Source organism: Taklimakanibacter deserti, assembly GCA_003574785.1.
On sequence record QORU01000015.1, the window covers coordinates 112,888 to 169,293 of the forward strand.

General features: G+C 63.3%; 54 protein-coding genes and 1 pseudogene (2 of these 55 cut by a window edge). 24 read left to right on the forward strand and 31 right to left on the reverse strand.

Features of this window, described 5'->3' with window-relative positions:
- A protein-coding gene (locus DS839_RS27930) for a transcriptional regulator (protein ID WP_119273794.1) crosses the window boundary here: on the forward strand, positions 1-1,986 show its 3' portion. The gene continues 30 nt to the left of window position 1, outside the view; only the last 1,986 of its 2,016 coding nucleotides appear in the window; its start codon lies beyond the left edge, outside the window; the stop codon is at positions 1,984-1,986.
- Here DS839_RS27930 and DS839_RS27935 read toward each other — a convergent pair whose 3' ends face one another.
- From DS839_RS27935 to DS839_RS27990, 12 genes are all read right to left on the reverse strand, one after another.
- Positions 1,987-2,517: an OmpA family protein gene (locus DS839_RS27935; RefSeq protein WP_119273795.1), complete on the reverse strand. Its 531-nt coding sequence runs from the start codon at positions 2,515-2,517 to the stop codon at positions 1,987-1,989. It abuts the gene before it with no gap.
- Between the two features lie 16 nt (positions 2,518-2,533).
- Positions 2,534-3,226 (reverse strand): L,D-transpeptidase, encoded by a 693-nt coding sequence (locus tag DS839_RS27940; RefSeq protein ID WP_119273796.1) that lies wholly within the window; start codon positions 3,224-3,226, stop codon positions 2,534-2,536.
- Between the two features lie 85 nt (positions 3,227-3,311).
- Positions 3,312-4,373 carry an Ldh family oxidoreductase gene (locus tag DS839_RS27945; RefSeq protein ID WP_119273797.1) on the reverse strand — a complete coding sequence of 354 codons (1,062 nt, stop codon included), beginning with the start codon at positions 4,371-4,373 and terminating at the stop codon, positions 3,312-3,314.
- Positions 4,373-6,106: an L-arabinonate dehydratase gene (gene araD, locus DS839_RS27950; RefSeq protein WP_119273798.1), complete on the reverse strand. Its 1,734-nt coding sequence runs from the start codon at positions 6,104-6,106 to the stop codon at positions 4,373-4,375. Before araD ends, DS839_RS27945 begins: the two co-directional genes overlap by 1 nt.
- Positions 6,106-6,831, reverse strand: coding sequence for a ribonuclease activity regulator RraA (locus DS839_RS27955; protein WP_119273799.1), 726 nt, complete (start codon positions 6,829-6,831; stop codon positions 6,106-6,108). The genes araD and DS839_RS27955 overlap by 1 nt, the downstream gene beginning before the upstream one ends.
- Before the next feature lie 10 nt (positions 6,832-6,841).
- Positions 6,842-7,690 (reverse strand): ABC transporter permease, encoded by an 849-nt coding sequence (locus tag DS839_RS27960; protein ID WP_119273800.1) that lies wholly within the window; start codon positions 7,688-7,690, stop codon positions 6,842-6,844.
- On the reverse strand, positions 7,690-8,607 hold the full coding sequence (locus DS839_RS27965; protein ID WP_119273801.1) for an ABC transporter permease: 918 nt from the start codon (positions 8,605-8,607) through the stop codon (positions 7,690-7,692). The genes DS839_RS27960 and DS839_RS27965 overlap by 1 nt, the downstream gene beginning before the upstream one ends.
- A gap of 6 nt (positions 8,608-8,613) precedes the next feature.
- Entirely contained in the window at positions 8,614-8,940 is a 327-nt protein-coding gene (locus DS839_RS27970; protein WP_119273802.1) for a hypothetical protein, read from the reverse strand.
- Position 8,941: 1 nt separating this feature from the next.
- Positions 8,942-9,781: a DUF6772 family protein gene (locus DS839_RS27975; protein ID WP_119273803.1), complete on the reverse strand. Its 840-nt coding sequence runs from the start codon at positions 9,779-9,781 to the stop codon at positions 8,942-8,944.
- The gene (locus tag DS839_RS27980; RefSeq protein ID WP_119273804.1) at positions 9,781-10,626 is read right to left on the reverse strand and encodes an ATP-binding cassette domain-containing protein; all 846 of its coding nucleotides are present in this window, start codon (positions 10,624-10,626) and stop codon (positions 9,781-9,783) included. Before DS839_RS27980 ends, DS839_RS27975 begins: the two co-directional genes overlap by 1 nt.
- Positions 10,619-11,443: an ABC transporter ATP-binding protein gene (locus DS839_RS27985; protein ID WP_162918853.1), complete on the reverse strand. Its 825-nt coding sequence runs from the start codon at positions 11,441-11,443 to the stop codon at positions 10,619-10,621. Before DS839_RS27985 ends, DS839_RS27980 begins: the two co-directional genes overlap by 8 nt.
- A gap of 40 nt (positions 11,444-11,483) precedes the next feature.
- Entirely contained in the window at positions 11,484-12,971 is a 1,488-nt protein-coding gene (locus DS839_RS27990) for an ABC transporter substrate-binding protein (protein ID WP_119273806.1), read from the reverse strand.
- Positions 12,972-13,117: 146 nt separating this feature from the next.
- Between DS839_RS27990 and DS839_RS27995 the strand changes: the two genes are divergently transcribed.
- Positions 13,118-13,852, forward strand: coding sequence for a FadR/GntR family transcriptional regulator (locus DS839_RS27995; protein ID WP_119273807.1), 735 nt, complete (start codon positions 13,118-13,120; stop codon positions 13,850-13,852).
- Here DS839_RS27995 and DS839_RS28000 read toward each other — a convergent pair.
- Genes DS839_RS28000 through DS839_RS28010 form a run of 3 tightly spaced genes read right to left on the reverse strand, consistent with a single transcriptional unit; the run spans position 13,845 to position 17,309 of the window.
- Complete coding sequence (locus DS839_RS28000) at positions 13,845-15,059, reverse strand: ABC transporter substrate-binding protein (RefSeq protein ID WP_119273808.1); 1,215 nt, start codon at positions 15,057-15,059, stop codon at positions 13,845-13,847. The two genes, DS839_RS27995 and DS839_RS28000, sit on opposite strands and share 8 nt — an antisense overlap.
- Before the next feature lies 1 nt (position 15,060).
- On the reverse strand, positions 15,061-16,638 hold the full coding sequence (locus DS839_RS28005) for an ATP-binding response regulator (protein ID WP_119273809.1): 1,578 nt from the start codon (positions 16,636-16,638) through the stop codon (positions 15,061-15,063).
- Complete coding sequence (locus DS839_RS28010) at positions 16,635-17,309, reverse strand: response regulator transcription factor (RefSeq protein ID WP_119273810.1); 675 nt, start codon at positions 17,307-17,309, stop codon at positions 16,635-16,637. The genes DS839_RS28005 and DS839_RS28010 overlap by 4 nt, the downstream gene beginning before the upstream one ends.
- A gap of 466 nt (positions 17,310-17,775) precedes the next feature.
- On the opposite strand from DS839_RS28010, the gene DS839_RS28015 reads away from it, so the two are divergent.
- The 6 genes from DS839_RS28015 to DS839_RS28040 are packed head-to-tail and all read left to right on the forward strand — an operon-like array spanning position 17,776 to position 25,452.
- Positions 17,776-19,071: an ABC transporter substrate-binding protein gene (locus DS839_RS28015; protein WP_119273811.1), complete on the forward strand. Its 1,296-nt coding sequence runs from the start codon at positions 17,776-17,778 to the stop codon at positions 19,069-19,071.
- Positions 19,068-19,844, forward strand: coding sequence for an ABC transporter ATP-binding protein (locus DS839_RS28020; protein WP_368911962.1), 777 nt, complete (start codon positions 19,068-19,070; stop codon positions 19,842-19,844). Before DS839_RS28015 ends, DS839_RS28020 begins: the two co-directional genes overlap by 4 nt.
- On the forward strand, positions 19,841-20,569 hold the full coding sequence (locus DS839_RS28025; protein WP_119273813.1) for an ABC transporter ATP-binding protein: 729 nt from the start codon (positions 19,841-19,843) through the stop codon (positions 20,567-20,569). The genes DS839_RS28020 and DS839_RS28025 overlap by 4 nt, the downstream gene beginning before the upstream one ends.
- On the forward strand, positions 20,569-21,468 hold the full coding sequence (locus DS839_RS28030; protein ID WP_119273814.1) for a branched-chain amino acid ABC transporter permease: 900 nt from the start codon (positions 20,569-20,571) through the stop codon (positions 21,466-21,468). Before DS839_RS28025 ends, DS839_RS28030 begins: the two co-directional genes overlap by 1 nt.
- 3 nt (positions 21,469-21,471) lie before the next feature.
- Positions 21,472-23,112 carry a branched-chain amino acid ABC transporter permease gene (locus DS839_RS28035; RefSeq protein ID WP_119273815.1) on the forward strand — a complete coding sequence of 547 codons (1,641 nt, stop codon included), beginning with the start codon at positions 21,472-21,474 and terminating at the stop codon, positions 23,110-23,112.
- A gap of 18 nt (positions 23,113-23,130) precedes the next feature.
- Positions 23,131-25,452, forward strand: coding sequence for a N,N-dimethylformamidase beta subunit family domain-containing protein (locus tag DS839_RS28040; RefSeq protein WP_119273816.1), 2,322 nt, complete (start codon positions 23,131-23,133; stop codon positions 25,450-25,452).
- On the opposite strand, the gene DS839_RS28045 is transcribed toward DS839_RS28040, so the two are convergent.
- From DS839_RS28045 to DS839_RS28060, 4 genes and pseudogenes are all read right to left on the reverse strand, one after another.
- Positions 25,427-26,443 carry a dipeptidase gene (locus DS839_RS28045; protein WP_162918854.1) on the reverse strand — a complete coding sequence of 339 codons (1,017 nt, stop codon included), beginning with the start codon at positions 26,441-26,443 and terminating at the stop codon, positions 25,427-25,429. The genes DS839_RS28040 and DS839_RS28045 overlap by 26 nt on opposite strands.
- A 37-nt stretch (positions 26,444-26,480) precedes the next feature.
- Positions 26,481-28,046 (reverse strand): ABC transporter substrate-binding protein, encoded by a 1,566-nt coding sequence (locus tag DS839_RS28050; protein WP_162918855.1) that lies wholly within the window; start codon positions 28,044-28,046, stop codon positions 26,481-26,483.
- Positions 28,047-28,136: 90 nt separating this feature from the next.
- Positions 28,137-29,087, reverse strand: coding sequence for a transcriptional regulator GcvA (gene gcvA, locus DS839_RS28055; protein ID WP_119273819.1), 951 nt, complete (start codon positions 29,085-29,087; stop codon positions 28,137-28,139).
- A gap of 10 nt (positions 29,088-29,097) precedes the next feature.
- Positions 29,098-29,250 (reverse strand): annotated as a pseudogene (locus tag DS839_RS28060) (Lrp/AsnC ligand binding domain-containing protein); the annotation flags it as partial.
- Between the two features lie 284 nt (positions 29,251-29,534).
- Here DS839_RS28060 and DS839_RS28065 point away from each other — a divergent pair.
- Together DS839_RS28065 and DS839_RS28070 are read left to right on the forward strand one after the other, a co-directional pair.
- Entirely contained in the window at positions 29,535-30,413 is an 879-nt protein-coding gene (locus DS839_RS28065; RefSeq protein ID WP_119273820.1) for an EamA family transporter, read from the forward strand.
- Between the two features lie 47 nt (positions 30,414-30,460).
- The gene (locus DS839_RS28070; RefSeq protein ID WP_119273821.1) at positions 30,461-30,934 is read left to right on the forward strand and encodes a DUF3237 domain-containing protein; all 474 of its coding nucleotides are present in this window, start codon (positions 30,461-30,463) and stop codon (positions 30,932-30,934) included.
- A 40-nt stretch (positions 30,935-30,974) separates the two neighbouring features.
- Here the strand turns inward: DS839_RS28070 and DS839_RS28075 are convergent, their stop codons facing one another.
- A complete protein-coding gene (locus DS839_RS28075) occupies positions 30,975-31,439 on the reverse strand; it encodes an Lrp/AsnC family transcriptional regulator (RefSeq protein ID WP_119273822.1) in 465 nt (154 codons plus the stop codon).
- A 235-nt stretch (positions 31,440-31,674) separates the two neighbouring features.
- Between DS839_RS28075 and DS839_RS28080 the strand changes: the two genes are divergently transcribed.
- Complete coding sequence (locus DS839_RS28080) at positions 31,675-34,071, forward strand: thiamine pyrophosphate-binding protein (RefSeq protein WP_119273872.1); 2,397 nt, start codon at positions 31,675-31,677, stop codon at positions 34,069-34,071.
- Positions 34,072-34,173: 102 nt separating this feature from the next.
- Positions 34,174-34,401: a DUF1127 domain-containing protein gene (locus DS839_RS28085; protein ID WP_119273873.1), complete on the forward strand. Its 228-nt coding sequence runs from the start codon at positions 34,174-34,176 to the stop codon at positions 34,399-34,401.
- On the opposite strand, the gene DS839_RS28090 is transcribed toward DS839_RS28085, so the two are convergent.
- Positions 34,379-36,091 carry an AfsR/SARP family transcriptional regulator gene (locus DS839_RS28090; RefSeq protein ID WP_162918856.1) on the reverse strand — a complete coding sequence of 571 codons (1,713 nt, stop codon included), beginning with the start codon at positions 36,089-36,091 and terminating at the stop codon, positions 34,379-34,381. The genes DS839_RS28085 and DS839_RS28090 overlap by 23 nt on opposite strands.
- A gap of 152 nt (positions 36,092-36,243) precedes the next feature.
- Between DS839_RS28090 and DS839_RS28095 the strand changes: the two genes are divergently transcribed.
- Positions 36,244-36,516: a DUF4242 domain-containing protein gene (locus DS839_RS28095; protein ID WP_119273824.1), complete on the forward strand. Its 273-nt coding sequence runs from the start codon at positions 36,244-36,246 to the stop codon at positions 36,514-36,516.
- 44 nt (positions 36,517-36,560) lie between these two features.
- Here the strand turns inward: DS839_RS28095 and DS839_RS28100 are convergent, their stop codons facing one another.
- Positions 36,561-37,586, reverse strand: a complete 1,026-nt coding sequence (locus DS839_RS28100) for a LacI family DNA-binding transcriptional regulator (RefSeq protein ID WP_162918857.1) — start codon at positions 37,584-37,586, stop codon at positions 36,561-36,563.
- Between the two features lie 184 nt (positions 37,587-37,770).
- Between DS839_RS28100 and DS839_RS28105 the strand changes: the two genes are divergently transcribed.
- From DS839_RS28105 to DS839_RS28115, 3 genes are read left to right on the forward strand one after another with little or no spacing between them, the layout of a single operon-like run.
- Positions 37,771-38,838, forward strand: coding sequence for a substrate-binding domain-containing protein (locus DS839_RS28105; RefSeq protein ID WP_119273826.1), 1,068 nt, complete (start codon positions 37,771-37,773; stop codon positions 38,836-38,838).
- 19 nt (positions 38,839-38,857) lie between these two features.
- On the forward strand, positions 38,858-40,414 hold the full coding sequence (locus DS839_RS28110) for a sugar ABC transporter ATP-binding protein (protein WP_119273827.1): 1,557 nt from the start codon (positions 38,858-38,860) through the stop codon (positions 40,412-40,414).
- Positions 40,407-41,609, forward strand: coding sequence for a sugar ABC transporter permease (locus DS839_RS28115; RefSeq protein WP_162918858.1), 1,203 nt, complete (start codon positions 40,407-40,409; stop codon positions 41,607-41,609). The genes DS839_RS28110 and DS839_RS28115 overlap by 8 nt, the downstream gene beginning before the upstream one ends.
- 33 nt (positions 41,610-41,642) lie before the next feature.
- Here the strand turns inward: DS839_RS28115 and DS839_RS28120 are convergent, their stop codons facing one another.
- Complete coding sequence (locus tag DS839_RS28120; protein ID WP_119273829.1) at positions 41,643-42,284, reverse strand: GntR family transcriptional regulator; 642 nt, start codon at positions 42,282-42,284, stop codon at positions 41,643-41,645.
- Between the two features lie 178 nt (positions 42,285-42,462).
- Here DS839_RS28120 and DS839_RS28125 point away from each other — a divergent pair, with 178 nt between their 5' ends.
- Genes DS839_RS28125 through DS839_RS28160 form a run of 8 tightly spaced genes read left to right on the forward strand, consistent with a single transcriptional unit; the run spans position 42,463 to position 49,307 of the window.
- Positions 42,463-43,272: an FAD binding domain-containing protein gene (locus DS839_RS28125; protein WP_119273830.1), complete on the forward strand. Its 810-nt coding sequence runs from the start codon at positions 42,463-42,465 to the stop codon at positions 43,270-43,272.
- Positions 43,269-43,757, forward strand: coding sequence for a (2Fe-2S)-binding protein (locus DS839_RS28130; protein ID WP_119273831.1), 489 nt, complete (start codon positions 43,269-43,271; stop codon positions 43,755-43,757). The genes DS839_RS28125 and DS839_RS28130 overlap by 4 nt, the downstream gene beginning before the upstream one ends.
- 9 nt (positions 43,758-43,766) lie before the next feature.
- The gene (locus DS839_RS28135; RefSeq protein WP_119273832.1) at positions 43,767-45,134 is read left to right on the forward strand and encodes a xanthine dehydrogenase family protein molybdopterin-binding subunit; all 1,368 of its coding nucleotides are present in this window, start codon (positions 43,767-43,769) and stop codon (positions 45,132-45,134) included.
- Between the two features lies 1 nt (position 45,135).
- Complete coding sequence (locus tag DS839_RS28140) at positions 45,136-46,137, forward strand: xanthine dehydrogenase family protein molybdopterin-binding subunit (RefSeq protein ID WP_119273833.1); 1,002 nt, start codon at positions 45,136-45,138, stop codon at positions 46,135-46,137.
- 21 nt (positions 46,138-46,158) lie between these two features.
- Complete coding sequence (locus DS839_RS28145; RefSeq protein WP_119273834.1) at positions 46,159-46,467, forward strand: EthD family reductase; 309 nt, start codon at positions 46,159-46,161, stop codon at positions 46,465-46,467.
- Positions 46,460-47,326 (forward strand): AAA family ATPase, encoded by an 867-nt coding sequence (locus DS839_RS28150; protein ID WP_368911963.1) that lies wholly within the window; start codon positions 46,460-46,462, stop codon positions 47,324-47,326. Before DS839_RS28145 ends, DS839_RS28150 begins: the two co-directional genes overlap by 8 nt.
- Positions 47,323-48,426: a vWA domain-containing protein gene (locus DS839_RS28155; RefSeq protein WP_119273836.1), complete on the forward strand. Its 1,104-nt coding sequence runs from the start codon at positions 47,323-47,325 to the stop codon at positions 48,424-48,426. Before DS839_RS28150 ends, DS839_RS28155 begins: the two co-directional genes overlap by 4 nt.
- Complete coding sequence (locus tag DS839_RS28160) at positions 48,423-49,307, forward strand: amidohydrolase family protein (RefSeq protein ID WP_119273837.1); 885 nt, start codon at positions 48,423-48,425, stop codon at positions 49,305-49,307. Before DS839_RS28155 ends, DS839_RS28160 begins: the two co-directional genes overlap by 4 nt.
- A 90-nt stretch (positions 49,308-49,397) precedes the next feature.
- On the opposite strand, the gene DS839_RS28165 is transcribed toward DS839_RS28160, so the two are convergent.
- The 8 genes from DS839_RS28165 to DS839_RS28200 all read right to left on the reverse strand — a co-directional run.
- Entirely contained in the window at positions 49,398-50,144 is a 747-nt protein-coding gene (locus DS839_RS28165) for a response regulator (RefSeq protein ID WP_119273838.1), read from the reverse strand.
- 28 nt (positions 50,145-50,172) lie between these two features.
- Positions 50,173-50,769 carry a LysE family translocator gene (locus DS839_RS28170; protein ID WP_119273839.1) on the reverse strand — a complete coding sequence of 199 codons (597 nt, stop codon included), beginning with the start codon at positions 50,767-50,769 and terminating at the stop codon, positions 50,173-50,175.
- Positions 50,770-50,935: 166 nt separating this feature from the next.
- On the reverse strand, positions 50,936-51,925 hold the full coding sequence (locus DS839_RS28175) for an acetamidase/formamidase family protein (protein ID WP_119273840.1): 990 nt from the start codon (positions 51,923-51,925) through the stop codon (positions 50,936-50,938).
- A 22-nt stretch (positions 51,926-51,947) separates the two neighbouring features.
- Entirely contained in the window at positions 51,948-52,667 is a 720-nt protein-coding gene (locus DS839_RS28180; protein WP_119273841.1) for an ABC transporter ATP-binding protein, read from the reverse strand.
- A complete protein-coding gene (locus DS839_RS28185; protein WP_119273842.1) occupies positions 52,664-53,389 on the reverse strand; it encodes an ABC transporter ATP-binding protein in 726 nt (241 codons plus the stop codon). The genes DS839_RS28180 and DS839_RS28185 overlap by 4 nt, the downstream gene beginning before the upstream one ends.
- Positions 53,379-54,419: a branched-chain amino acid ABC transporter permease gene (locus tag DS839_RS28190; RefSeq protein ID WP_119273843.1), complete on the reverse strand. Its 1,041-nt coding sequence runs from the start codon at positions 54,417-54,419 to the stop codon at positions 53,379-53,381. Before DS839_RS28190 ends, DS839_RS28185 begins: the two co-directional genes overlap by 11 nt.
- Before the next feature lie 2 nt (positions 54,420-54,421).
- Positions 54,422-55,315 (reverse strand): ABC transporter permease subunit, encoded by an 894-nt coding sequence (locus tag DS839_RS28195; protein ID WP_119273844.1) that lies wholly within the window; start codon positions 55,313-55,315, stop codon positions 54,422-54,424.
- 66 nt (positions 55,316-55,381) lie between these two features.
- On the reverse strand, positions 55,382-56,406 hold the 3' portion of the coding sequence (locus DS839_RS28200; RefSeq protein WP_119273845.1) for an ABC transporter substrate-binding protein. It continues 511 nt past the right edge of the window; the window shows 1,025 of its 1,536 coding nt (coding positions 512-1,536); its start codon lies beyond the right edge, outside the window; its stop codon occupies positions 55,382-55,384.

Sequence of the window (56,406 nt, forward strand, 5' to 3'; positions counted from 1 at the left end):
GACAGGCTGAGCCCCACGCCCGGCCTTCACCTCAAGCTGATGGGGCCTCTCGCCATTCATCGCGACGGCGTCGCGCTGAAGCTGCCGGCCTCGCGCAAGGCGCGCGCCCTTCTCGCTTATCTCGCCCTCGGCCCCGGGGCGCCGGGACGCCGTCATCTCTGCGAGCTTTTATGGGAGGTGCCGAACGATCCGCGCGGCGAGCTGCGCTGGTGCCTGAGCAAGATCAGGGGGCTTGTCGACGACGCCGATCATCCGCGGCTCAAGGCCCATGACGACCAGGTCTCGCTCGATCTCAGCGATTGCCATGTCGATGCCGCGGAGATCGCAGCCGCCCTCGATGAAGGGCTGGCGCTCTTGCCGCTCGAGCGGCTCACGGCGCTCGAACGCTTGTTCGCCGGCGAGTTCCTCGAGCGTCTCGACATCGACCGCAGCCCCTCCTTCCAGGCCTGGCTCATCGCCCAGCGCCGCCGGTTCCGCGCCGCCAATGTCGCGGTGCTGCAGCATCTGGTTGGGCTCCTGCCGGCGACGAGCGACGAGATCTTTCCCTATCTGGAGAAATGGATCGAACTCGCCCCCTTCGACCGGCAGCCGCATCTGGCCTTGCTCTCGGCGCTCGCCGAGCGCGGCCGCCGCGCTGAATGCGACGAGCATCTGGCCGCGTCGGCGAAACGCTTCGCGGCCGAGGAGCTCGATTTCACGCCGATCCGCATGGCCTGGCAGGCGTTGAAGGAAGAGCGAGCGGCGGTCCGCGTCTCGGCTGCGCAATCGCCCGATCCGGTCGCGGCGGAGGCGACCCGATCCCATCGCGTCGCTTTGGCGGTGATGCCCTTCATCGAGGAGACGGGCATGACGAGGCCGGGCGGCGGATTGGCCCATGGCCTCACCCATGACATCATCACCCGGCTGGCGAAGCTCCGGGCCTTTTCCGTCATCGCGCAAGGCTCGGTCTTTGCCTTGGCCGAGCGCGGCGTCGCGTCGGCCGAAGCCGCGCACAAGCTCGATGTCGACTATGTCGCGAGCGGCACCTTGCGGGAGCACGGAGATCGCCTTGCCGTCGCGGTCGAGCTGGCGGAGGCGCGCGGCCAGCGCATCGTTTGGGCGGAAAAATTCGACTACCGGCTCGCGGACGCCTTGCTGCTCATCGACGAGATCGGCAACGAGATCGTTTCCGCCATCGCGGGTGAGATCGAGACGGCGGAGCGCAACCGCGCGGTTCTGAAAGCCCCCAATTCGCTCAATGCCTGGGAAGCCTATCATCGCGGCCTCTGGCACATGTATCGCTTCACCAAGGCGGAGAACGATCAGGCCCGGCAGTTCTTCACCACGGCGATCAGGCTCGACCCGACTTTTTCCCGGGCCTATGCCGGCCTCTCCTTCACCCACTGGCAGAGCGCCTTCCAGCGCTGGGCCGACCGCGCGGAGGACAGCCGGCTTGCCTTGGCGACCGCGGATCAGGGGCTCATCATCGATGAGCATGATCCTTCCGTCCACTGGGCGCTGGGCCGGGCCCTGTGGCTCAACCGGCGCGAGGCCGATTCGCTCGCCGCTTTGGAGCGGACCGTCGATCTGAGCCCGAGCTTTGCGCTCGGTCATTACGCGCTGTCTTTCGTGCAGGCGCAGTCGGGCGATCCGCGCATGGCGATCGGCTCATCCGACCATTCCCGCCGCTTGAGCCCGTTCGATCCCTTGCTGTTCGCCATGCTGAGCTCGCGGGCCCTCGCCCATGTGCGCCTCGGCGAGTTCGAGGAAGCGGCGGTCTGGGCGCTGAAAGGTGCGGCGCGGCCCAACGCCCATCCGACGATCACGGCGATTGCCGCGCACTGCCTCGCGCTGACGGGACGGGTCGAGGAGGGACGCCGGCTCGTGGCAACCATTCGCCAGACCCTGCCCAACTATGGCTTCGAGGATTTTCGGACGACGTTCCACTTTCCCGCCGATACCGAGGCGCTGTTCCGGCAAGCGGCCGAGCGCATCGGTTTGGCGTGATCAGAACTCGGGAGCCTCTTGCAGATTGGTGATGACGCGCCGGTTCTGCGATTTGCATTCGATCTCCGGGCAGTCCTCGCCGATGCGCTCACGGCCATAGCCTTTGGCGAGCATGCGGCCGGATTCGATGCCTTGCGAGGCGAGATAGTTGCGCACCGCGTCGGCCCGCTTCTGCGACAGCGCCGTCTGGGCCTGCGGCGAGCCCGGATCGTCGGCCGAGCCCTGCAGCTTCACCTTCCATTGCGGATACTGGTTGAGCCATTGCGCCTGCTTGTCGAGCGTCGCGCGCGCCACATCGTCGAGCTCGGCCGAGCTTTGCTTGAAGAAAGTGCGCCGCCCGACGCTGACCATGAAATCCTCTTCGCTGCCGGGCGTGACATTGACGCCGCCCGCGATCGGCGCATTGGTGACATTGTCGGCGGCGGTCAGGCCGCTGCCGCTGTCCGTGGCGTTTTTGGCACTGTTGCAACCCGCCAGCAGCACGAGGAGGGTGAGAGCCGCCGCGTGTTGCCAGCTTCTCCTGCCTGTCATAGTCCCATTCCTCTCCTCACGCCGGCGGCTCGGTATCGATCGGTGCCCGTTCATCGATCACCGGGGCGCCCAGAGTCCTGAGGACCAGCACCCGGGTGCCGATCGGGCAGCGCTGATAGAGGTCGATCACATCTTCGGAGAACATGCGGATGCAGCCCGAAGAAACATTGTTGCCGATCGACCACGGCTCCATCGTGCCATGCAGGCGATAGCCGAGATCGATGCCCTTGCGGTAGAGATACAGGGCGCGCGGGCCCAAGGGGTTGTCGATCCCGCCATCGACATATTCCGGAAGATTGGGGGTGCGCGCGCGCATTTCAGGCGGCGGCACCCAGCGCGGCCACAGCGCCTTGCGGTCGATGCGGGCGCGGCCATACCAGCGGAAACCGTCGCGCCCGACGCCCACGCCATAGCGCAAGGCGGTCTGATTCTCGAATACGACGTAGAGGTAGTGGTTCTGCGCATCGACCACGACGCTACCGATCGGCTCGGTGCTCTTGTATTTGACGAGTTGCCGGCGCCATTGCGACTTGATCTTCTTAAAATTGGTCGCCCGGTATTGGTACCCGTTATCCGTTGCGATGCCGGTGAAATAGGTCATCGCCGCCTTGCTGAACTTGGTGGAATAGGCATGGGCTTCGGAGGCGGTCAGGCCGGCAGCGCCCGCTGCCGCCATCCCGGCCAGAAAATCCCTACGGCTCAAAGACATGGAACCCTCTTTCGGCACCCTCTCGACGTGGCGGCAGTTTACATGATCCGATGGCCTTGCCAAGGTGGCGGGTGGCCTCGAGGCCTCAGCCGGGCTCGAAAAGGGCCGTGATCTCGTCCGTTACGGAGAGCTTCCCGGCCGTCGCCAGGAGCAGCTGGCGCAAGGCCGGATGGACCGCAAGGCCCGATTGCCGGGCCTCTTCCCAGGCCACCCGGCTTCTGGTTCCGGGGATGACGGCCTGCATTTCCCCCGGGGCCCGGCCGAGCCAGTCGAGGAAGGCCTCGACCTCCCGCTCATAGGCCTCGATGCCCGCCAGGCGGGCGACATCGAGATAGAGCGACAGCATGTTGTTCGAGGGATCCGCCTCCCCATCACCCGTGTGGCAGCGGCCACCGGTCAGCGCGCCGGCCAGGATCTCGACAAAGACGGCGAGGCCAAAACCCTTGAAGCCGCCAAAGGGCAGCATGGCGCGGGAGGCGAGAAAGACGGCCGGATCGTCGGTGAGCGTGCCGTCCTTGGCGAGGACCGAGGCGCGCGGCAGCTTTTCGCCCCGCTCCTGCGCGAGCTTGACCGCATTGACGGAGAAATCGCCGGTGGCGAAATCGACGATGACGGGCGCGCCATCGCGGCGTGGGGCGCCGAGCGCGATGGGATTGGAGGTGAGCCGCGCCTCACGCCCGCCCGGCGGGGCGACGCTCGACGGCGCGCCGGGCGCATTGATGAAATGGAGCGAGGCGACACCCTGCTCGGCCGCGAGTTCCGGCCATCGGCCGTTGCGCCCGAAATGGCCGCTATTGCTCACCATGACGGCCGCGATGCCGTGCTGCTTGGCATGGCCGATGCCGTGCCGCGCCGCGAAGGCGCCGACCACCTGGCCGAAGGCGGCGCCCCCATTGATCCGCATGATCGGCCCGTCGACCGTAGTGATCCGCGGGCGCGCCGTGCCCGACATCTGACCCGTCACGAGGCGCTCCACATAGAGTGCGACCAGCCTCAGGCCATGCGAGGCATGACCGCTCGCTTCGGCATCGACCAGGTTTCGAGCGACTTCGAGCGCGATGTCGCCGTCGGCTCCGGCCTTGGCGAGAAGCAACCGCGCGGCTTCGACGAGACGATCCGATCCTATTCGACGGGCCTCGGCACTCATCAATAGATCGCGGGCTCGCCAATGGCGGCGCCGAAGCGGGTTTCCAGGAAATCGAAGTCGCAGCCTCGATGCGCTTGCGTCATATGGCGCGCGGCAAGCCAGCCGAAGCCCCGCTCATAGCGGGCAGGCGGTGCCTGCCAGGCCGAGCGGCGCTCGGCGAGCGTCTCTTCCGGCACTTCGAGATCGATGCTCCGGCGCGCGACATCGACCGCGATGATGTCGCCGGTCTTAACCAGCGCCAGGGGCCCGCCAATATAGGCTTCAGGCGAGACATGGAGGACGCAGGCGCCATAGCTCGTGCCCGACATGCGGGCGTCCGATATGCGCAGCATGTCGCGGACGCCTGCGTTGATGAGCTTCTTGGGGATCGGCAGCATGCCCCATTCGGGCATGCCGGGTCCGCCGAGCGGTCCGGCATTCTTCAGAACCAGCACATGGTCGGGCGTGACATCGAGATCGTCACGCTCGATCGCCGCCTTCATCTCGGCATAGCTCTCGAATGCGAGCGCCGGCCCTTTGTGCTTGTGAAGGCGCGCTTCCGCCGCCGCGGGCTTCATGACGCAGCCATTGGGCGCCAGATTGCCGCGCAGCACCGCGGTCGCCCCTTCCGCATAGATCGGCCGGTCGAGCGGGCGGATCACGTCCTCATTATATATGCCGGCATCCGCCGCGGTTTCGATGATCGGCCGCCCGGTGACCGTGATGGCGTTCTCGTGGAAATGGGGAATGAGCCGGCGCAGGATGGCGCGCAAGCCGCCGGCATAGAAGAAGTCCTCCATCAGATAGGTCGAGCCCGACGGCCTGATATTGGCGATCACCGGTATGCGCCGCGACATGGCGTCGAACTCGTCGAGCCCATAGGCGATGCCGGCGCGGCCTGCCATGGCGATGGCATGGATGATGGCATTGGTCGATCCACCGATCGCCATCTGCACCATGGTCGCATGGTCGAAGGCCTCGCGCGTCAGGATCTTGTCGGGCGTCAGGTCTTCCCACACCATCTCGACGGCGCGCCGGCCCGAGGCGGCCGCCATGCGCTGATGCGATGAATCGGCGGCCGGAATGGAGCTCGCCCCCGGCAAGGTCATGCCCAGCGCCTCGGCAAAGGCGGTCATGGTGCTGGCGGTGCCCATGGTCATGCAATGGCCGTAGGAGCGGGCGATGCCGCCTTCCATGCCGGACCATTCCTCGTCGCTGATCTTGCCGGCGCGGCGCTCGTCCCAGTATTTCCAGTTGTCGGAGCCCGAGCCCAGCACCTGGCCGCGGAAATAGCCGCGCAGCATCGGTCCCGCCGGCACGAAGATCGCAGGCAATCCGGCCGAGGTCGCGCCCATGATGAGCGCGGGCGTGGTCTTGTCGCAGCCGCCCATCAGCACGACGCCGTCGATGGGATGGCTGCGGATCAGCTCCTCGCATTCGATCGCCAGCAGGTTGCGGTAGAGCATGGTCGTCGGCTTGACGAAGGGCTCGCTCAGGCTCAGCGCCGGCAATTCGATCGGCATGCCGCCAGCCTGCATGATGCCGCGCTTGACCCATTGCACCCGGTCGGGGAAATGCGCATGGCACTGGTTGATGTCGGACCAGGTGTTGATGATGCCGATGATCGGCCGGTCCCAGTCGACCGCGTCATAGCCCATTTGCCGGGCCCGCGAGCGATGGCCGAAGGCTCTGAGGTCGTCGACCCCGAACCAGCGCCGGCTGCGCAATTCGGCAAGCTTCTTACGCTGTTCCATCAGGCTTCTCCTCTTCCTTCCCGCCAGATCCTGAAGGTCTGGCGGGCTTCGGGCGACGGTGGATAGAGGCCGAAGATGCCGTCCCCCGCCATCACCCGTTCCTGCACGAAAGTCTCGAACAGCGTCTGCTCCACCGCCTCATCGGCCACATGGTCGGCCAGCGCGCGCGGGATCACCACGGCGCCATCCGTGTCGGAAACAATAATGTCGCCCGGATAGACCGCCACATCGCCGCAGCCGATCGGCACATTGAGATCGACGGCATGATGGCGGATGAGATTGGTCGGCGCCGAGGGCCCGGCATGGAAGGCCGGAAAGGGCAGCTTGGCGATGTCGGCGGAATCGCGGAAGCCGCCATCGGTCACTATGCCGGCGGCGGCGCGCTTCCACAATCGCGTCACCAATATGTCGCCGGCCGAGGCGGCGGCGCGGTCCTTGCGGCTGTCGATCACCATGACATGGCCCGGCGGGCATTCCTCGACGCCCTTGCGCTGGGGGTGCGCGCGGTCCTCGAACACCTTGAGCTGATCGAGGTCCTCGCGCGCCGGAATGTAGCGCAGCGTGTAGGCGGGTCCCACCATGCGGGCATGCTCCGGGTTGAGCGGATGGATGCCGCCGATGAAGCAGTTGCGGAAGCCGCGCTTGAACATGATCGTGGTCAGCGTCGCGGTCGAGACGGTGAGAAGCTTGCGGCGCGTGTCCTCGGTGAATATATGCTCGGCCATGATCTCTCCTTCAATTGACCTCGAAGCCCCCGCGGGCGAGGACGCGGCGCATCCAGTCGCCGGTGAGGCCGATGGCGATGACGACAAAGCCTATACCGAGACCTGGCAAGGTTGAAATCCACCAGGCATTGTCGAGATAATTCTTGCCATTGGCGATGATCCGCCCCCAGCTCGGCACGGTCGGCGGCGTGCCGAGGCCCAGATAGCCGAGCGCCGATTCCGCCAGGATGATCAGGCTCAGTTCGGCGGTGAGCACGATGATGAGCGGCGCCACCAGATTGGGCAGGATGCAGGACCAGATGACCTTGGGCACCGGGAAGCCGAGGGTGAGGGCCGCTTCCACATAGCTCTGCTGGCGGGCCTTGACGGTGACGGCGCGGGCGAGCCTCGCGATCTGCGCCCAGCGCGTGATCGCCAGAACCGCGATGACGGCAAGGATGCTCGGCGGCACGAAGGCCGCCAGGAAGACGGCGATCAATATGGAGGGAAAGGAGAGCTGCACATCCGCCACCCGCATGATGAAGGCTTCCGATCTGCCGCCGAGCCAGCCGGCGGTGACGCCGACCAGGGTGCCGACGAGGCCGGCGAGGAGGGCCGCGGCGACGCCGATCAGAAGCGATATGCGCGCGCCATGGAGGATCTGCTCCAGCATGCCGCGGCCGAGCTGGTCGGTGCCGAGCAGGAAGAACGTGCCGTTGCGGTTGTAGGAGAAGGGCGCGAGCAGCCGGCTCGACGTATCGACCGAAGCGGGATTGAACGCGACGACAAAGGGTCCGATCACGGCGAGCAGGATCATGGCGATGAGTATGATCACGCCCAGAGGCGGCTTGCGCCAGAGTGAGGAGGAGGACCCTGTCATCAGCCGGACCGGAAACGCGGATCGATGAAGCGATAGGCGAGATCGACCAGCAGGTTGACCACGACGACCATGACGGTCATCAGGATGATGCAGCCCTGGACTACCGGATAGTCGCGTGTCGCGATCGAGCGGATCAGCAGCTGGCCGACGCCCGGCCAGCCGAAGACGCTTTCGATCACCGCAGCACCCCCCAGCAGGTGGCCGAACTGGACGCCGCCAATGGTGAGCACCGGGATGACGGCATTGCGCAGCACATGGCGCTTCAATATGTCGGAGAGCTTGAGGCCGCGGGCGCGCGCCAGCGTGACATAGGGCGCCTTGAGCACGCCGATCGTTTCATTGCGCATGAGCCGCAGATTGACCGCGGCGAGGGGCAGCGCCAGCGTCACGACCGGCAGGATCAAGGCGAGGCCGCTTCCGCCCGAGCTCGGCAGCCAGTGCAATTGACGCGCGAAGATCAAGATCAGCACGATGCCGAGCCAGAAGTCGGGCAGCGACAGCGCCACGAAGGCGCCGCCGCTCGTCACTTTGTCGACCGGCCTGTCGCGGTAGAGCGCGCATAGTATGCCGAGCGGGATCGCGATGATGATGGTGAGGAGGATGGTCACGATGCCGAGCAGCACCGACGGGCCGACGCGCGACAGGACCAGTTCATGCACCGGTATCCCTTGCGTGATCGACCGGCCGAAATCGAGCGTCGCCGCCTTCATGAGATAGATGCCGAGCTGCACAAGGATCGGCTGGTCGAGCCCATAGGCCTCGCGCCCGCGCGCGATCTCCTCCGCACTCGCCATGTCGCCGAGCAGGACCTCGATCGGATCGCCCGGTGCGATGCGCACCATGATGAACACGGCGATGGCGGTGACCACGGTCGTGACCAGGGCCTGGAACAGGCGATGGGCGAGATAGCTCCACATGGTCCGTTATTTGAGGTTGAGATAGACGATCACCTTGGGCGTGGCTTTTATGCGGTCGAGGCGGCGGATCCTGAGCCAGCCGCCGAAATGCTTGAGCCTGAGGAAGCCGAGCATCTCGCCATCGCTGAGCTCACAGACCGTTCCTTCAGGGCACCAGCGCATGCCGTCGGGCGATATCTCGGCCATGAATCTGAGCTTGCCGCGAGGCTTGGGGTCGAGGACGCGGATGAAGAAGATGGCCTCGTCCGCCCAGGCCGCCTCATAGGGCTCGCTGGCAAAATCCGGGGTCAGGACGACATTGCGCTCGACCGCCGCCGTATAGCTCTCCCGCATGTCAACCCTCCGTCGAATAAAGAATGCTGTCGAAATAGAGAAAGGCACGTTTGTCGACGTCGGTTTCGACGAAGAAGATCGTGTTCAGAAGGCCGCGCAGATTGGGCATGATCGCGATCTCGAAGGGCGCCAGCATGCTGGCGTCCATGACGATGTCGTTGCAGCGCACCGTCTCGAAGCGCATGGTCTCGAGGTTGAAGGTCACCGCCAGATAGTGCCAGTTCATCTTGCTGGCGAGCTCGTTGCCGCACATTTCGTGCCGGCCGTTGGGGATGTCGGCATAGCCTTCATCGGCATAGTGGTTGATCGACACGGTCTCACCGCGCGTGCCGATGTCGCGCTTCGCCGGTTTCTCGACCTTGACCTGCCATTTGCCGATCTTCTCGCCGTTGCGGGCATTGAGGTAGCGCACCCGGGGCAGCATGCGCAGGCGGTCGTCCTGCAGGTCGAGCAGGAAGCCGAAGCCGCGCACATCGGTTTCCGACAGGCGGAGCTCGCTTGCTTCCGATTTGTAGCCGAACCAGGTCTCCATGCGGATGCGGCAGAGCTTCGTCCAGGTCAGCCGCTTGGTGCATACCGCGACGCTGCCTTTGCGCGGGCGCGTGGCGAGCTTCAGCGCATAGGTCCCATCGAGCGATCCGGCGGTGCCGGTGTCCCACATCGGCCGGTTGCTGAGCTGCGGCGGCCGGAAATCGGCCATTTCGGGGATGATCTCGTCGAGCGTGCCTTCGTAATTGCCGATCGTCTCGGTAAAACCGTTATAGCCCGTGTCGAAATCGGCATGATAGATGATGCGCGGCAACGGTTCGAACTTGTCGAAACAGCGCTCATTGGAAATCATCAGGTTGCTCCTGTTTTTTTCGGATGATCGGGAAGGGCGGCGACGCTGCGCAAGAGCGCGCCGCGGTCGCTGAGGCGCGGCGCCGAAGCGATGAGCTGCCGCGTATAGGGATGAACGGGCGCGGCGATGGTGGCGGAGGTGGCGCCCTGCTCCACGATGCGCCCGCCCTGCATGACGATGATGCGCTCGGCGATGCGGTTCACCACCGCGAGATTGTGCGAGATGAAGAGCAGCGCATAGCCTTCCGCCTTGAGGGCGGCGAAGAGATCGAGGATCTGCGCCTGGATCGAGACATCGAGCGCGGAAGTGGGCTCATCGCAGATGAGAAGCCGGGGCGTAGTGGCGAGCGCCCGGGCGATCGATATCCGCTGCCGCTGCCCGCCGGAAAAGGCGTGCGGATAGCGCTCCAGCGCATCCGCGCCGAGGCCGACCTTGTCGAGAAGGCCGAGCGCCTGCGCCCGCCTCTCGTCTCTTTCCGCTTGCGGCCGCCACAGCGCCAGGACCTCATCGAGGATGCGCCCGACCGTCTGGAACGGGTTCAGTGTCGAGGTGTGATCCTGGAAGATCATCTGTATACCATGGCGGGCGGCAGCGCCTCGCCGGCGCGGCAGGTCGCGGCCGTCGATGCGGATATGGCCGGAGGACGGGCTGACCAGGCCGACGATGGCGCGCGCCAGGGTGGATTTCCCGCTGCCCGATTCGCCCACCACGCCAATGGCCTCGCCGCGCGAGAGCGCGAGCGATATGTTGGCGAGGGCTTTGAGACGGCGCACCGTGCGTCCCGCCGCATCGTGGATCTGATAGGTCACATCGAGCCGATCGATGTCGAGCAGGGCGTCAGCCATGGGGGCTCACACTTGCGGCATCGAGATCGGGAACGGCGCTGACGAGGTTGCGCGTATAGGCGTGCCCGGGCGCCTTGCAGATCGTCTCGGCATCGCCGCGCTCGACGATCTCGCCCTTGTTCATCACCAGGACCTGGTCGGCGAGCTGATAGACGATGCCGAGGTCATGGGTGATGAGGAGAACGCTCATCTCCATATGGCGGCGCAATTCATCGAGCAAAGCCAGGATGCCGGCTTGCACCGTCACGTCGAGTGCGCTGGTCGGCTCATCGGCGATCAGGATGCGCGGCTTGAGCGCGATGGCGCCGGCGATCACGATGCGCTGCTTCATGCCGCCCGAGAAGGAATGCGGATAGTCCTGGGCACGCGTCGCGGCGGAGGCGATGCGCACCTGATCGAGGGCGCGGACCGCCTCGCGCCGCGCCGCGGTCCAGTCCATGCCCTGATGCAGGACGAAGAGCTCGGCGATCTGGTCGCCGACCGGCATCGTCGGATCGAGCGCCCGGCCGGGATCCTGCGTGACATAGCCGATGCGGGTGCCGCGCAATCGGGCGAAGCTCGGATCGTCGATGCTCTTGAGATCCTGGTCCAGTATCCTGAGCCGGTCGAAGGACACGATATATTGCTCAGCGTCGGTTAACCCGAGGAGAGCGGTGGCGGTCAGGCTCTTGCCGCTGCCCGATTCGCCGATGAGGGCGGTGATCTCAGCCTCCGGCAGGCTGAAGGATATGGCGCGCACCAGGGGCAGTGCCTCGCCGTCGTCGCGGCGCGCGGAAATGGAAAGACCGGCAGCTTCAATGTCATATCGGGGCATCATGGCTGCCGGACTCGTCATCTTTCCAGGCGATCAGGCGGGTCTACTTGATCTCGACATCGCGGAAGCGCGGCGCCATGGTGGGCGCCAGCTGTATGCCGGAGACGGTCGAGCGATAGACATAGACGGCCTTGGCTTCCGAGGGGAAGATCCCGACCGCGTCGTTCCAGATGATCTGGATGGCTTTGGCATAAAGTTCCTTGCGCTTGCTCTGGTCGGATTCGCGCCGGGCCTCCAGGAGGATCTTGTCGAGCTCGGGATTGGCATAGCCGTTCTCATTGTTCTCCGAGAGATAGAGCCGGCCGATCGTGTAATCGGCATCCTCGGTGTAGGACGGGTTGGTGGCGAGCACCATGTCCCAGTTGAGATCGCGCAATGCCGCGGTCCACACCGCATGCTCCTGCTGCATCGGCGTCACCTTGACGCCGATCTTGTCCCAGTAGGAGACGAAGGCCAGCGCCATCTGGTCGACCGATGCGCCGAAATTCTGCGAATATTTGAGCTCGGCGGTGAAGCCTTGCGGATAGCCCGCTTCGGCGAGAAGCTTCTTGGCGAGCTCGGGATCATAGGAATAGGGCTGCTGCGGCGCATAGCCGAAGACGGTTTCGGCGATCGGCGCCTTGCCGAGCGAGCCGGTCAGGGGCAGGAGATCCGCGACCACTTGCTTGACATCGACGGCATGCCACAGCGCCCGCCGGACGCGGGCGTCCTTGAACGGTCCGCGGCTGCCGTTGAACCAGTTGTAGTAGTAGACGACCGAGGGAACGATGTTGACCGTGACGTCGCTGTTCGACTGGAGCGCCGGGATCTGGTCGTCGGGCACGCCCCAGGTCACATCGATCTCGTCATTGAGCAATGCCGTTACCCGGCCGGTGAGCTCGGGGATCGTCTGGAAGCGGATGCCGTCGATCTTGGGCGCGCCACCCCAATAAGTGGGATTGGCCTTGAGAGTGAGCGACTGGCCGGGCTCGAAGCTCTCGATCACGAAGGCGCCCGAACCCGGCAGCCTGACGCTTGCGCCATATTCGCCCTTCGTCGCGGCGATGGCCTCGGAGGGCGCGATCTGCAGCAGCGCCACATTCCTGAGGAAGGGACCGACCGATTCCTTGAGCTTGACGACCACGGTCTTGGCATCCGGCGTCTCGACCGTATCGAGCTGCGTCCACAAACGGGCGAGGCCGCCTTTCGCCTTGGCGAGCCTCTCGAGCGAGGCTTTGACATCGGCGGAGTCGAGCGTGGTGCCGTCATGGAAAGTGACGCCGTCGCGCAAGGTGAAGCGCCAGGTCTTGGCATCGACCTGTTGCCACTGGGTGGCGAGGCGGCCTTGCGGCTCGCCGTCCTTGAACTCGATGAGCGAGTCATAGACCTGGCGTCCCGCCATGATCGTATCGCGCACGACCGAATTCGAGCCGTGCGGATCGATGTCGTTGATGGGGGCGGGTGCCGAGACGCGCAATGTCTTGGCGTCGCTTACGCTTGCCGTGGCGGCCAAAGCCGCAGCGGCCAGTAATGCCAGAAGTCCCTTTCGCATGGATCACTCCCTTTATGCGGAACCACATATTTGTAATTTTTCTGGAGTGATAAATTACATATTGGTACAGTTCGTCAAGAAAAGAATCGACAATCTCGTGTTTTTGTGAGATTTGTAATTACAAATTTGTTCAGTGGGGACTTTTGATGACAACGCTCACGGCGGACACTCTGCAGGGACGGCGGCGCAGCGACATCGTCTACAAGACGCTGCTCGATCGCATCTATTCGGGCCAGTATGGCCGTTATGCACGCCTGCCGACGGAACGCGAGCTCACCGAGGAATTCGCCGTCTCGCGACCGGTGGTGCGCAACGCTCTGGCGAGATTGCGCGACAACGGTCTCATCCGCTCGGTGCAAGGCTCGGGCAGCATCGTGCTTTATGAGTATGAGCGCAGCAATGGCGCGCGTTCCGGCCATGTCAGCATCGGCGATTTCCAGAAATGCTTCGAATTCCGCGTCCTGGTCGAGCAGGAGGCGGCCTATCTCGCAGCGAAGCGCGCCGACCGTTTGGCGCTCGAGGCCATCCGCCGCAATATCGATGAGGTCGAGCGTGACGTTCAGCGCGGCGAATACCGCATCGGCAAGTCCTTCGACTTCCATCGCGCCATCGCCGTCGCGTCGGAGAATTCCTTCATCGTCGAGGCGCTCGACAAGGTGCAGGACTTCATCGGCTTCAAGATCTATATCGCGCGCTCGATGAGCCTGCCCAATCCGGTGGAACGGCTGGCCTTCATCAATGGCGAGCATTCGGCGATCCTCACCCTCATCGAGCGGCGTGAGGCCGAGGCGGCCCGCGACCTGATGCGCAGCCATATCGAGCGCGCCCGCGATCTGTTCCTGGGCTGCCTGCCTCTGGAAGGCGATGGGGGATCTATCTGATCCAGGGCGGCAGCGCGAAACGTTCGGTATTGTAGGGCTCGGGCGCGATCAGCGCCTGTTCCTTCTCGTGATCCTGGATCTGATAGAAGAGATGCGGCATGCCGAGCGAGGGATCGCGCACATAGTCGGGATAGGGGATGGCCGACTGCCATTCCGGATGGTAGCGGATGATGCCGGCGACGCTGCGATAGACGGACTCTTTCAGATAGCGGGCGAGCTCGCGGTTCTGTTCGAATTCGCCCGGCCCAGCGGTGCCGCCGGCGAGCGATGCCGCGACCGCATAATGATGCACCGAGCTGTAGGATTGGCAGCCGACCTGCGGCGTCGAGCCCGGCCCGAAACGCTCGACATAGCGCTTGGCGAAGGCTTGCCCCATCTCGTCCCGCAACAGGCCGATGACCGTGCTGACGATGATGCCTTTCGCCTTCTCGCCCGCCTGGTCGACGAAGGACTGATGCATCGCGCCATATTGCAGATAGACGATGGAGTTGAACGGGTCTTCCATGAACTGGAGCTGGAATTGCGCCAGGTCTCCGGAATAGAAATGCGTGTTGGCGAGGACGGCGGGATTGGTCTGGCGCGCTTCCGCCAGCACCGGACGCCAGCTGGTGGTCGGCGTGGTGATGATCTTCGGCCCGAACGCCACTTCCCAGCCGAATTGTCGCGCCGCGCTCGCCATCGCATTGGCGATGACGATGCTGTAGGGCTTCGAGCCCGAGATGATGGCGATGCGGTTGTTCTCCGGCTTCCATTGCGCGCTGTCGCGCAGCCAGGAGATGAATTTGATGAAGCCCTGTCCGTACCAGTAATCGGCGGGATCGGCCATGAAGCAGCCGAAATAGCGCTCCGGATTGCTGCGGATGGTGTCGTGATGCTGCAGCAGCGTGTTGTTGTGGATATAGATGATGCCGGCATCGGCGATCGGCTCATATTCCGAGTTCTGCGGCCCGATATTGTAGCCGTTGATGATGGCATGCACCTTGTGCTCATCGATCAGCCGGTTGGCGCCGGCGACCACTTCTTCGGCGCTTTGCCGGCAGGTGTCGATGAAGACGGGCTTGAGCGGCCGGCCCAATATGCCGCCGCGCCGGTTGATCTCTTCGCTCGCCAGGATCACGCCATTGCGGAATTCGGCGCCATCCGCCGCCGAAGGGCCGGTCAGGGGAACCAGGCTGCCGACCGGTATGGCGTCCCCTTGCGTCGTCATCTCAGCTCCTCACCACGGGTGCGGCCTGTGGTTCATAAAGAAGATTGTGCATGAGGACGCGCAGCCGCGGCGGGTTCACCGGCTTGATGAGCACCGGGAAGCCTTCGCCCTTGAGCCTTTGGATGAGCAGCGGGTCGGTATCGGCGGTAACGATGATGCTCGGTATCTCGCGCCCGAGCAGCGCGCAGATGCTGCGCACCACCTCGGTGCCGTGCTGCTCGCGCAGGCTGTAATCGGCGATGATGAGCTTGGGGTCGAAGGCCGATCGCTCGAACAGCTCGCGCGCCTGGGCTTCCTCCTGGATGGCATGGACCACGATGCCCCAGCGCTCGAGGAGCTCGGTGGTGGCGATGCGCAAGGCTTCGTCGTCCTCGATGAGGAGCACCGAGACGCCCGCGAACTCGCCGCCGATGCTTTCGCTGATCTCGGGCTCGCCGATATCGCTGTGCCAGACATTGCCGGCCGGCACCTCGATGGCGAAGAGCGATCCCTTGCCCTGGGTCGAGCGTACGCTGATCGGATGATCGAGCAGGCCAGCGATGCGCTTGACGATATTGAGGCCGAGGCCGAGGCCGCGTTTCTTATCGCGCTTGCCGTCGGCGACCTGGTAGAACTCGTCGAATATGCGCTCGAGATATTGAGGCCCGATGCCGCGGCCGGTATCGCGCACCTCGATCCTGAGCTTCCCGCCGCTATGCCGGCAGCCGATCAGGATCCTGCCGACGTCGGTATAGCGCACCGCATTGGCGACGAGATTGCTCAGGATGCGCTCGAGCAGCGCCTTGTCGCTGGTGATGGAGCTGCGGCTGTCGACGATGCGCAGCTTGAGGCCCTTTTCCTGGGCCTGATGGCGGAACTGGATGTCGAGCCTCTGGAAGATCTGCGCCAGCTGGAAGGTGGTGACCCTGGGCACGATCTTGCCGGCATCGAGCTGGCCGATCTGCAACAGCGCACCGAGCAGATCTTCCATGATGCTGACGGCGATATCCATGGCGTGGAACAGGTCGTTGCGGTGCTCCTCGTCGGGCTCCGACATGCAGTTGTAGATGAGGATCTTGAGCGTCGCGAGCGGCTGCCGCAGATCGTGATTGGCGGCGCGCAGGAAGCGCGACTTGGTCTGATCGGCCGTTTCCGCCAGCTCCTTGGCGCGTACCAGCGCCTTCTCGCCGCGTTTCAGGAGCGAGATGTCATAGACGGTGGTGACCATGCCGCCGTCTTCGGTCGCCCGGCGCTGGATCTGATAGATGCGCCCATCGGCGAGCGGCTGCTCTTCCAGGCCGTCGCTGCCGAACCGGCTTTCCTGCTCGGCGATCCAGCCCGCCGGATCGGCGAGCACCAGTTCGTTCGAGCGCGCGACGAGCTCGAGATAGTACGGATAGGAGAGGCCTTGCGCGATCTCGGCGATCGCATGGTGGAAGGATTCGCGGAAATGCCGGTTGCAATAGCGAAGCTTCTGCGCCGCGTCCCAGACGGCGATGCCCGAGGCGACCGCATCGAGCCCGGCAAAGACGGTATCCTGGCGGGGCGCCGAAGGCGCGGGCGGGGCTCTGGAGCTCTGTGGCGCTTCGCGTTTGTTCAATTGTTCTTCTGCCTCTTCGCCTCATTGGCGAGGCTCACCGCATAATGGATAGCGGCCGAGCGGTCCTTGAAGCCGAGCTTCTTCATGAGATTGCCGATATGGACGCGCACCGTATGGCTGCTGAGCGTCAGCGCACTGGCGATCCGCGCCACCGAATAGCCGCGGCCGAGAAGATCGAGCACGTCATGCTCGCGATTGGTCAGGAGGTCGATGCCCTTGTCGGCCTTCGCCGCGGGCGCCGCGGTCTCGGCGGCGGCGCGCGCCGGTGCGGCGGACTGCTCCAGGATACGGCGCGGGAAGGACACTTCGCCCGCCAGCACGCGCTCGATCGCGCGCTCGATCTCCTCGCCGCCGGAGGATTTGGGAATATAGCCGATGACACCGTGGCTGATCGAACGCAGCACATAGTCGAGGTCCTCATGCACCGAGATGATGACCACCGGAATATCGGGGAATTCGGTGCGCAGGCGCTTCAAGCCGTCGAACTGGTCGAAGCCCGGCATGATCAGGTCGATCAGCATGAGATCGATGTCGGAATGCTGACGCAGGAGGGCGAGAGCGTCTTCGAAATTTTCCGCTTCCAGCGGCTCGAGGGACTGATGCACGCGCTTCATGACCTGCTTGAGCGCTTCACGCACCACCCAATGATCGTCGGCAATCAGTATCTTCATTCTAGGCATCCCATCTTCCGGTTCATCGCCGTTTGTTCGAGGTTGCCAGGCGCTGCGGCCGAGCCCGGTTCGGAGTCTCGGTTGTCGTCGTCGGAACGCTCGAAATGCCTGCTGGTATCACGCAAGGCCGTTCCTCGAAAGTGCGCCGCGGAGCGCGGTGCATAACCCTGGATGACAGATCTCCGGTCGGGAAGCACGTCATGGTGTCTTCCTAGTGGCGCTAGCATGTTTCCTAGCAGTGATTAGATGTTTTAGCTAGAAGAATTAGACAGGATATTTCGTGCGCACTGTATAATCCATTGAAATAGAGGGTATTATTCGAAATTCTGTATCGCAAATAGACAAAATGTCTAATCAGAGCGCTTGACGTTTGATTGAGAAAATGTCTAGATGTTTTGTCCTCTCAAAGAGGGTCCATCGCCGCAGCAAGCGGCGAGGTGTCAACGAAACAACTGGAGGAAAGCTCATGATCAGGAAGATCAATCGGCGGACCGTGATTCGGAGCGCCGGCGCCCTTGCCGGTACGGCAGTGGCGATGCCCTTCGTATCACGTCGCCACGCGCTCGCCGCCGATCCCATCGTCCTCGGCCTGCCGACATCGCAGACCGCCGCCGCGGGCGTCGCCGACGATCTCGATCACCTCAACGGCACCACTCTGGCGATGGAAGAGATCAACGAAGCGGGCGGCATTCTCGGGCGCGAACTGAAGCTCTTCGTCACCGACGTCGACAAGCTTTCCCCGGAAAGCTGCCAGCAGGCGATCGCCGCCTGCATCGACGCCAAGGTTCATGCGATCTCCAATGCCTTCCTGTTCGTGCCCATCCCGGCGATGGATGAATCGGCGAAATACAAATGCCCCTATGTGCAGGGCAACACCCAGCGCGCCGCGACCGAGGCGTTCAAATCCAACCCTGAGAAATACGCCCACATCTTCCAGACCGATCCTTCCGAAGTCCACTATGGGTACACCTATCCGCTGTGGCTCGAGCATGAGGAAGCGCAGGGCGTGTGGAAGCCGAAGAACCGCAAGGTGCACATCATCCAGGAGCAGGTCGCCTACTGCCAGACCATCTCCAAGGCGGCCCAGGAGGCGATCAAGAAACGCGGCAAGTTCGAGGTCGCCGAGGTTACCGACATCCAGTTCCCGGTCCAGGACTGGGCGCCGGTCATCCAGAAGATGAAGGAGGTCGATGCCGCGGCGATCATGGTCGATCACTGGGTCGCCGCCGAATATGCCGCCTTCTGCAAGCAGTTCATCGCCGATCCGGTGAAGGATTCGCTCGTCTATATGCAATATGGTCCCTCGCAGCCGGAATTCCTCACCCTCGCCGGCGATACGGCGAACGGCTTCTGCTGGTCGACGGTGCTCGGCGTCTATGCCGATGAGAAGGGCCGCGCCTTCCGCGAGAAATACAAGAAGCGTTTCCCCGGCATCATGGGCCTCGTCTATACCGGCAACGGCTATGACATCGTCCAGTATCTGAAGCTCGCCTGGGAAGGCGTCGGCGACCCCGACAACTTCAAGGCCGTGTGCGACTGGATCCGCGATCATCCCTATCGTGGCGTGTGCGGCTACATGGACATGAAGAACGAGCTCCAGGAAGCCGCGCACTTCCCCGACAACGGCTACCCGATCTCGGCGAGCGAGCTCGAGAAGGGCATGAGCCAGCTTTATGTGCAGGTGCAGAACACCGAGCACAAGATCATCTTCCCGAACGAGATCTCCGAATCGAAGCTGCAGCCGGCTCCGTGGTGGGGATGAATTCGCATCAACGGAAGGGCGCGACGCCGTCGTCGCGCCCGATGGGTGAGCTTTTCGCCTGTGAGTCGATCTCGCTCGATCTCGGCGGGCGCGAGATCCTGCGCGATATCAACCTCAATGTCGGCATCGGCGAGGTGCTCGGCATCATCGGCCCGAACGGCGCCGGCAAGACGAGCCTGTTCGAGGTCTTGTCCGGGCGCCTGATGCCCAAATCCGGCCGGGTCACTTTCCAGGGACAGGACGTCACGCATCTGCCGCTCTATCGCCGCGCGCGTTTGGGGATAGGACGGACCTATCAGACGCCGGTCGTTCCCGACGAGCTGACGGTGGCCGAGACCTTCAAGGCGGCGCGCCAGGCCTATGCGCCCTATCTCACCCGCTTCGATGCCGAATATGGCGCCGAGCTGGTGTCGCTCGATGTCGATCCGAGCGAGCCGACATCACGGCTCGAGACCTTGAACCGGCGCAAGCTGCTACTCGCCTGCCTGCTGATGCGCCGCCCGCAATTGCTGCTGATGGACGAGCCCGCGGCGGGCCTCATCAATTCCGAGGTCGATGAGATCGATCACCTGATCCGCCTCCTGTCGAAGGAGATGGATATCGCCATCGTCATCGTCGAGCACCGCATCGAGCTGCTCGAGACCATCGCCGACCGTGTGATGGTCATGGATGCGGGCGAGGTCATCTCCGAGGGCGCGCTCGCCGACATCCTGAACGATCCCAAAGTGCACGCCGCCTATTTCGAGAATGTCGATGAAGGGGCGCTGCAATGAGCCCGCGCCGCGAAGTCCTCAATGTGAAGGGCCTGTCGGCAGGCTATGGCCCGATGCGGGTGATCCACGACCTCGATTTCATCGTTCATTCGGGCGAGCGCGTGGGGCTCGTCGGTCTCAACGGCCATGGCAAGACGACGTTGTTCTATGCCATTGCCGGCCTGACCGGCTGGCAGCGCGGCTCGATCAAGCTCAACGGCGTCGAGGTCGGCCGCACGCGGAGCCAGGGCCCCGGCCGCTACACCCATGAAGTCGTCCACCATGGACTGGCCCTCATCCCGCAAGGCGATGAGATCTTCCATGGGCTCACCGTCGAGGAGCATCTCGACAGCGGCGCCTTCACAGCCCGGGCGTGGCGCGAGCGGGCGGAACGCAAGAAGCGCATCCTCGCGATCTTTCCGCCCCTGGTGAAGCTGATGGCGATCCCGGTCGGCAGGCTGTCGGGCGGCGAGCGCCGCATGGTGTCGATCGGCCGCGGGCTGATGGCGGAAGCCTCGCTGTTCCTGGTCGATGAGCCTTCGCTCGGACTGGCGCCCAAGATCGGCAAGGGCGTTCTCGATGCCCTGATGAGCGTCGAGCTCGGTGACAGCGCCATGGTGATCGCCGAGCAGAATGTCGCCTTGCTCGAAGGCCGCGTCGACCGGGTCATCGGCATGCATGTCGGCAAGCTCAAAGGCGAGGCATCCGCCGCTTTGATGCTCAATGCCAAGCGCGAGGTGCATTGATGGATTGGGCTTTCGTCATCTCCAACGCCATCGTGCTGGCCTGCATCTATGGCACGCTCGCCATCGGCATCTCCATCACCTGGTCGAGCCTCGGCCTGATCAATCTGGCTTACGGCTTCATTTTCGCGCTCGCGGGCTATGGCGCCTGGCTCACCGCGCAGTATCTGGTGCCGCTCTTGCCCGCCTTCACCGTCGGTCCCGTGGTGCTGCTGGGCGGCATATTGACCGGCGTCCTGGGCGGCCTCCTCGTCTGCGCCATCGCCTTCATCCCGATCCATGACAAGCCCAATTTCACCGTGCGCGGCCTCATCGCGACGCTCGCCATCAGCCTGGTCGGCACCCAGTCGCTGATGTGGTGGTTCGGGCCGCGGTCGAAGAATCTCCCGGAGATTTTCGGCACCGGCAAGCTCAAGCTGTTCGACATCGTATTCACCGCCGACAAGATCGGCAATGTGCTGACCTCGATCCTCATCCTGGTCGTGGTCCTGCACTGGATGCGCTCGAGCCGGCGCGGCCTCGAGATCCGCGCCATGATGATGAACCCGCATGCCGCCTCGATCGTCGGCATCGGCGTGCGTCGCACCGGCTTCTATGTCATGGCGATCACCGGCGGCCTCGCCGGGCTTGCCGCCGTGCTCTTGTCGCAGACTTATTATATAGCGCCGTTCAATGGCCTGACGCCGATGATCAAGGGCGTCTCGATCGCGCTCTGCGGCGGGCTAGGCAGCGTCAGGGGTGCCGTGATCGCGGCCTTGCTCCTGGGCTTCAACGAGGCGCTGACCAGCGTCACGCTTGGCGGGCAATATGTCCTCATCACCCAGTTCCTGTTGATCATCGTCATCCTTCTGATCAGGCCGCGCGGCATCGCCGGCATTCTCGACAAAGCGCGGGAGGCGTGAGCGATGACCTATAGCTGGCGCAATCCGCTCTATGTCTGGGGCGACGTCAAGGGGGCCGAGGAAGAGATCCCGGCGGGGCGGCATCGCATGCCCCAGGAGATCTGGGACAAGACCCGTCAATCGCGCGTGCCGCTGCTGCCGGTCGGACGCCTGCGCTATTACCACAAATGGGCCGGCCATGGCGGGCGCCTGTGGGGCAAGCTGCGCTACTGGCCGACGCGCCGGCGTGTCCTCCATATTAGCGGCGAATACAATCCAAAGACCATGCGGGCCGAGAAGACGATCGTCGACAAGCGGCCGATCTGGTGGGTCTTGGGCCTCCTGGCGCTCATCGTAGCGCCCTTCTTCGTGCCGGCCTCGATGCTCAACACCCTTCTGGTCGCCGGCGCCTTCTTCGGCATCTATGCCGCGATCAATCTGTGCTGGATGCTGATCATCGGCACCGCCCAAATCTATTCGCTCGCCACTTTCGCGGTGGTGGGGGTGGCCGCCTTCGGCACCACATGGCTCTCGATCACCTTCGGCTTCCCCTGGTGGTCATTGCCGCTGCTCGGCGCAGCCATAGGCCTTGTCTGCGGGACGATCATCGCCATTCCGGCGACGCGGCTTGACGGCTTCTATTACGCACTGCTCACCTTGGGGCTCAATGAACTCTGCCGCGTCTATGCCTTACAGTCGAAGCAGTTCGGCTCATCGACCGGCGGCCTCTATGGCGCCGACACTTATATACCGGCGGACTGGGCACCGATGAACCAGTCATTGCTCGGCTATTATGCCTGTTTCGCCGTGATGCTGCTGGCATTGCTGCTCTACCGCTTCGTGAATGGGAGGCGCCTCGGCCGCGTGCTGCGCATGGCGCCCGAGAAGCGCGAGGCCTTCGCCGAGGCGACCGGCGTGAATTACCGCCAGGCCCGCATCCAGGTGTTCATCGTCTCGTCGATCGCGCTGGGCTTCATCGGCGGCTTCTATGCCAGCCATTATCGCGGTGTCGGCTTCTCCATCTTCTCGTTCGACACGGTGCTCCTGGGGCTTGCCATGCTGGTGATCGGCGGCATCGGCCGCGCCGAAGGCGCCGTCGTCGGCACCGCCATCGTCGTCTTCCTCGACAAGGTGTTGATCAGCTGGGGACCGGTTCGCCTGATCATGATCGGACTGATCATGGCGCTGGTCGTCCTGTTCCTGCGCGGCGGCTTGTTCGGCATCAAGGAACAGTTCCGCGCCTGGCGCGACAAGAAGAAAAGCGAACGCCGCTCCACCCGGGCGGAGAAGGGAGGCGAAATGCTGCCTGAGGAATCGACCGAGACCGAGGACAAGGATCTCGTCTATTGGCGCCGCTACGACAAGATGCAGCGCGACTATCTGAAGACGCTGGTGAGCCCGGAAGTCATCGAGGAGCACCGCAAGAGCCCCTTGGGCCAGCACAGCGAGCCGCTCGAGCGGCTGCTGCTCTATTTCCGCCGCCAGCCGCAGATCGACAAATACGCCATCACCGTGGTCGAGGCGTTCAAGGCCTATCGCATCGTCGCTCTGTCCGGCCAGCGCGGCGTGGCACCGCGGATCGTCGAGGACAAGGTCTATGGCTCTCAAGAAGAAGCCTATCACGGCATCTTCATGCGCCGCGTCCAGGACCTGCTCGAATCGTGATCATAGGTAGTTTCGAATATGGCACAGGTTAAGTTATTCGGTTACGCGGACAAAATCTCGGTCAGGCCGGGCGAGGCGATCTCCATCCATGTCAATGCCGACGGCACCAACAAGGCCGAGGCGATGCTGGTCAGGCTCATCCATGGCGACGAGCATCCCGACGGTCCGGGCTTCATCGAGGAGGAGATCGCCTGCACGGCGAACGGCACCTGGCCGGTGAAGAAACAATATACGCAAGTCGGCTCCTATCTCGAGGTCGCCGATCCGAAGGGGCTGCTCGCTTTGACCGGCAGCATCACCCTCTTCGCCTTCGTCTATCCGGGCCTGCCGCAGGCCGGCTTGCGCCAATGCATCATCGGGCGCTGGAACAATGACGAGAATGTGGGCTATTGCCTCGGCATCAACCAGCAGGGTCATCTCGAATTCTGGGTCGGCGACGGCAAGGAGGTCGACTACCTCAAGGCCGAGCTGCCGCTGCAGAAGAAGATGTGGTATTTCGTGGCGGCGACGCTCGACGCGAGGACCGGCAAGGCGACGATCCATCAGGAAAGCGTCGCCAACCGCTACAACAGCCTGCTCGGGCGGGTGGCGCCGCTCGATTATCGCTCGCACGTCTCGGAGACCTTCCGCTTCCGCCAGAAGCATCTGCCCGACACGCCGTTCCTCATCGCGGGCTCGCGCGACTGGCACAAGAAGCGCGGCGACTTCGTCTCACAGACTTTCTGCGGCAAGATCGACCGGCCGGGCCTTTATGAGCGCGCTCTGACGCGCGAAGAGCTCGCAGTCATCCAGTCGGGCGGCACACCGCCCGCCATAGGGCTCGTCGCTTATTGGGACACGACAAAAGGCTATAGCGATCGCGGCATCGGCGATGACGTCATCGATGTCGGTCCGCATGGGCTCGACGCCCGCGGCTATAACCGTCCGGTGCGCGCCCAGACAGGCTGGAACTGGAGCGGCCGCAATGACTGCTTCCGCCTGGCGCCCGAGGAATATGGCGGCATCGAATTCCATTATGATGCGATGATCGACTGCAATTGGGAGGTGACGAAGACCTTCATTCTTCCCGACAATCTGAAGAGCGGTGCTTACGCGGTGAGGCTCAGGGCCAATGGCGGCACCGGGCTTGGCGAGGAATATGTCGTCTTCTTCGTGCGCGCCAAGGAGCCGAAGGCGCCCATCGCCCTGCTGATCCCGACTGCGAGCTATCTCGCTTACGCCAATGAGCATCTGAGCTTCGATGCTGAGATCATCCAGCCGATGACCGGCCAGCCGCCCATCGTCTCGGAGATCGACATCGAGATGTACAAGAACTGGGAGTTCGGTCTCTCCACCTACGATGCCTGGGCCGACGGCAATGGCGTCTGCTTCAGCTCCTATCGCCGGCCGATCCTCAATATGCGGCCGAAGCACCGCATGTCGAGCATGGGCGTCACCTGGCAGTTTCCCGCCGATCTGTCGATCATCGCCTGGCTCGAGCATATGAAATACGACTATGAGGTCCTGACCGATGAGGATCTGCACCAGGAAGGCTTAGGTGCGCTCGAGCCCTATGCTTGCGTGATCTCAGGCACCCATCCCGAATATTATTCGGAAGCGATGCTCGATGCGACCGAGGACTATGTCGCCCAAGGCGGGCGCTACATCTATATGGGCGGCAACGGCTATTACTGGAACGTGGCCTTCCGCGACGATGAGCCGTGGATCATGGAAGTGCGCAAGCTCGATTCCGGCATGCGCGCCTGGAGCGCCAGGCCCGGCGAGCATTATCTGGCGACGACCGGCCAGAAGAGCGGCCTGTGGAAGAATCTCGGGCGCCCGCCGCAGAAGCTGGTCGGCATCGGCTTCATCGCCGAAGGCTTCGAGACGAGCCGGCCCTATCGCCGCATGCCGGACAGCTATCATCGCCAGGTATCCTGGATCATGAAGGGGATAGAGGGCGAGGTCATCGGCGATTCGGGGCTTGCCTATGGGGGTGCTGCCGGGCTCGAGCTCGACCGCTACGACCTGCAACTGGGGACGCCGCCGCACACCAAGATACTGGCCTCGTCCGGCGGCCACAGCGACAATTATCTCCTGTCGATCGAGGAGATCCTCTATCCCTATCCAGGCCTCGCCGGAACGCAGGACTATCGCATTCGCGGCGATATCACCTTCTTCACCGCGCCCAATGACGGCGCCGTCTTCTGCGGCGGATCGATCGCCTTCGGACAGGCGCTGCCGGTCAACAATTTCGACAATAATGTCTCGCGCATGCTGGGCAATGTCGTCAGCGCCTTCATCAAGAAGGGAGCGCTGCCGGGATCGCACTGGATCAATGAGGAGAAGCAGTGGAAGTGACGGCGCGCGCTCGCTCATGCCGGCGGAGCACGCGCAGATAATTGCCGCCCAATATGCCGTGCACATCGGCCCGTGAGTAACCGGCGCCCAGCAGGCGAGCCCCGAGTTCGCGGATCTGCTCGGGCTGCGCATGGGCGGGATAGATGGGCGCCGCACCGTCATTGTCCGGCCAGAGATCGGGATTGTCCTGCATCCACTGCCAGATGGCGTCATAGTCCTTCACATAATCGAGCCCGATGCCGATATGCTCCGGCCCGACGAGGCCCGCGATATGATCGACATGCCGGAACATCGCTTCGGTGCCGGCTTCCATATCGCCCAGGAACTCGTTCACGCCATTCACCCCGATGAGGCCGCCCGTTCGGGCGCAGGCGCGGATCTGGTCGTCCTTGATGTTGCGGTAATGCGGAACGAGGGCGAAGGTGTTGGAATGGGAGAAGATAAAGGGCCGGGTCGAGACCTCCATCGCCTCCATCGTGGTGCGATAGCCAGTATGCGAGCCATCGACGATGATCGCCGATCTGTTCATCGCTTCGATGAGCCTCACGCCGAAGCGGCTCAAGCCTGCATCGGTGCGCTCGACGCAGCCGTCGCCGACCAGGTTCTTCTGATTATAGGCAAGCAGCACATGGCGGATGCCGAGCCCGGCAAAGAGCTCGACCAGCTCGACCGAGCCCTCGAAGGGATCGGCGCCCTGGAAGTGGAATCCGACGGCGAGCTTGCCCTCGCTCTTGGCGGCGATGATCTCATCGGCCGTGGTCACGAAACTCAAGCTCTCCGCGCGCTCGGCGATATGCGCCTTCACCCGGGCAATATGCCGGACCGTGGCGCTGAGCGGGCTTTCACGCAGGTTGACCGTCAGGGAGACAAAATCCACGCCGGCCTTCTTGAAGCGCGGCAAGGTGATGTCCTTGTCGACCATGTGCTCGGCGGACCACGGCAAGGTCATGTCGCAAATGATCGGATTTCCTAGCGGGTCGCTGGTGCTCATGCGAAGCTCGTCTCGAATGGATGGTTGGGGTAGGGGATCAGCTCTCGACCCACACTTGCTCGGCGCAGTGACCGCCCATCTGATCGCTGTTCGGATTGGGCCGGAAGCCCCTGACCTTGCCGCCATGGGCATCGATATTGTCGGCAAAGACCGGAATGAGATAGCCGCCGGTTTCCCAGATCATCTTCTGCATGGTGCCATACATGGCCTTGCGCTGCGCCGCATCGGCGGTGGCGCGCGCCTTGAGCAGCAACTGGTCGAATTCGGCGTTCTTCCAGAAAGTGTCGTTCCAGGGCGAATCGCTTCGATAGCCGAGCGACAGCATGAGATCGGCGGTGGGTCGCCCGCCGAACCAGCTCATATAGAAGGGCTTCTTCATCCAGATGTTTTCCCAATAGCCGTCATCCGGCTCCTTCACGACATTGACGGTGATCCCTGCCGCTTGCGCCGATTGCTGGAACAGGAGCGCCATGTCGACGGCGCCGGCAAAGGCGCCATCAGCAGCGGAGAGATCGATCGCGAGATTGGAAAGCCCGGCCTTGCCGAGATAATGTCTGGCCTTGTCGGGATCATAGTCATGCTGCGGCAGCTTTTCGAACAGGGGATCACTCTCGGGGATCGAATGGTCGTTGCCGATGCTGCCATAGCCCGCCAGCACCAGCTTGAGGATCGCTTGCCGGTCGATCGCATGCTTGAGGGCGAGGCGGACATTGACGTCCAAATAGGGCGCCACGGTCGTATTCATGACGAAGCAATAATGGGTGCGTCCGGGCGAGGAGATGACCTTGGATCCGCCCGACCCTTGCAAGCGTTGGGCGGAGCGGCTGTCGACGCGGTTGACGATGTCGACATCGCCGGCCTGCAGCGCGTTGAGCCGCGCGGTCCAGTCATTGATCGCGGTGACCTCGACGGCATCGACATGCGGATGGCTGTCGCGGAAATAGGTCTCGTTGCGCTCGGCATAGGACTTGACGCCGGCATCGTAGCGTTTCATGGCGAAGGGGCCGGTGCCGATGGGTTTGCTCCAGTCCACGAAGCCGTCCGGCACGATGCCCAGATGATAGTCGGCGAGGACAAAGGGAAAGCCGGCATCGCCGCTCTTAAGCTCGATCTTGAGCGTGTTGGCGCCGTCATGGGTAAGGCGCTTGATGCCGGCGAGCAGCGCCTTGGCGCCGGATTTCGAGTCGGCTGCGATGTGCCGGCCGAGGGAATAGATCACATCCTGGACGGTGAGCGCCTTGCCATTGTGGAACTCGACGCCCTTGCGCAGATCGAATTGCCATTGATCGAGCGCCGCATTGGCGCTCCAGCGTTCGGCGAGACCAGGGAGGAGCTCGGTCTTGTCGTCGATGTCGGCGAGGCAGCTGTAGATCTGCTGGTTGAGATTGGCGCCAAGCGAATTCTGCGTCGTCGTCGGATCCATGCTGTCGGTGGTGCTGGCGCCGCCGAGGCCCAATCGCAACAAGCCGCCGCGCTTCGGCTCCTCGGCGCGCAGGGATCCGCCGCTTGCCGCAAGACCGATCGCCGCGGCGCCGGCGCCAAGCAGGCGGCGCCGGGTCAGGCCGCGATTGTTTTCCGTGCCGTGTGCCGCGTTTTGCGCCATCGCCCGCTCTCCTTGCATCAGGCTCTGATTGTTCAGATCGCGCGCGGGCTTGGCAAACGAGATTAACAACGCCGTGGATGTGAGATTTTTTCACACCTGCCGTTTTCGCGGCTGGCGCGGAGCTTGCGACTTGAGCGTGCTGAAATCGGGCAGCGGCCGATGCGCATGCGTCTCGGCGAACAGCCAGTCGATGAAGGTGCGCATCAGCGGCGACCGGCCGAGCTCGCGCCGATAGACGACGTAGAAGGCTTCAGGTGCTGAGATCTTGAGATCGATGGGAACGACGAGCCGGCCTTCGGCGAGGAGATCGACACCGGTGAGACTGTCGCACAGCGCGATGCCATGACCATAGATCGCCGCGAGCGTCGCGAGATTGGCATCGGACATCTGATGCCGCGACCCGATGGTGAGCTCCGGCAGGCCTGCGGCATTGAGCCAGGTGTTCCATTCACGCCCGCCGTCGGCGTGGAGAAGCGTATGGCCGCGCAGGTCGTCAGTGGTTCGGATCGGCCGCGTGTTGATCAAGGCCGGGCTGCAGACCGGGAAGAGCGAAGGCTCGAACCACAATTTCCAGTCCCGGTTGGGCCAGGCTTCGACGCCATAGGTGATCCACACATCCGCGTCCTGTGACCTGACCCTCCTCTTGTCGTTGGTGGCGATGAGCTTCAGCCTGACGCCCGGATGGCGCTGCGCGAAGCGGTTCAGGCGCGGCAAAAGCCAGAAGGTCATGAGCGACGGCAGGCAGGCGATGGCGAGGTCGCCTTCGGCAACGGGCTGGGTGAGCTCGGCCACGGCGTCGGTGATCGAGGTGAAGGCGGCCGTCACCCGCGGCAGCAGAGCCTCGCCTTGCGGCGACAGCTTCAATGCATTGCCGTCGCGAATGAACAACGCCGTCTTCAATGTCCGCTCGAGCGCTCTCACCTGGTGACTGACGGCGCCATGGGTGACATTGAGCTCAGCCGCGGCACGCGACATGGAGAGATGCCGCGCCGCCGCTTCGAAAGCGCGCAAGGGATTGAGGGGCGGCAGCCGCTTGGCCATGGTCTGACGCTTACTTCACCGGCAGCGCATGCGAGCGCTTGACCTCGCCCAGCGCGAAGCTCGATTCGATTGAGGCGACGCCGTCGAGGCGCGTCAGCTTCTCCTTCAGGAAGCGCTCATAGGCTTCGAGATCGTTCACCACGATACGCATCAGGCAATCACGCGACATAGGCCAAGTCACCTCAGCTAACCCCTCGACGCGGCAATTTAAACGATCCGGTGGTCTTGCCAATCGTTGGCTTTGCTTCCGGATGGCCGCCGTGTTGGGGATGCCGCCCGGTCGGCGTGTAGCGGTGATCGCTGAAACGAGCCTCCGCCCACCCGCGGTTGACTTGGGAGGAGAGGAGGGGGAAGCTTCCAGCGGCGGGCAAGGGGAGGAGATTCGTGCATCCTCACCAGGGGTCGGGTCAGGGCAGAACGGGTGCATCCCAAGCCGTGGCAATTGCGATGGTGCTCGTATCGAGCATTTTCATTGCCGCCGTACCCAATTTCTCCAAGATCGCCTATGAGGCGGGAGCTTCTGTGCCATTCGTTCTCGTCTGCCGCTTTTTCGTCACGGTGATATTGCTCGCCATTCTGCTGGTTGCCGGGCGCCATCGCATTCTCACGTCCACCCGGGTATTGCGCCTCTGCTTGATTGGCGGCGTTGCAACAGCGGCGATGAGCCTCGGCATCCTGACGGCCATTACCTTGATCGATCTTTCGCTGGTGATACTAATTCTCTATCTCCATCCGATTCTCATCGCCTGGATTGGACATGTGAGAGGCACTTATGTGATTAGCCGATTCCGATTCGCTTGCTGCTGCTTCATCCTTCTGGGACTCGCACTCGCCTTGTCGATAAGCTTCGGCAGACTCAATATCGCCGGTTTGGCATTCGCCTTTCTTGGCGCTTGTGGGGCTGCCGGCCTGGTTGTCGCCAACGGTGATGCTGTCGGCGAGGGCGGCACGCTCATCGTGAACTTCTACACCTCGATGATCGCGCTCCTGTTGGTAAGCATCGCAGGTCCGATGATCGAGCCAATGACATTACCAGCGACAGGAATCGGGTGGCTCGGCCTTCTTGGCACAGGGACGGCATTCTGCCTTGGCCTCGCCCTGTTCCTGGCAACCATACCGCACATCGGAATGGTTCGGGCCACACTGATCACCGTGATCGAGCCGGTATTTGCCATTTTTCTCGCTATGGCCTTGTTCGGTGAGCGCCTCGCTGTCCTTCAATGGGTGGGCGTCGCCATAGTCGTCGCAGGGCTTCTGCTGCTCGAAGCACCGATCAAGAATGTCAAAAGCCTGTTGCTGGCGATGAATATTCGGCACACCAGGTGATTGATTTGCGTGGTCAACGAGATTGACTCAGGTGGAGTGATCTGCAGATGAAACCAACCGCAAGCATCAGCACATATTATCTGATGACGCTCCACGCGCCGCTCGAGGCGCCGCAGCAGATTTCGAATGACCTGAAGGTATACAATCTCAGGTCAGGAGGCTGGGTGAGAGGTCCATATGTTCAAGGTAAAATAACTCCGCCAACCGCAGACTGGTTGCGGATAATGCCGAGCGGGACGAAGCGGCTTGATGTCAGGCTATCGATCTTGGCGGATGACCAATCGTGGATTTTCGTAAGCTATGGCGGAAGAATAGCGACGGCCGAGCAGATCAGGCAGAAGCATCCTCCAAGCGATATGCCGGCAATTAATGGGCTCTACTTCATGACAAATCCGGTATTTGAAACCAGTTCTCCAAAATACGGATGGTTGAACGATTTGATCTGTATCGGGAAGAACATCGGCAGAGGTGAGACGGACGACGACCATTTTGTCACCTATGACATCTTCGCCCTCGCCTGAACCCAAGGGACAGCGCCATCTGCTTCTGCGGCCTATGCCGTTACTTCACCGGCAGCGCATGCGAGCGCTTGACCTCGCCCAGCGCGAAGCTCGATTCGATCGAGGCGACGCCGTCGAGGCGGGTGAGCTTCTCCTTCAGGAAACGCTCATAGGCTTCGAGATCGCTGACCACGATGCGCATCAGATAGTCGCGCTGCCCGGTCATCAGGAAGCAGTCGACAACCTCCGGCCAGCGCGCGATCGCTTGCGCGAAGCGGTCGAGCTCTTCCTCGCGCTGGCGCTCGAGCTTGATCGAGGCGAAGACGCTGATCGGCAGGCCGACCTTGGCGGGATCGATCACGGCGGCATAGCCCTTGATGATGCGGGCCTTCTCCAGATTGCGCACCCGCCTGGCGCAAGGCGAGGCGGAGAGCCCGACCTTCTCGGAGAGCTCCTGGACGGTCATGCGCCCGTCCATCTGCAGCGCCCGCACGATCTTGAGATCGATGTCGTCCAATGTGGCCATTGATCGGATTTGCCGAATAAGGAGCAAGAATTGGTGATTATCGCTAATATCGCTTGTCTAGCAAGCTGAAATTGGCAAGAATAAGCCTATCAGGTTTGTTAGCTTGCCGATATCTCAGCGCGTGATCAGGAAAAGTGGCCCCGGTTTTCCGTCCGATCACGCGCCAAACAAAAATTCCGATCACGATCACTTCAGGGTGATCCGTCTGGAAGTGATCGTGATCCAGGAGCTGACGATGACCGATTCCCGCCTTCCCCTTCTCGCCGATCTCGAACGCAAGGTCCTGTGGCTCGCGACCTGGACGATCCACAATGCCAATCATCTGCGCGAAAAGAGCGACGGGCTGAAAGTGGGCGGCCATCAGGCCTCCTCCGCCTCGCTCGCGACCATCATGACGGCGCTCTATTTCGCGGTGCTCAGGCCTCAGGACCGTGTCGCGGTCAAGCCGCATGCGAGCCCGATCTTCCATGCCATCCAATATCTCTTCGGCAACCAATCGCGTGGGAAGCTTGAGAATTTTCGCGGATTTGGCGGTGCCCAATCCTATCCCTCGCGCACCAAGGATGTGGACGATGTCGATTTCTCGACCGGCTCGGTGGGACTCGGCGTCGCGCAGACGCTCTTCGCTTCGCTCGTCCAGGATTATGTGCGGGCGAGGGGGTGGGGCAAGGATCGTCCCGAAGGCCGCATGGTGGCGCTCATCGGCGATGCCGAGATGGATGAAGGCAATATCTTCGAAGCACTCCTCGAAGGCTGGAAGCATGGCTTGCGCAATTGCTGGTGGGTCGTCGACTACAACCGGCAGAGCCTCGATGCGGTGGTGCGCGAAGGCCTGTGGCAGCGCTTCGAATCGATCTTCCGCAATTTCGGCTGGGATGTCGTCATCCTGAAATATGGATCGCTTCTGGAGGAAGCCTTTGCCGAGCCGGGCGGTGAGCGCCTGCGCGACTGGATCGACAATTGTCCCAACCAGCTTTATTCGGCGCTCACCTTCCAGGGAGGTAGCGCCTGGCGCAAGCGGCTTCACGACGACATCGGCGATCAGGGCCAAGTCTCGAAGCTGATCGAGCGCCGCTCCGATACTGAGCTGGCGCGGCTCATGACCAATCTCGGCGGCCATGACCTGCCGTCCTTGCTCAAGGCCTTCGAGGCGGCGCAAGTTCATGACCGGCCGGTCTGCTTCATCGCCTATACGATCAAGGGTTTTGGCCTGCCGCTTGCCGGCCACAAGGACAATCATGCCGGGCTGATGACGGCGGCGCAGACGGAAGCCTTTCGCGAAGCCATGAATGTCAGGTCCGGTCATGAATGGGAGGCTTTCGAAGGCTTGCGCAGCCCCGCCGCCGCGCTCACGGATTTCATCAAGACCGCGCCCTTCAATCAGAAGGGCCGCCGCCGTTTCCAGGCAAAAAAGATCGATGTGCCGGCGGAGATCGCCGCGGCGCAGCCGGCCGTCACCTCGACGCAAGCGGGCTTCGGTCTCCTGATGAACGAGATCGGCAAGAGCGAGAGCGATCTGGCGCGTCGCATCGTCACCACTTCGCCCGATGTCACGGTCTCGACCAATCTCGGCGCCTGGGTCAACCGGCGCGGGCTGTTCGCGCGCCATGAGATGGCGGACATCTTCAAGAAGGAGCGCATCGCCTCGACCTTCACCTGGGAATTCTCGCCCGAAGGTCAGCATTTCGAGCTCGGCATCGCCGAGATGAATCTTTTCATCATGCTCTCCGCGCTCGGGCTGTCGCATTCGCTCTTCGGCGAAAGGCTGATCCCGGTCGGCACGATTTATGATCCTTTCATCGAGCGCGGCCTCGATGCCTTGAACTATGCCTGCTATCAGGATGCCCGCTTCATCCTGGCGGCGACGCCGTCGGGCGTGACGCTGGCGCCGGAAGGCGGGGCGCATCAATCGATCGCCACGCCGCTCATCGGCATGGCGCAGGACGGTCTCGCGAGCTTCGAGCCGGCTTTCGTCGACGAGCTTGCCGTCATTTTGCGCTTCGCTTTCGATTACATCCAGCGCTCGGGCGAGGCCAAGATCGACGAGACGACGTGGCTGCGCGATGCGGTCGGCGGCTCGATCTATTTGCGCCTGTCGACGCGGCCGGTGGAGCAGCCGACGCGCCAGATGAGCCCTGAGCTCGCGGACGCCATCGTCAATGGCGGCTATTGGATGCGCAGGCCCGGCCCCAATGCTCAGGTTGTCGTCGCTTATACGGGATGTCTGGCGCCGGAAGCGATCGAGGCGGTGGGCCTCATGGCGGAAGACCGGCGCGATATCGGTCTGCTCGCCGTCACCTCGGCCGACCGGCTCAATGCCGGCTGGACCGCGGCGCAAAGGGCGCGCGAGCATGGTCTCGTCCATGCCAAGAGCCATGTCGAGCGCCTCTTGGCGGAAGTGCCGTCGCATTGCGCGCTGGTGACGGTGTTGGACGGTCATCCGGCGACGCTCGCCTGGCTCGGCGCCGTCTCGGGCCACCGCACCCGCTCATTGGGCGTCGAGCATTTCGGCCAGACCGGCACCATCGCCGATCTCTACCGGCATTACAGCATCGATGCGAATGGCATCGTCGCGGCGGCGCAGGCCGTGTCGCCCGGCCGGCCGATCCGCCAGCTCAAGCTGATGAGCTGACCCCGTGTGACGGCCTGCTGAGCGCCTCATCCTTCATCCACGTTCCGTCCAACGCTCGCGCGGCAATGAGAGATCATCGCAAGGATGGAAGGATCGAAAGCCATGCTCGTTCATTCTCAGGGCGGTGAGCTGAAAAGCCGCCGGCGTTGGTTTGGATTCCTGACTCTGCTGCAGCGCTGGCGGAATTTTGTCGAGACGCGGCGAGCCGTGCGGCGTTTGTCCGCGGCCGACAATTACATGCTGAAGGATATCGGCATTTCACGCGGCGACGTCGAGCGGCTGGTTCGCCACGGCCGTCCACCGGAGTTCAAGCGGAGCACCCGCGAATGAATTGCGCGGCGCGGGCCACATGGCCGTCCATATGGGTCCGCGCTGCCATGGCTACCCATTGCCGCGCGATGGCATCCGCCGATCCCTTCTGGCCTTGCTTCAGGCTGATCTCGGCCATGTCCGAAAGGATCTCGACCTGGAGTGCCGCATAGCCGTCGGTTTCCCTGAAGCATCGCCGCCGCGCTTCGCCGAGCCAGTCCATGGCGCGGGCGAGCTGGTTCTCGGCTTCATAGCTGTGCGCCAGGCCGCGCGCCGCGGCGGCTTCCCAGCACGGATCGCCCAACTGGCAACTGAGGGCGAAGGCCTCTTCGAGCCTTGGCCGCAGGGCTTCAGGCGCCCCCTGCTGGCGTAGGCGCACTTCACTCTGCAGGACGGCGGGCCACGGACGGAAGGCGATCCAGCGCTGCTCGTCCACGAGCCTCAGGCATTCTACGAGCCAGGCGTCGGCCTCGGCGAGACGATCGGCGGCGATCAAGCCCCGGGCGCCGAGGCCCAGTGTCCAGATCTCGCGCCGGCGGTTGTTGACCGAGCGGGCGTGGTCGAGGGACTGCATATAGTGGTCGAGGCCTTCCGCGATCCGGCCCCAATCGATCAGATTGAATCCGATGACGGCGTGGATGCCGGCGAGATTGTCTGGATCATCTGCAAGCTCGGCGGCCTTGGCGAGATAGGCCGCGGCCGCCGGGCGGCGGCCGGCGAGCGCCTCGACATAGCCGAGCTCACGGAAGCTCGCTGCGGCCATCTGGGCTGTGCCTGATCGCTGTGCCAGCTCGGCGCTCTGGCGCAACAGGATGGCGCCCTCATCATCATAGCCCCTTATGGCATGAACCAGGGCGGTGCCCAATTCGAATGTCGCCTTGGTGAGCAGGGGCCCATCCTTGATTTTCTCGGCCTCGTTGACGGCGCGCCGCAGGCAGTCGATCCCGGCATCCGCAGCACCGGCCGCCAAAGCGGCGAGACCGGATTGCATCAGGGATTGAACGAAGGTGCCGGGTGCAATGCCGCCGGGCGGTGAAGAAACCGTGCGCCGCGCGACGCTGCGCAAGGCGGGCGACGGCTTCTCGCCGAGCTCGGCCAGGAACAGTTTCTCGGTCGCTTCGACATGGGCGAGCGCTGCCTCATGCCGGCCCGCCTCGACCAGGCTCTTCACCAGGAGAATATGGCCGCCCTCATTGAACGGGGCTTGCCGCACGCCCAATTCGGCGAGCCTGACGGCGTGGTCATGATCGGCGACGGCCATGGCGCGGATGGTTTCCTGCCGCAGTCTCGCCTCGAGGAGGCCGGCAATGCGCTCACGCTCGACCAGCAGCCAGGTCGAGAATTCAGGGCTCGAGCGCGGCTCCATTCCGCCGAGCAAGGGACCGGCTGCCTCGACATCGAGATCACCGTCATCGAGATGCCAGAGATCGACATCGATATGGCCCGGAAAATCATGGACGATCGGATCGCCGCCGAGGCATTGCGGGCAATCGAGCGCCTTGCGCAAGGACGCCAGGCACCAGCGCAAGGCGCCGAGCGGATCGGCGGCCTCGGGAAACAGTTCCAACGCCAGGGTCCGGCGATCGAGCGGCGCGCGCGCCAGGAGCACGCGGGCGAGAAGCGCCCAGGCCTGATGGCCGCGCACCGGCGGATGAGAGCCTCCGTCATGCAGGATGGCGGGCTCGCCCAGGAGCTTGATCTTTGTCTTCACGCGCTTGGCCTTTCCCATCCGTCATGGTGCTGCGGCAGGAGCATGTGATGAAGCGTTTGACGGCGTCTGCGGCGCCGGCCGGCCGCTCTGCGCAGTCGCTCCCACACCGGCCGGCTAGCTTCGCAAGACACTGTAACAAAAGGAATTCCACGATGCCAACGTACTTCATCGAACGAGATATCCCGGGCGCCGACAAGCTGACGGCGCAGGAGCTCAAGGAGATTTCAGCCAAGTCCAACGAAGTCGTCGCCAGGCTGGGCGCGCCCTACAAATGGATCACGAGCTACGTCGACGGCGACAAGATGTATTGCGTGCATGAAGCGGAGAACATCGAGGTCATCCGCCGTCACGCCAGCCGGGGCGGGTTTCCGATCAGCAAGGTGACGGAGGTCGCGGCGGTCATCGGTCCAGCGACCGGGAGGTGAGGTGCTGAGATCGGTCGGGACTGAATGTACCGGCCGATCTCCGCTCATCGCGCCGGAACGCCGTTATTGGCGCAGCATGATTGCCGAACGATCAGATCGGCTTGCAGAACGATGCGGCGGCTGCGGTTGCCGGCCTTGCCCGAAATACGCTCGAACAAAAGCTGGGCGCCCAGGGTGCCGAATGTCTCGCCCGGCTGGTCCACGACGGTGAGGAATGGCGAGAGTATGGCAAGGTGCTCGACATCGTCGAAGCAGACGAGCCCGATATCTTCGGGCACCTTCAGGCCGCGTTCGCGCAACGCCTGCATCGTGCCGAGGGCCGTCATGTTGTTCACGGTGAAGATCGCCGTCGGCAAGGGATCGAGGTGAAGCATCAGTTGCGCGGCGCGATAGCCGCCGATGCGATCGGTGGTGGTGCGGAAGATCAGATCCTCGGAGACGGGAATATGCGCGGCCTCGAGGGCCTGGCGGTAGCCTTCGAGCCGATCGCGGCCCGTGGACACATCATCCGATTCGGTGAAATGAGCGATGCGGCGGTGACCGACCGCGATGAGATGCTCGACGAGACGCCGGGCTCCGGCGACGCTGTCGCTTATGACATGATCGCAATCCGTATCGGGTAGCGAGCGGTCGAGCAGGACCAGAGGGAAGCGGCCTTTGAGCAGAGGAAGCAAGGCGACGCGGGAGCGATCGCTTGCGGGTGCGAGCAGCAGGCCTTCCACGCGATGGGCCACGAGGTCTTCGATATATTCTCGTTCCAGTCTGAGATCGCCCTCGCTGTTGCACAGGAGAACGCGATAGCCGGCCTTGCGCGCGGTCGTCTCGGCGCCGCGCACGACCGGCGCGAAGAACGGGTTCACGACATCGGGCACGATGAGGCCGATGGTTCTCGTCTGTTGCGAGACCAGGCTGCGGGCCAATCGGTTCGGTATGTAGTCGAGGGCCAGGATGGCCTCCTCGACGCGGCGCTGGGTTTCGGCGTCGACGCTTCCGCTGCCATTGACTACGCGCGACACCGTCATTGCCGATACGCCGGCTCTCTGAGCGACGTCGCGAAGGGTTACAGGCACACAGCTCTCCTCGATGTTACGTTAACATGAGTGAGTGTTATTCTAACATTAAATCAAACCAATAGATACGGAAAGCGCAAGTAATCAACCGGTTATCCCATTGACTATCATGTTATTGATAGTTAGCGTTACCATAAAGTGAGCCGAGATCATAAGCGGCCACTGCAAATCATGGGAGGATGTCATGGTGAATATGCGAATGGCGTGGCTCGTGCCTGTGGCCTTGACCGGGGTGCTGACCGTCACGGCTCCGGCAAAAGCTGCGGGAGACTGCAAGCCCGGAACGACCGGCAAGATCGCCTTCATGCTCAAGCATCAGAAGGCCTTCCGGTATCTCAATGCCGACGTGCCGTTCTTCGTGAAGACCGCCGAAGCCGGCGGCTATCAGGTTCTCGTCCAGTCGGCCGATCACGATGCGGCCAAGCAGGTCGCTCAGGCGGAAAACGTCATCACTCAAGGCGTCGATGCGATCGTCATCCAGCCGGTGGATTTCAACGTCGCGGCCGCGATTGCCGAAAAGGCCAACGAGGCCGGAATCCCCATAGCCTCTTATGACGATTTGATCCTCGGCGCCAATCAGACCGCCTTTATCGGTCGTGATCCGCGTGAAGGTGGCGCATCCGCCGCCCGCGCCGTCATCGGCGCTGTGCCCAAAGGCAACTATGCCTTGATCGGCGGCGATCCCGGCCAGACCGGCTCGACCCAGATGCAGGAAGGCTATCACATGGTGGTCGACCCGCTGGTCGCCAAGGGCGATATCAAGATCGTCCTCGATCAGTTCTCTTCCGGCTGGAAGACCGAAGCCGCACAGGCCCATGCCGAAAATGCGCTGACTCAGAACGACAATTCGATCAACGCCTTCCTCGTGTCCTATGACGGCATGTCGGTTGGCGTCCTTCAGGCCATTGACGGCGCGGGCCTGGCGGCCGGATCCATTCCCGTCACCGGGCAGGATATGGAGCTCGCCGCCGCGCAAGCGATCGTCGAGGGGCGGATGTTCGGCAGTGTATGGCCGGCGCCTGATGAGATGGCCGTTGCCGGCGCCAAGGCGGCGATCGCCATGGCGAAATGCGAAGACATTGGCGCTACGGACAAGATCAACAACAAGGCGGCCGACATTCCCTGGGTGAAGACGCCGATCTATCTCGTCAGCCAGAAGGAAATGCCGGAGTTCGTCTGCAAGCACCAGCACTGGCTCGACGTCAAGGAAGTCTACAAGAACGTCCCCGACAAGATGCCGACATGCAATTGACGAGCGGGGCATCAGGCCAATGGGCGCGCAGCAGCAGCGGGAAGATCATCACGCCCGAGGTGATGACTCCCGCCGCGCTGCGCTCACCGCCGAACATTTGACGAAGCGATTTCCCGGCGTCGTCGCGGTCGATGATGTCAGTCTCGTCATCGAGCCGGGCGAGATCTTAGCCCTTCTCGGCCAGAACGGCGCCGGCAAGTCCACCCTCATCCAGATCTTCGCCGGTCTGCATCCGGCCGGCAGCTATTCGGGCAGCATCACGCTTGCCGGAAGGTCCTATTCTCCCGCAAGTATCGCCGAAGCCGAGGCAGCAGGTGTCGCCCTCGTCGCCCAGGAAATCAACGTCGCGCCCGAGCTTTCCGTGGCCGAAAATCTTTTCCTGAATGCCGAGCCTGTCAGATGGGGACTGCTCGATCAGCCTTTGCGCTTGGCAAAGGCGAAGAAGGCGTTGCGCGACTTCGGGCTCGATATCGATCCGGGGCAGCCGATGAAGATGCTGGATCTCGCCACCCAGCAATTGGCTTTGATCGCGCGCGCTCTGTCGAAGCAGGTCGATCTGCTCATTCTCGATGAACCGACCGCCGCTTTGACGGAAGGCGAAGCTCAGAGATTGTTCGACCGCATGCGGCTTCTGGCGGAGCGCGGTGTGGCCATCATTTTCGTCAGCCACCGGCTTGCCGAAGTATTCGCCGTCTCGGATCGCATCGTCGTCATGCGCGACGGCCGCATCAGCGCCTTCTATGCAACGCGTGACGCGACGCGCTCGATGGTGATCGCCGACATGGTCGGCCGCGCGGTGACGCAGGTCGAGAGGGAGAGGGTCGCCGATCGCCATGCCGTCTTCGCCGTCGATGATCTGCGCGTCTATGATGTCGACAGGGGCGATCGCGAGCGTGTCGCCGGCATTTCCTTCACGCTCGCGCAGGGCGAGATCCTCGGATTGTTCGGCCTGGTGGGATCGGGCTGCGTCGAGGCGGCCCTCGCTCTTTACGGCGCTTGGCCGGGAAAGCGCGGCGGTTCGGTTGCCATCGAAGGCGCCCAAGTGACCATTGACGATCCCACGGCAGCGGTCGGCCTCGGCATTGGCTTCATGGCGCAGGACCGCCGTGATTGCCTGATGCCGGACCATTCCGTCCATGACAATACGATGCTGGCCAGTCTTGCGCGGATATCACCCTATGGCGTCATCGACGACGGATGGGCCCGGCAAAGGACCGGAAGCCTCGTCGCCGGGCTCGATATCAAAACGCGATCGATCGCGACCGAGCTGCGGACCCTGTCCGGCGGCAATCAGCAAAAGGTGCAAGTGGCGCGCTGGCTTGCCGCTGATTCACGCATTCTCATCCTGGTCGACCCGACACGTGGTGTCGATATCGGGGCGCGCGGCGAGATCAAGCGTGTATGGGCTGGGCTCGCTGCCGAAGGCCGCGCCATCCTCATTGCATCGACCGATGCCGAGGAACTTGTCGATATCTGCGACCGGGTGATCGTGCTCCGGGCGGGAGCGGTCGTCGGCGAAATCGAGCGAAGCGAATTGACCGAAGAGAGGATTCTCGGGATGGCCGCCGGTGTCTGATCAAGGGCTTGCCGTGTCGAAGACAAAGCCGGACGAGCCGGCGACACCAGCGCGCTGGCTGGCATCGCTACCGCTCTCCAGCTTGCGGGAATCCATGCTGCTGCTCATTCTCGTTGCGATCTGGCTGTTCTTCTATTTCGCAACCGGCGGCATTTTCCTCACCCCCCGCAACCTGGTTCTCCTTGCCCTGCAAACATCGATCGTGAGCCTGGCCGCGATCAGCGCCGTGATGCTGATCGTGACGCGCAATTTCGATCTCTCGGTCGGGTCGGCGGTCGCCCTGGTGGGCGTCGTCCTGGCCATGATCGCCGGGCAATATGGCTACTCGCCATTGCTGGCCGTGGCTGCAGGCCTCGCGGCCGGCATCCTGATGGGAGCCTGGCAAGGCTTCTGGGTCACCAGGATCGGTGTTTCCTCCTTCATCGTGACACTGGCGGGCATGCTTTATTTCCGCGGCTTCTCCATGATCGTCACCAATGGTGCCACAATCGCATCCTTGCCGCGGCCGCTCACCCGTTTTGCGACGGCCTTTCTGCCGGTCGTTCCGTCGATCATCCTGGTGATTGTCACAGCGCTCGTCTTCCTCATCGCTCGCTGGCTCGAAATCCGCCGCGCTTATAGGCTGGGCGTCGTCGCTCATCCGCAATCCGTCTTTGCCAGAACCGCGGTCCCCGTCGCGATCGCGGTGCTGGCGACGCTCTTTGTCGTATCCTGGCAGGGTATTCCCTATCTCGTTCTCCTCGTGGCCGTCTGCGCCTTGGCTGCCGAGCTGGTGATGCGCCGCACCCGCTACGGCGCGCAGCTCTATGCCATTGGCGGCAATCCGGAAGCCGCAAGGCTCGCCGGCATCGACATCAAGAAGGTCATCTTCTGGAATTTCGTCATCGCCGGCCTCGCTTATGGGATAACCGGCATCGCGCTCACCGCTCGCGTCGGTGGAGCGGTGGCCGGCAGTGCCGGCCTGTTCCTCGAGCTTGACGCCATTGCCGCCGCGATCATCGGCGGCACCGCGCTATCCGGCGGCCGCGGCCGCATCCTTGGCGCCCTGGTCGGTGCACTGCTGATGGGGAGCCTCAATAACGGCATGAGCCTGATGAATGTCGCCCCCTTCTTCCAGGACACGGCGCGGGGCATCGTGCTGCTGCTCGCGGTGGCGCTCGATCATTTGAGCCGCAGCCGCAGTCGTCTGAGCTGAGTTTCCGAGCGCGTTCCGAGTCATGCGTCAGGCTCACACATTCAACCGGTGCTCGAAATAGGCCTGGTGCTCGCGCGACAGGCGGCAGGCGCGCTCGACGTCGCCCGCCTTGATGGCATCGACAATCGGCTGATGGCTTTCCGCCGCCTTCATGAAATCGATGCCGGGCTCCGACAAGGTCACGCGCGTATGGATCTCGAGATGGAGCGAGTCCCATAATTTGAGCAATAGCTCATTGCCCGCCGCAGCGACGATGATGCGGTGGAACTGGACGCTATGCGCGATCATCCGCTCGATGTCATGGGCCCGCGCCGCGGCACGCATGCCGTCGACCTCGCTTTGCAGGATGGTGACATCGTGTGCGAGGCCCGCCGTGGCGAGACGAGCCGCCGCCTCTTCGAGCGCGCCGCGCACCAGATAGATTTCGCGCTGCGCGCTCGCGGCGAAAGGTTTTACGAAGGAGCCGCGCCGGGGCTTGCTGGTGACGAGGCCCGCCATTTCGAGATCGCGCAAGGCTTCGCGAATGGGCAACTGGCTGGTGCCGAATTCCTCGGCGAGCTTCATCTCGATGAGGCGCTCGCCGCTTTGATAATGGCCGGTGGCGATCCGCTCGATGAGGGTCTTGCGGATGCGGTCGCTGAGCGAAGAGGCGGATTCTTTTGCGGGGTCGAGCATAACGGGATTGATTATTGATAATCGATAGAATAGGCTTTGCGCACAATAACGGGCCGGACGCGTCTTGGAAAGCGCCAACTGGCCCAGCGCGTGATCCGGAAAAGCTTGTGGCCGGGCTTGACCCGGCCATCCACCGGTTTTCCGATCAGATCACGCGCCAACAAAAATGGGAGGTTAGATGTCCGCGACACTCTTGGCGGCCAGGCAGCCGCGCGCCGTCCCGGGATTGCAGGCCAAAGGCGGAACCGTCATTGCCGGCGGCACGCTTGCCGTCGCCGGTCTCAATTACGGCGATAGTATCGGTAATCCCCTCATCATCGTGGATGGGCTCGGCCTCGACCGGATCGAGGTGAAGGGCAAGAAAGTGACGCTCGGCGCGCTTGTCACCATGGCGAGCATCGCCCGCGACCGCCGCCTCAAATTCCTCCATCCCGTCGCCAATTCCATTGGCGGCCCGGCGGTCAGGGCCATGGCGACGATCGGCGGCAATCTCTTCGCCCCGGCCCCCTATGGCGACATGGCGGTGGCGCTCTTGGCGCTCGATGCCGAAGTCGCTCTTCATGACGGCAAGGCTGCACGGAAGCTTCCGCTCGAGACATTCCTTGCGCAGCGCAAGAAGCTCGTCCGCGCGTTCGTGACCGGGGTCTCCTTCGCTTTGCCCGATGCCAAGGACTTTCGCTACACCAAGATTGTCCGCCGCAAGCCGGTGAGCGCATCGGTCGTCACTATTGCGACGTTCACGCCCCGCAAAGCCGGCAAGATCAAAAGCGCGCGCATCGCGCTTGGCGCCATGGCGCCGCATGCGGTGCGAGCCCGCAAAGCCGAATTGGCGCTCGAAGGCAAGGCGCTCGACAAGACGTCGATCGAAGCGGCGGCGAAAGCCGTCGCCGAAGGCACAGCACCGGCCGATGATGCCTATGCCACGGCCTGGTATCGGCGTGAGATCGCCCCCGTTCATCTGAAGCGCCTGCTGGGAGAGGCCGCATGACCAAGGTCGCCGTTCAATTCACGCTCAACGGCCAGGAGCAGAACGAATTCATCGAGGGGGGATCGACATTATTGTCGACGTTGCGGAGCAAGCTCGGTCTCTACAGCACCAAGGCCGGCTGCCATCAGGGCACCTGCGGCGCCTGCACCGTGATCATCGACGGCGAGCCGCGCCTTTCCTGCCTGACGTTGGCCGAGCGCTGCACGGGAAAAGAGGTCACGACGCTGGAAGGCCTTACAAGCGATGGTGCGCTCCATCCTTTGCAGCAGGCTTTCATGGAAGGCTTTGCTGCCCAATGCGGCTTCTGCACGCCCGGCATGATCCTCGCCGCCAAGACACTGCTCGATCGCAAACCAAATCCCAGCCGCGCGGACGTCGTCGACGCGATCTCGGGCAATATCTGCCGCTGCACCGGCTATGAGCCGATCATCGCCGCCGTGCTGGCGGCGGCCGAGCAATTGCGCGGCAAGAAGAAGAGCGCGTGAGGAGCACCCATGGAATATCGCAAGGAATATTTCAGCGACGCGCGCCGGGAGGACCTGACCGAGGTCGGGGTGACGCGCCAGCGTTCCGATGTGCTGGGCCATGTGACCGGCAAGACGCAATATTATGCCGACCGCACCTTCCCGGGGCTTCTTCATCTCAAGATGGTGCGGAGCCCCCATCATCACGCCCGCATCAAGTCGATCGACGTGTCGAAGGCGCTGAAAGTGCCGGGCGTGGTGCGCATCCTGACCGCCAAGGACGTGCCGCAGAACATCTACACGATCCTGTGCCTGATCCAGGTCGAGCCCAATGACGAGCCGGTGCTCGCTTTCGACAAGGTGCGCTACAAGGGCGAGCAGATCGCCGCCGTCCTCGCCGAAAGCGAGCAGGCAGCACTTGCAGGCGTGGCCAAGGTCAAGGTCGTTTACGAGGAACTGCCGGCGGTCTTCGATGTCGAGGAGGCGCTGAAGCCAGGCGCCCCGCTGGTCAACGAATATCATGGCCGCAACTGGTTCACTTATGAAGGCCATCACTGCCGGCGCGTGCGCTTCGGCAATGTCGATGAAGGCTTTGCCAAGTCCGATCACGTCATCGAGGAATTGTACCAGTCCTCGCCCATCGAGCATGCGCCGACCGAGACCACGGGCTGCATCGTCGTGCCCGACCAGAACGAGCGCTATGCCTGCTATTCCAACACCCAGGCGCTCTATTTCACCCTCGACAACTCGGCGCTGATCCTGAATTCGCCCTTCCACAAATTGCGCCTGATCGGGGGCACGGTCGGTGGTGGCTTCGGCGGCAAAGTCGACGTCATCACCGAGCCGATCGCCTTCTTGAGCGCCATGCTGACGAGGCGTCCGGTCAAATATGAATATACGCGCGAGGAGGAAATGCAGGTCTCGTCGCCGCGTGCTGCCGAGCGCATCTATATCAAGGACGGCGTCATGAAAGATGGCCGCATCCTGGCGCGGAAAGTGAGACTCTATGTCGATGCCGGCGCTTATTCGCGCCATTCGCCCTATGGCACGACCAAGGCGGCGGCCCATATGCCGGGGCCTTATACGATCCCCCATGTCTGGGTCGACTGCCATTGCGTCTATACCAACCGCACGCCGTCGAGCGCCATGCGCGGCTTCGGCGTCACCATTGGCGATTTCGCGCTCGAAGTGCAGATGGACAAGCTCGCCCGCCTCATCGGCATGGATCCGATGGAATTCCGCATCCTCAATGCCTATCGCGACGGCGACATGAAGGCGCATCGGAAGGAAGTGGAGGGTGCGGCGCTCGTCGAATGCGTCAAGGCGGCGGCCGATCTGGCGCACTGGCCGATCGGCGATCGCTACAAGGCGATGTCGTCGGAAAAGCGGGAGGCGTGACATGGCGAAGAAACGCGGCCGCGGCATGGCTTCCGTCAATTATCCGACCGGCATGAATCTGGGCGGCGATCCCTCCCAGGCGCTCGTCCATGCGACGACGACCGGAAGCTTCATCGCGACGCTGTCGAGCGTCGATCTGGGCCAGGGCCTGAAGACGGTGATGGCGCAGATCTGCGCCGAGACGCTGGGCGTGCCGACCGACAATGTCATCATCGACACGGCCGACACCGATACCGGTCCCCATTGCATGGGCACTTTCGCCTCGCGCGGCACCCATCGCATCGGCAATGCCATCATCATGGCATCCAAGGAGGCGAAAGCGGTGATGCTGGAAGTGGCGGCGGAAGAGCTCGAGGTCGATTCGGGCGATCTCGAGACCGACGGCTCAGGCAACATCCAGGTGAAGGGCAGCCCGCAGAAATCGATCTCGGTGCTCAACACGGCGCTCGCGGCGCATTTCAAGCATGGCAAGACGATCTCGGGCCGCGGCATCTTCCTGCAGCCGCGCTCATACCCCGAGCCCGAGACCGGCACGATGACGCCCGCCACCAGCTATGCCCATGCTTGCACCGTGGCGGAGGTCGAGGTCGACACCGAGACGGGCGAGGTCACGGTGCTGGAACTGAAGAGCGCCTATGAGGTTGGCCGCGCGCTCAATCCGCGTATGGTCGAGCAGCAGATCATCGGCGGCGCCTGGATGGGCCTGTCGCATGCGCTCTATGAGACGACCGAGCCCTATTATCCCGACCGCTCGCATGGTCCTGTGGATTTCAACCAGTATCTGATGCCGGGGCCTGGCGACCTGCCGCGCTTCGAGAATGTCATCATCGAGCGCCCCGCGCCGGACGGTCCCTTCGGCGCCAAGGGCGTGGGCGAGATGACGGCCAATTCGCCGATCCCGGCCATTGCCAATGCGATCTTCGATGCGGTGGGCGTGCGTGTCGATTCGCTCCCGATCACGCCCGAAAAGGTTCTGCGCGGCATTCAAGCCTTGAATGCCTGATCCTATCGAGAGGAGAACTGAATGCTGAAAGTCATGTCCCTGATGAAGCGCCATCCCGATCTGAGCTTCGACCAGTTCCGCAACTGGGCGCAGGCCGAGCACCCGAAGCTGGCGCAGAAGCTTCCCGGTTTGCGCGGCTATCGCATGAATGTCGCCAGGGAGGAAAATCCCGACAATCCTTACGATGCGGTGAGCGAGATGTGGTTCGACGATGCCGAGGCGCGGCTCGCGGCGATGGCGACGGATGCCGGCAAGGCCGCGGGCGGCGATGCGGCGTCCCATTGCGCCAGCCGTTTCCATTTCCTGGTCGAAGAGAAAGTCTTTGTCTGACGACAGAGCCCCATCGCCCGAAGTTCTGGCTCAGCGCCTCGAGCGTGAGAGTTATCTCGCCGGCGAGAGCTTAAGCATCGCGGCCTATCTCGCGCTCGAGCTCGGCAAGCCCTTGCTGCTCGAAGGCATGCCGGGCGTCGGCAAGACCGAGGCCGCCAAGGCGCTCGCCGCGGCGCTCGGCCGCAATCTGGTGCGGCTGCAATGTTATGAAGGCATCGATGCGGGCCACGCGCTTTATGAATGGAATTATGCCCGCCAGCTTTTGAGCCTGCGCCGCGACCAGGACACGGATCTCTATGCGGACGAGTTCCTGATCGAGCGGCCCTTGCTTAGGGCGCTTAAAAGCCCGGCCGAGACCTTGCTGCTCATCGATGAGATCGACCGCGCCGATCATGAGTTCGAAGCCTTCCTGCTCGAATTCCTGTCCGATTTCCAGATCTCGATCCCCGAGCGCGGCACGCTGAAGGCAAGGACGCCGCCCGCCGTGATCCTCACCTCCAACCGCACGCGCGAATTGCACGAGGCCTTGCGGCGGCGCTGCGTCTATAACTGGATCGCCTATCCCGAGCCCGAGCGGGAAGCGCGCATCATCATGATGCGGGCGCCCGATGTGGCGGAGAAGACGGCGCAAGCGGTCGTCGCCGCCGTCAATGGCCTGCGCCGCCTGCCGCTCGCCAAGGCACCCGGAATATCGGAAGCGATCGAATGGGCCCATGCGGCGACCCTCCTCGAAAGCGGCAGCGGGCGCTGGCCCGAGGCCTTCCGCCGCGCGATCGGCGTCGCGATCAAGGACGAGGAAGATTTGAATCTGGTGCGGGGTGAACTCGACACGCTTCTCGCCAAGGCCTGCGCCTCATGAAGCTGCCGCGCGCCGTCACGGTCCTCGTGGATTTCACTCAGGCTTTGCGTGCGCACGGCTTTCCGCTCGCCCATGAGCAGGTGGTGATGTTCCTGGGCGCCGTGCGCCTGCTCGGACCGAAGTCGATCGAAAGCATCCGCCACGCGGCGCATGCGACCTTGGCGCCGCCCGCCGACCGGCACGCCGAGTTCGAGGCACTCTTCCATGCCTTCTTCTTCGAAGTGGCCGCCGTCGCCTCGGCGGCGAAGAGCCTGCCGGAAGAAGACGCAGCCGTGAAGGACAAGGGCGAGCAGCGCCGGGAACCGCCCGAGATCGAAGGCGCCAATCGCTCCGGCAAGGCGGCGACGGCGCAAGAGATATTGGGCATCCGGCAGTTCGATGCCGGGCCGGATGATCAGGCGGTCGGCCGGCTGGAGAAGGAGGGGCCCGGCGCCCTGCCGCGACGACTCGGCTTCCGCAAAATTCCGGACAAGAAGGGCGACGCGCTCGATCTGCGCCGCTCGATGCGGCGTGTGGTCGAGCATGACGGCGATGTCATCCGGTTGATGCGCGGAAAGCGCAAGTCCCTGCAGCGGCCGATCGTCCTCCTGATCGACATATCGGGATCGATGAAAGCGCACACCGCCGATTATTTGCGCTATGCCCATGCGCTGACCCAGATGGCGGACAAGGTGGAGAGCTTTGCCTTCGGCACGCGCCTGACCCGTATCACGCGGGCGCTCAAGCACCGCGATCCGGCGCGTGCGCTCGAAAGTGCCGCGGCGATAGTCGATGACTGGGATGGCGGCACGCGTATCGGGCCGGCGCTTTCCGCCTTCATGGCCGATCCGCGTTACGCGTCCTTGCTGCGCGGCGCCGTCGTGCTGGTCCTCTCCGATGGGCTCGAGCGCGGCGATCCGAAGCCGATGCGCGAGGCGGTCGCGCGCATCAGGCGCCGGGCCTGGTATCTCGCCTGGCTGACGCCGCTCGCCGCCGATCCGCGCTTCCGGCCCGAGACGCGGGCGCTGAAAGACATTCTCAAATTCCTCGATCAGCTCGGCAATGGCGGCTCGCTTTCGAGCCTTGTCGACCACACTTTGCGCATAGGCTCACCTTCATGACTGGGATCGTCGACGCCCATCATCATATCTGGCGCCAGCAGGATCTGCCCTGGCTCGTGGGCCCGATGCTGCCGCGCATCTTCGGCCCCTATGAGCCGATCCGGCGCGACTATCCGATCGGCGAATATCTCGCCGACATTGCGGGTTTGGGCGTCGCGCAATCGGTCTATGTCCAGGCCAACTGGGCCAAGGAGGATTTCGAGAAGGAAGTGGCCTGGGTGCAGAAGACCGCCGATGAGACCGGCTGGCCCCACGGCATTGTCGGCTATGTCGATCTCACGGTGGAGGACGTCCGGCCCGCACTCGATCGCTTGGCGCGCTATCCCTTGCTGCGCGGCGTCAGGATGCAGCTCCATTGGCATGAGAATCCGCAATATCGCTTCGCGGCGAAGCCCGACCTGATGACGGAGCCGCGCTTCCGGCGCAACCTGGCTCATCTCTCCGGCTATGGCCTGAGCTTCGATCTCCAGGTCTTCGCCGGCCAGATGGCGGATGCGGCCGAGCTTGCCCGAGAATTCCCGGCGATGACTTTCATTCTCCAGCACGCCGGCATGCTGGAGGATCTGTCGGCGGAGGGCTGGGCGGCCTGGCGCGCCGGGATGAAGAGGCTCGCGGATGAGCCCAATATCGTCTCGAAGCTTTCAGGGCTGGGCACCTTCATCCATAGGGTCGATGCGACGCTCATCGGCGACATTGCGCGCGAGACGCTCGCGCTGTTCGGGGCCGAGCGCTGCCTCTTCGGCTCGAATTTCCCGATCGAGAAATTGTGGTCGAGCTATGGCGAGCTCATTCAGGCGCATCGCGTGGCGCTCGCCGATCATCCCGCGGATGTGCAGGAGAAGATTTTTTCCGGGACGGCGAAACGCATCTATCGCATTTGACGTCATTGCTCCCCACTTCCGTCATCCCGGCGAAAGCCGGGATCCCCTGAATAGGCGCAATGCGGGCGGCGCTGCTCGCGCGAAGAGAATTTATGGATCCCGGCTTTCGCCGGGATGACGGACTGAGGGAGATTGCGTGTGAGAGCTATCCTCCACCGCGATCCGATAGCCGATGCCGGGCTCGGTCTGGATGAGGCGCGGATTGGCGTGGTCGTCTTCGAGCTTGCCGCGCAACTGGCCGACCAGCACGCGTAAGTATTGCATGTCCTCGGCATGGGCCGGACCCCAGATGGCGGTGAGAATCTGGCGGTGGGTGAGGACGCGTCCGGCATTGCGCATGAGAAGCGCCAGGAGGTCGAACTCCTTCGGCGTCAGCTTCAGCACGGTTCCGTTCTTGGTCACGCGATGGTTCGGCACATCGAGCGTGATCCCGTTGTGATCGAGGACGGGCAGGGATTTGCCGGCGGGATTGTGGTGGCGCAAAGCCGTGCGGATGCGCGCCAGAAGCTCGCCGATGCCGAAAGGCTTGTTGACATAATCGTCGGCGCCGAGATCCAGCGCTTCGATCTTCTCCGACTCGCGGTCGCGCGCCGAGACGATGATGATCGGCACTTGCGAAAAGGCGCGCGTCTGGCGGATGACGTCCTTGCCGTCGAGATCGGGAAGGCCCAGATCGAGCAGCACCAGATCGGGCGCCGACTGGGCGATCGCCTTGATCGCCTCGGCGGCCGTCGCGGCGGCGCTCACGGCAAAGCCGCCGGCCTCGAGCCCGAGCTTGAGGAAGCGCTGAATCTGCGGCTCGTCATCGACGATGAGGATGCGGATGGCGGCGGTCATCCGGCCTATATAGCATGCGCGAGCCCTGTCACCAGAAGACCGGGATGAGGGAGATCACCAACAGGCCGGCCATCGCCCCGTTGAAGCTCCGGCGCATCAGCGGATGACTCAAGAAGCGCCCGATCGCCACGCCGAATCCCGCCCACAGCACGACCGACAGCAGGCAGGCCGCCGCGAGCACGCTGGCGATGACGATGGTCTCCTGCAGCGCATTGCCGCCGATGCTGGAATAGGCGGCAAGCGCGCCGATCGCGGTCACCCAGCCCTTGGGATTGATCCATTGGAAGAGCGTTGCCTCGATGAAGCCGATGGGCTTGGCGCGCGCCGAGCCTGGCGAGGCGGTGCCGGCCTGGGTAATGCGCCAGGCGAGGTAGAGCAGATAGGCGGCGCCCGCATATTTGAGCAGGAGATGCAAGCGCGGTTCGGCCTTGAGCAGGCCGGCAAGGCCCAGGCCCGACGCCATGATCAGCAAGGCGAACCCGATGGTGATGCCCAGCATATGCGGTATGGCGCGGCGGAAGCCGAAATTGGCCGCGGACGCCGTGATCATCACCACATTGGGCCCCGGTGTCAGGCACATGGCCAAAGCGAACAGAGCCAGGGGTCCGAGCAGCATGTCGTCCATTCGAGAATTCTCTCCTCGAACGGCACGATGCTGGCGCTTTCTCCCCGCCGCAATTACCCCGCGGTAATCGCGCCAGTTTCGTCATCCCTCCTTCTCCCGCGAAGCGGGGGAAGGTGGCGCGCAGCGCCGGATGGGGGTCTTGCAACGGGCGAAATTCGGCGACCTTCTACCCGATATAGCTCTTCAGGATGGAGGCCCCCAGCGTGTATTTGGGATCGACCATGTTGCCGAGGCGCACGCGGCCCGCCTGGGTGAGGAGGAAATAGGCCTCATACTGGTCGAAGCCGTAATCGCTCACCATCCAGTGGATGAGCTCGCGATAGGCGATGCGGGCCGCGTCCTCCATGGGCCTGGTGCTGCCGATCGTCATGATGAATTTCTCATTCTCGAGTCGGGGCCACGCGATCTGCCATTTCTTGATCAGATCGACCTGGACCGTCGTGGTCGAGGGGATCTCGACCGCCACACCGCAGAGCTCGCCGTCGCCTTGCGTGCCATGGCAGTCGCCGAGATAGAGATACGCATCCTTGTGATGCACCGGGAAATAGACCACCGCCCCCGGGCAGACATCGGGCAGGTCCATATTGCCGCCCCAGTAATCGGGCTGCAGCGACGTCACCGCCTCGATCTCGGGGCTGACGCCGAGCGTGCCGATGAAGGGCTCATAAGGCAGCGTGATCTTGGAATTGAACTTGATGCCCTTCTCGGTCACTTCCATCTTCTTCACCTTCTGAGGCAGAGGCGGGTTGAGAAGGGCGGTGTTGTTGGTCGCGACCAGGCCGCCGAATTCCGGGATGAGTGCCGTCGTGCCGACGGGCTGCGGGCCGCGCGGCTTGATCGAATGGATATGGACGCAGAGCACGTCGCCTTTCTCCGCACCCTTGACCGCGATCGGGCCGCATTGGGGGTTGAGGAAAGGCATATGCAGGACATCGGTCGGCTTGTCGCTTTCGTGTCTGATGGCGCCTTCGAAGGCATCCTGCGTTTCGGCCACCACGATATCGCCCGGCTCGATCGCGAGCACGGGCTCGGCGTAGGGCCCATAGACATAGTGATATTTGCCCTGCTTCGCGACGGTGAGCTCATGCGTCTTGCCGGCCTTGCCGCGGGCGACACCCTTGCGTGCCATGTAGCTCTGTTGCAGCCAATTACCCATCTTTGCCTCCTGATCGAATGTCTCAAATTGAAAGGTGGTGACTGAGCGTCTGCGTGTCCTGGATCTTCGCCCTGTCGAGCTCGGCGACGAAGCGGCCCTTGTCCATCACGAAAGCGCGGCCGGCGACGCTCTGGATGAGGTCGATATTCTGCTCGACGATGAGGACGGCGATGGCGCGCTCGGCCACGAGCTTCACCAGGAAATCGCCGATCTCCTGGACGATCGAGGGCTGGACACCGTCGCTCGGCTCATCGAGAAGAAGCAGGGCCGGATCGCCATTGAGCGCTCGCGCGATGGCGAGCATCTCCTGCTGGCCGCCCGACAATGTCCCGGCGCGTTGCGCGCCCCGCTCGCTGAGGAACGGGAAATAGCCATAGACATCGGCACGCACGGCCTCCGCCTTGTCGCGGTCGCGCCGGATCAGGCGGCCCATGCGCAGATTCTCTTCCACCGTCATATGCGGGAAGATCTCGCGTCCCTGCGGCACATAGCCGATGCCCTGCCGCGCCCGGCTGTCGGCGCTCTCCTTCGCCAGGTTGCGGCCGCCATAATCGATCGCGCCGCTGCGCAGGGGCAATATGCCGATGAGCGATTTCATCAGCGTGCTCTTGCCCACGCCATTGCGGCCGAGCACCGCCACGATCTCGCCGGTCGCGATCTCGATGTCGATGCCCTGCAGCACGTCGCCGGCGCCGTAGCCGGCGCGTAGGGCCTTGGCTGTGAGGAGGGCCGCCACGGTCATTTCCTCCCCAGATAGATGTCGCGCACATCCTGGCGGCGGGTCACCTCCTCGAGCGGGCCGTCGGCGAAGATGCGGCCCTGATGCAGCACGGTGACGCGCTGGGCGATGTCGCGCACGAAGGCCATGTCATGCTCGACGACGACGAGGGTGAGCCCGGTCTGGTTGAGCTCGCGCAAGGTCCGCGCGGTGCTGCCGGTCTCTTGCGGCGACATGCCGGCGGTCGGCTCGTCGAGCAGCAGGAGATCGGGGCCGCAGGCGAGCACCATGACGATCTCGAGCCACTGGCGCTGATGATGCGGGATGTTGCGTGCGCGTGTGTGATCGCCGGCGTCGAGACCGAAGCGCTCGAGCGCCAGGAGATAGCGGTCGTCCTTGACCTTGTTGCCGTTGTCCGCGCCGGCCGCCTTGGCGATCTGCAGGTTCTGCCTGACGCTCAGATCATGGAACACGCGGTTGGTCTGGAAGGTGAGCCCCAGGCCTCGCTTCACGCGCGCGGCCGGTAGCATGCGGGTGATGTCGATGTCGTTGAAGACGATGCGTCCGCTGTCCGGCTTCTGGATACCGGCGAGGAGCGAGAAGAAGGTCGATTTTCCGGCGCCATTGGGGCCGATGATGCACTGGATGCTGCCGGGATCGAGGGCGAAGGAGACGTTGTCGGTCGCCACCACGCCGCCGAAGCGCTTGTTGAGATTCTCGACGATGAGGGAAGCGCTATTCGCCATGCGCCCTCCGCTTCGCCGGTATCCTGGCGACGAGATCGAAGAGCGAGACGACAAGGCCGCGCGGGAAGAACAGCATCACCGCGACGAGCAGCGTGCCGGTGATCACCAGCGCGTATTGATTGCCGGAGGACGAGAGCTTGTAGTTGATCCAGTTGAGCGCATAGGTGCCGATCACCGCGGCAAGGAGCTTCTCGCGTCCGCCGACCGCCACCCAGATGACCGGCAGCGCCGCGGCGAGGAGGCCCACCTGGCTCGGCGTGATGTAATTGCCCCACTGCACATAGAGAAGGCCGGAGAGGCCCGCGAGGGCTGCCGCCAGCACGAAGGCGATCCACTGCCGCACTCTTATGTCGTAGCCCAGCGTCTCGGTCCGGAGCGCATCTTCGCGGATCGCCAGCAGCACCTTGCCGAAGGATGAATTGACCAAGGCGCGGCAGAGGAGATAGCTCACCGTCACGATGGCGAGCACGAAGTAGAAGAAGGCATAGCCCGAGAAGACATAGGAGCCGAGCTGGAAGCTCGGGATCCCCGTCATGCCGTTATAGCCGCCGAGCTGCACCGTGCCGACGCGCCATTGATAGCCGGCGGTCTGGCCGAGGAAGGTCTCGAGCAGCAGGGTCAGAACCAAGGTGAGGATCGGCACGATCCAGGTCTGGACCCGCGCGAAGAAGACGAAATAGCCGAAGATGCCGGCGAGCACCATCGCGGCGATGATGCCGCCGATGCTGCCGATGAGCGTGCCCAGGGGATGGTTGATCAGGTTGCCGGCGATGATGCCATAGGCGTAGCCCGCGACGCCGAAATAGGCGACCTGGCCGAAGCTCAAGGTCCCGCAATAGCCCCAGAGGATGCACAGGCCCAGCGCCATGGGAATGTTGAGCAGATAGAAGGAGACATTATAGGCGGCGAATTCCGAGAGATAGAGCGGCACCGCGATGAACAGCGCCAGCACGGCGGCGAAGATCGCCCAGTAGGGCAGGCCCCGCCCGATATCTTCCGAGCCGTTGAGGAGGCGTAGGATTCTCTCCATGCTCAGCGCATCCTGTGCCGGAGATCGAGCCGGCGCTGGATCGCCGCCGAGATGCCGTCGGGCAGGAGGCGGATGAAGATGAGAGCCGCCAGCAGCAAAGCGACGGTGCCGAGGAACGCGCCGAAATAGAAACCGATCGGCGTCTTGACGACAGACAGCAGCGCGCTTGAGCCGAGCGCCCCGGCGATGACATTGGTGGCGCCGCCGACCACCACCGTGATGAAGGCGGGTGCCACGAATTGCTGGCCCATGAAGGGCATGATCGACGTGGTGGGCGCGAGGAGCGCGCCGGACAGGCCGGCAAGTGCCGCGCCCAGGCTGAAGGTCAGCGTGTAGATGCGGTTCGTATCGACGCCAAGGGCGCGCGCCATGGTGGCGTTCTGCATGGTGGCGCGGGCCTGAAGCCCGATCTCGGTGCGGTTATAGAGCCACCACAGGGCGACGATCAGCAGCATCGCCACGATGAACATGGCGATCCAATAGAGCGAGAAGGAATATTGCCCGAGGGCGAAATTGCCGCCCGGGATCTGGATCGGCGGCATGAAGGGCCCGAACAGCAGGAGGAAGCCCTGCGACAGGATGAGGCTGATGCCCCAGGTGACGACGAGCGCGCCGAGCTCGCGGCCATAGAAGCGCTTGATGATGGTAAGCTCGAGGAGCGCGCCGAAGACGCCGACGACGAAGAAGCTGATGATGGCGGCGAGCCAGAAGGGCACGCCATATTGATAGACGAAGGAGGCGACATAGGCGCCCATCATCATGAGCTCGCCATGGGCGAGGTTGATGATGTTCATCATGCCGAGGATGACGATGAGGCCCAACGCGCACAGTAGGAGAAAGGCCGCATTCGTGCCGAGCTGGTAGAAGATGCTGGCGATCAGACCGACAAGATCCATGGACGCGTAAGGCCTTAAGTGACGAGGAGCGGCCGGAGCTCCCGAAGGAGCTCCGCTTTCAAGAGCTTAGGCCTTTCCGAACATCTTGAAATAGGGATCTTCGTCCGGCGTGTATTGCTTGAATTCCGGCGTGCGGACCAGGTTGACGCCGAGCCGCTGCAGCCACCAGGCCTGGATCATCGGCCAGTCGCGCACGAAGCTCACATTGTGGTTCTCGTCGCAATAAGCGAGGCGGATGGGATGGGCGCAATGATGCGTGCCGGGCTCGAGGAACACGCTGCCCTCCGGCGCCTCGATATTCCAGCCGAGCTCCAGACAGCGCCTGACCTTCTCCTGCTCGGTCGTGCCGGCAAGGCGTGCCGCCTTGGCATAGAGATGGACGGTGAAATAGGTGTTCTGCGCCATCTCGCCGATATACTGGTCGTCCGGAAACATCTCCATCCAGCGCTTGACGAAGGCGCGGTTGCGCGCCGTCGGCACTTCCATCTGATACTGGATGGCATTGTGCATATTGGCGAGCGAAGGCGGCGCGAAGCGTTTGTGCTCGTAGCCCTGCGCCATGTTCACGGTCGAGGCCATGGGGAATTTGAGGCCCGCGGCCGCGGCTTGCGGATAGTAATTGTGGTGGTTCTGGCCGACGAGCAGCGTCATCACCCAGTCGGGCTTCGCCTGCTGGATGCGGGCGATGACCTGGCTGAATTCCGACACCGAGAGCGGGATGAACTCCTCGCCGATGATCTCGCCGCCGACCAGTGGGATGTAGGCCTTGGTCCAGGCGGCCGTCAGCTGGCCGAAATTATAGTCGGCCGCGATGGTGTAGCATTTCGGCCCGAATTTCTCGACCATGTACTGAACCGTCGGGATGACCTGCTGCTCGCAGACCGGGCCCGTGCAGAAGGTATTGGCGTCGGCGACGCCGCCTTCGTATTGGTTGGTGTAGAAATAGAGCTGCTTCGCCTGATCGACGATCGGACGGATCGCCTCGCGCTCGGCCGAGGCGAAACCCGCGACCAGCACATCGACCTTGTCTTCCTGGATGAGCTTGCGGGCGAGCTGCTGCCACACCGCGTTGTTGCTCTGCCCGTCGGCCT

Coding starts and splice junctions, on each gene's coding strand:
- DS839_RS27935 (WP_119273795.1), bottom strand. CDS start 2,517: ATGACAGGCAGGAGAAGCTGGCAACACGCGGCGGCTCTCACCCTCCTC.
- DS839_RS27940 (WP_119273796.1), bottom strand. CDS start 3,226: ATGTCTTTGAGCCGTAGGGATTTTCTGGCCGGGATGGCGGCAGCGGGC.
- DS839_RS27945 (WP_119273797.1), bottom strand. CDS start 4,373: ATGAGTGCCGAGGCCCGTCGAATAGGATCGGATCGTCTCGTCGAAGCC.
- araD (WP_119273798.1), bottom strand. CDS start 6,106: ATGGAACAGCGTAAGAAGCTTGCCGAATTGCGCAGCCGGCGCTGGTTC.
- DS839_RS27955 (WP_119273799.1), bottom strand. CDS start 6,831: ATGGCCGAGCATATATTCACCGAGGACACGCGCCGCAAGCTTCTCACC.
- DS839_RS27960 (WP_119273800.1), bottom strand. CDS start 7,690: ATGACAGGGTCCTCCTCCTCACTCTGGCGCAAGCCGCCTCTGGGCGTG.
- DS839_RS27965 (WP_119273801.1), bottom strand. CDS start 8,607: ATGTGGAGCTATCTCGCCCATCGCCTGTTCCAGGCCCTGGTCACGACC.
- DS839_RS27970 (WP_119273802.1), bottom strand. CDS start 8,940: ATGCGGGAGAGCTATACGGCGGCGGTCGAGCGCAATGTCGTCCTGACC.
- DS839_RS27975 (WP_119273803.1), bottom strand. CDS start 9,781: ATGATTTCCAATGAGCGCTGTTTCGACAAGTTCGAACCGTTGCCGCGC.
- DS839_RS27980 (WP_119273804.1), bottom strand. CDS start 10,626: ATGGCTGACGCCCTGCTCGACATCGATCGGCTCGATGTGACCTATCAG.
- DS839_RS27985 (WP_162918853.1), bottom strand. CDS start 11,443: ATGATGCCCCGATATGACATTGAAGCTGCCGGTCTTTCCATTTCCGCG.
- DS839_RS27990 (WP_119273806.1), bottom strand. CDS start 12,971: ATGCGAAAGGGACTTCTGGCATTACTGGCCGCTGCGGCTTTGGCCGCC.
- DS839_RS27995 (WP_119273807.1), top strand. CDS start 13,118: ATGACAACGCTCACGGCGGACACTCTGCAGGGACGGCGGCGCAGCGAC.
- DS839_RS28000 (WP_119273808.1), bottom strand. CDS start 15,059: ATGACGACGCAAGGGGACGCCATACCGGTCGGCAGCCTGGTTCCCCTG.
- DS839_RS28010 (WP_119273810.1), bottom strand. CDS start 17,309: ATGAAGATACTGATTGCCGACGATCATTGGGTGGTGCGTGAAGCGCTC.
- DS839_RS28015 (WP_119273811.1), top strand. CDS start 17,776: ATGATCAGGAAGATCAATCGGCGGACCGTGATTCGGAGCGCCGGCGCC.
- DS839_RS28020 (WP_368911962.1), top strand. CDS start 19,068: ATGAATTCGCATCAACGGAAGGGCGCGACGCCGTCGTCGCGCCCGATG.
- DS839_RS28025 (WP_119273813.1), top strand. CDS start 19,841: ATGAGCCCGCGCCGCGAAGTCCTCAATGTGAAGGGCCTGTCGGCAGGC.
- DS839_RS28030 (WP_119273814.1), top strand. CDS start 20,569: ATGGATTGGGCTTTCGTCATCTCCAACGCCATCGTGCTGGCCTGCATC.
- DS839_RS28035 (WP_119273815.1), top strand. CDS start 21,472: ATGACCTATAGCTGGCGCAATCCGCTCTATGTCTGGGGCGACGTCAAG.
- DS839_RS28040 (WP_119273816.1), top strand. CDS start 23,131: ATGGCACAGGTTAAGTTATTCGGTTACGCGGACAAAATCTCGGTCAGG.
- DS839_RS28045 (WP_162918854.1), bottom strand. CDS start 26,443: ATGAGCACCAGCGACCCGCTAGGAAATCCGATCATTTGCGACATGACC.
- DS839_RS28050 (WP_162918855.1), bottom strand. CDS start 28,046: ATGGCGCAAAACGCGGCACACGGCACGGAAAACAATCGCGGCCTGACC.
- gcvA (WP_119273819.1), bottom strand. CDS start 29,087: ATGGCCAAGCGGCTGCCGCCCCTCAATCCCTTGCGCGCTTTCGAAGCG.
- DS839_RS28065 (WP_119273820.1), top strand. CDS start 29,535: ATGGTGCTCGTATCGAGCATTTTCATTGCCGCCGTACCCAATTTCTCC.
- DS839_RS28070 (WP_119273821.1), top strand. CDS start 30,461: ATGAAACCAACCGCAAGCATCAGCACATATTATCTGATGACGCTCCAC.
- DS839_RS28075 (WP_119273822.1), bottom strand. CDS start 31,439: ATGGCCACATTGGACGACATCGATCTCAAGATCGTGCGGGCGCTGCAG.
- DS839_RS28080 (WP_119273872.1), top strand. CDS start 31,675: ATGACCGATTCCCGCCTTCCCCTTCTCGCCGATCTCGAACGCAAGGTC.
- DS839_RS28085 (WP_119273873.1), top strand. CDS start 34,174: ATGCTCGTTCATTCTCAGGGCGGTGAGCTGAAAAGCCGCCGGCGTTGG.
- DS839_RS28095 (WP_119273824.1), top strand. CDS start 36,244: ATGCCAACGTACTTCATCGAACGAGATATCCCGGGCGCCGACAAGCTG.
- DS839_RS28105 (WP_119273826.1), top strand. CDS start 37,771: ATGGTGAATATGCGAATGGCGTGGCTCGTGCCTGTGGCCTTGACCGGG.
- DS839_RS28110 (WP_119273827.1), top strand. CDS start 38,858: ATGGGCGCGCAGCAGCAGCGGGAAGATCATCACGCCCGAGGTGATGAC.
- DS839_RS28120 (WP_119273829.1), bottom strand. CDS start 42,284: ATGCTCGACCCCGCAAAAGAATCCGCCTCTTCGCTCAGCGACCGCATC.
- DS839_RS28125 (WP_119273830.1), top strand. CDS start 42,463: ATGTCCGCGACACTCTTGGCGGCCAGGCAGCCGCGCGCCGTCCCGGGA.
- DS839_RS28130 (WP_119273831.1), top strand. CDS start 43,269: ATGACCAAGGTCGCCGTTCAATTCACGCTCAACGGCCAGGAGCAGAAC.
- DS839_RS28135 (WP_119273832.1), top strand. CDS start 43,767: ATGGAATATCGCAAGGAATATTTCAGCGACGCGCGCCGGGAGGACCTG.
- DS839_RS28140 (WP_119273833.1), top strand. CDS start 45,136: ATGGCGAAGAAACGCGGCCGCGGCATGGCTTCCGTCAATTATCCGACC.
- DS839_RS28145 (WP_119273834.1), top strand. CDS start 46,159: ATGCTGAAAGTCATGTCCCTGATGAAGCGCCATCCCGATCTGAGCTTC.
- DS839_RS28155 (WP_119273836.1), top strand. CDS start 47,323: ATGAAGCTGCCGCGCGCCGTCACGGTCCTCGTGGATTTCACTCAGGCT.
- DS839_RS28160 (WP_119273837.1), top strand. CDS start 48,423: ATGACTGGGATCGTCGACGCCCATCATCATATCTGGCGCCAGCAGGAT.
- DS839_RS28165 (WP_119273838.1), bottom strand. CDS start 50,144: ATGACCGCCGCCATCCGCATCCTCATCGTCGATGACGAGCCGCAGATT.
- DS839_RS28170 (WP_119273839.1), bottom strand. CDS start 50,769: ATGGACGACATGCTGCTCGGACCCCTGGCTCTGTTCGCTTTGGCCATG.
- DS839_RS28175 (WP_119273840.1), bottom strand. CDS start 51,925: ATGGGTAATTGGCTGCAACAGAGCTACATGGCACGCAAGGGTGTCGCC.
- DS839_RS28180 (WP_119273841.1), bottom strand. CDS start 52,667: ATGACCGTGGCGGCCCTCCTCACAGCCAAGGCCCTACGCGCCGGCTAC.
- DS839_RS28185 (WP_119273842.1), bottom strand. CDS start 53,389: ATGGCGAATAGCGCTTCCCTCATCGTCGAGAATCTCAACAAGCGCTTC.
- DS839_RS28190 (WP_119273843.1), bottom strand. CDS start 54,419: ATGGAGAGAATCCTACGCCTCCTCAACGGCTCGGAAGATATCGGGCGG.
- DS839_RS28195 (WP_119273844.1), bottom strand. CDS start 55,315: ATGGATCTTGTCGGTCTGATCGCCAGCATCTTCTACCAGCTCGGCACG.